Genomic DNA, 57671 nt, shown 5'->3' with positions numbered 1-57671 from the left:
AAAGGCGATTGCTTCCAATACGACCGGGCAAAGTCCTCCAGTTCCTCGTTCTGATCGATGGTAATGAGCTGGCCATCGTCGGTCAGTCCTTCAGCCAAACAAAGAGCCGAGTAGCCCGTATAGGTACCTAGTTCAAGAATACGTCGTGGGCGAAGCATGCAGGAAATCATAGCCAGAAAACGACCCTGCAAATGCCCGGAGAGCATGCGGGGAGCCATAATATGCGCACGCGTATTGCGGTTTAGCCGCTGAAGTAGCTCACTTTCGGGCGAGGTAAGAGCTTCGGAATAGGCGGTGATATTGGGGGGCAAAAAATCCATTCGGCAATGTACCTGACCGGTCTATCGGGCCGACAGGTAAGGACTGGTTTTAGTAAAATTAACGGATCGTTCAAATAAATCGACAAACCTGATCTACTAAATCCTATTTTTCGAGTCTATGACGATCGTAACGGGACCATCGTTGAGCAGCGAAACCTTCATATCAGCCCCAAATTCTCCAGTCTGAATAGGTTTTCCCAAGTCCATTGTAAGCTGCGCAATCATCGCTTCGTAAAGAGGAATAGCCACTTCAGGTCGGGCTGCTTCAATAAAACTAGGTCGATTCCCTTTTTTGGTACTGGCATGCAACGTAAACTGACTAATGAGCAAAATATTTCCTTCCACAGCGGCCAGATCCAGATTCATCTTCCCATCGGCATCATTGAACACGCGCATACTGACAATTTTTCGACTCAGCCACCCTACATCATCGCGGGTGTCGGTATGCGTAATACCTAGCAAAACCAGAAAGCCAGTTCCTATCTGGCCCTTTACCCGTTCATCAATCGTAACAGAAGCTTGGGTAACTCGTTGAATTACAACAATCATATTGGCATCAAAATGGTTATAAAACCGCTGCGTCAAAATTGACACTTTATACTTAAAAGAATTACTATTTTCTTTACTTTATCCCGTTAATTTATCACATAAGTTGATAACTATCTCGAAAAAGGGCGCCAAATTGCGATTGGCAAAAGTTTTGTTCAAGCATTGATTAAACTGGGCAATTTGCGTCTAATTACGTAATACATTATTTAGCCGTTTTTTTTCCATTTACTAAAAAAAATAAATCGGCTTAAACCTAATTACTCAATTGTTATCATACCCTACATGAATGACAAAAATGACATTGAGACATCCAACTAACTCGCAAAAAAATGGACAAGCGATTACTGTTACCGTTAATTATAGTAGCCATATTAGTTGCCCCTATTGGGTACATCAGCCTGTTAATCAATTGGTTTAAGAATTATACTAGCGGTATTACTTCCTACAATTCAACTGAAGTAGTTTGTGAAACAATAGCAGTACTCATCTACACCTATTTCGGTATTCGTTTTTTTAACCGACATGTAAATTCCTTGCACTAGCATTAACTATTACCATTATCAAGCGCTGTGGATTATAGAAGCGATAAATACTATAGAATCCACGGCGCTTATTTATTTTACGGGCTATTTCGTTACCAGAACCCCCACTGCTCCCTCGCGATAAAACGTACTATAAAAAAAAAGCCTCTGCTTCATCGAAAACAAATTTTCATTTGTCGATACACTGATCATTGGCCTTGTTTATCCTTTCTTTTATACGCTTTTAACGTTGTCTACCACCCAAACCAGAGTCCAGAAGGTCAAACAAGTTCTGGTGATAATAAGATACGTTTGTTTCAACTACCTTTCTTTCTGACACCTGCCATTATCGCTATTATCGTTCGAAGCGAGCTAAATACTCTTTCCTTTTTCTGCTCATTTTCAGCAGTAAAATTATCTGGATGTTCAGATAGGTCGGCATTGAGAAGGCAATAGACAGGTTTTTGTAATCTTTGGAGTATTCTACAAAGCAATTCACCTATTTATATGGTGATGCAGTTGATTGCCAACCTAATTCCAATTCTGTTTTATGCCTGTTTCCCCCGTAATTTCTCCCTTTACCAACCGATTTCTTGGGCTTTTACTAGTGGGGCTATCTGTTGGCAGCCCTCTTTACGCCCAGCAGCCCAAAGCCAATGATTCAACCACTCCGCTTCATTTGCTAAAGCCCGACTATCCTGTACCATATGGCCAGCCAAAGGTTGAGGAGGTAGCCAGTGTACTTCACCGAATCTACAGCTATCTGGATGCGAATACACCTACGCAACTTATCGATAAGGAAACCAAGAAAGATATTACTCCGGGCATTCCTTTTAACGCCAATGCCATTTTCAAACCCGGCGATTTCCGACTGATCAGTTATGAGTGGGGTGTAACGTACATGGGTATGTTGCTCGCCAGTCAGGCTACGGGCGATACGCGCTTTGCCGACTATACTAACAAACGGCTTCAGTTTATTGCGGAACAAGTCCCTTATTTTCGGGCACAGGTCACGGCCGATCCCCACGCGAATACGCCTATGCGATCAGTGCTGGCTCCGCACGCCCTCGACGATGCCGGTGCTATGTGTGCAGCCATGATCAAAGCCAGCCGGACCGGGGGAGTCAAGGCTGACCTGCGCCCCATGATCGATAATTATATCAATTATATCCAGACGAAAGAATTCCGGCTGACGGATGGCACCCTGGCCCGTAATCGGCCACAACCGAATACGCTTTGGCTCGACGACCTGTTTATGAGTGTACCGGCACTCGCTCAAATGGGTAAACTTACCGGCGACCGGAAATACTACGACGAAGCTACAAAACAGGTTCTCCAGTTTTCGAAACGGATGTTCAATACCCAAAAAGGACTCTATATGCATGGCTGGGTCGAAGGTATGAGTATTCACCCTGAGTTCCACTGGGGCCGTGCCAATGGATGGGGAATTTTGACGGCCGTCGAATTACTGGATGTGCTACCCGAAGATCACCCCAATCGTCCGGCGATTCTGGAGTTGCTAAGAGCCCACGCCAAAGGACTAGCAGCCCAGCAATCGGGTTCGGGCTTCTGGCACCAGCTTCTCGACCGACACGACTCGTATCTGGAAACCTCCGCCACAGCCATTTATGTGTACTGTTTTGCCCATGCCATCAATCGGGGATGGCTCGACCCACTGGCCTATGCTCCTGCTACGTTGCTGGGCTGGAACGCTGTAGCTACTAAAGTTAATTCAACGGGTCAGGTCGAAGGTGTTTGTGTAGGTACGGGTATGGGCTTCGATCCGGCTTTTTATTACCATCGGCCAATTAACCCCTTTGCCGCTCATGGTTATGGCCCTGCCTTACTGGCGGGCGCTGAAGTGATCAACCTGATCAAAAACCATACGTTTGAGATTAACGATAGCTCACTACAGCTCGTAAAAAAGAAATAAGGTTTACCGCTTAGGCCTTTGTATGAGGTTTGAAGATGCCTAAAAACAAGTTGTCAGCTATCGCCAGCCAGGATTAATTAATTGGCGCTGACAATAACTGACAATGCGTGAACGCCCTGTTAATACTGTTGTGAGAATCAGGCAGGTGAGTTCAGGAGAGTTAGCCAAAAAATACTGACTTATTTTGACTGATACGTTTTATCATAGGTTTTGCAGGATAGGCCCACCAGAGTTCTGGTGGGCTTATTTTTTGCTGACCGTCTAGATTTTTACGGCTTGCCGGGCTAATAACTTCCAGCTACCCTTTTGCTTGACCCACACCAGCAAGACCGATAACTTTACCTGCCCCGGCTTGCCTTTATCGAGCGTTTCACCGGACAGTTTATGCCGGACCAGAGCCGTATTATCGACTACTGTAATTACCTGGTCGGTCAGTTCAATACTAACAAAATCAGAGGTACCACTGACCAATGCTTCTACAAAAGCAGCTTTATCTTCAATTTTTCCACTCGAGTGGCCATAACTTAACTGGTCGGCAGCCAGTGCTTCCAGCTTGGCTTTATCGGGTGAGATCATCAATACCCGCAATTGTTCGACAGCCTGGCTAACAGCATCCTGGTCTCTTGCCGGTGAAAAACTGGTCAGCGTTAAAATGGTACAGAGCGTTACGAGGGCAAGCGCAATAGATTTCATTTAGATATAGAGGTTTTTAACAAAATTTGATTGAACAGTTACAGCGAACGGTGGTGTTGCTGTTCCATCAAAAGCTTACTGTATTTTTTTTTACCGTAAGTGACTTCCAAATTTACTAGAAGGTAAATTGATTACACTGGCGTTATAATTTAGAAGTTTTGGACCACAAAACTAGTTAAAAATCAGCCTCGTTAGCATCTTTCATTTTCTTTTTCGCCTGTCGTAATCGATAGTTGAATGTCAGATTAAACTGTCGTAACCTCCCCTGCGAATTACTTTCTGTATAAAAATTAGCCCCTTCTGTAATCGAACGATACTTACGCGAGTTAAACACATCAATTATGTTAAAAACCAGCGTACCGTTATTGTTTAGGATATCTTTACTGATTGACACATCGAGTGTGGCAATGGCCCGTCGGCTGCCTTGTGGTGTCTTCTGAGGAGCTTCGTAATTGGCCCGAAATTGGGCATCGGTATTTTTCCAGAATGTAAACCGGGAGCTTGTCCGGGCAAACCAGCTATAGGTGTCGCTCTGATAACGGGCATCCAGATTACCACCATTGGTAATGGCCCGGAAGAAATTGAGACTACCATCAAGCTTCCACCATTTATATAGGGTATACGAGCCAGCGAATTCTGCCCCATAAGAATGTTCAGTGGCCAGATTTTCGGGCCGGGTGGTCGAATTGCCTAAGGTATCGACCCGCCGGATACGGATAATTTTGCCAGTCGTATATCTATAATAAACCGATGAGCTAAACGAGCCTTTTTCTACGTATTTGATATGGCCCAGCTCAAAAGCGTCCGTAAATTCAGGATTCAGATCGGGGTTACCGCTGAAAAAATTCCGGCTATCACTAAACGTCATAAACGGACTCAAATCATTGTATTGAGGCCGCCGAACCCGCCGACTGTAACTAACCTGCAACGCGTGTTGATGAGGTAAGTCGTAGGTAGCATGAAGGCTCGGAAATAGGTTGGCGTAACTCCGTGGATTTACAGCATTGGTCTGTTTAAGCGTGGTCGTTACATCGGTCCACTCGGCTCGCAAGCCTGCCTGATACGAGAATTTCCGAATCTTATTCCCAACAATTCCGTATAGAGCGTTAATCTTTTCCTGGTACAGAAAATCGTTGGTCAGATTCGGTAGTGCGAACCAGCTTCCATCCGAGTTCTGCTGCGTAACAGTGTAATCGTTCGTCATGTTACGCGTACTACTCCGCAAACCACCTTCTATTTTGCCATCTTTCCGGAACGGGCGCACATAATCGATCTGCACCAGAAACTGCTTTTCCGTTTCGTCATTGACGGCCCGTTGCAGGATATTCGGAATGCCTGATGGAGCACCATTGGGCAGAAACGTCTGTTGGGTAAAATACTGGTCCGATTTCTCCCAATTGTCCAGATACCGAACATCCGCCGTGAGTTCATGTCCTTCCCGCGCAAACGTCTTTTTATAACTAACGGTGTATTCGGAGTTAGGCTCGGTTTCGGTTTCATCCTGTGTCCGGTTGGTGATTCCCTTCGGATTAGCCAGCGTACTCACATAATCCAGATAATGAATGTCGGAGAAGCGTTTCCCCTTACTGATGCGCCAGGTGTAAGCCGCCGTCAGAATGCTTTTAGGATTGAAATAATAGTCGATACCGGCGCGAGCGTTGTTGTTCTGCCCTTTCAACTGACTGGTCGAATTTTGCTGCGAAATGAAGGTTGAATCGTTTCGGTACACTTCCTGATAAATGGAATTTCGACCCGGCGTATTTCGGTACGAAGCCGTGTAATTGATAAAGAAATTCAGGTTTTTACGTCGATAGTTGACGTTGGCAGCAGCTCCAAAATTGGCCGGATAGCCAGTTATCACATCGAACGAGCCGTTAAAGCCTTCCTTTCGTTCTTTCTTCAAAACGATGTTAATGATGCCGCCCATACCTTCGGCTTCGTATCGGGCCGATGGGTTAGTAATTACCTCAACCCGCTCAACCATACTGCCCTGCAATTGCTGCAGGCCTGCTCCCCCCTTGAGGCTGACCAACCCAGACGGTTTTCCATCGATCAGAATCCGAACACTATTGCTTCCCCGCAGACTGACGTTCCCTTCACCATCTACGGCTACAGACGGTATATTTTTGAGAATATCCGACGCCGTTCCACCTGCATTTGCCAAGTCCTTGCCAACGTTGAAAATTCGTTTGTCAAGCGACAACTCCATCTGACTTTTCTCGCCAACCACGACAACTTCCTCCAGCTTTTTCGCGCTGGACTTCATCACCGATACGCCAAGTTGTACATCCTGGGTCGTAACGTGAAGGTCGTCAATAACTTTTTCCTGATAGGAAACGGCACTGGCTTTCAGCTTGTAATGTCCTGGTTTGACCTGTAAAGCAAACGTTCCAGCTTCGTCAGCAACTACTCCCGAAATAGGCGTTGTACCCGATGCCTGATATAAGGCAATAGATGCGAAGGCAATCGGCTTACTGGCTTCATCGACAAACGTACCCCGAATCCAGATTTGGTGTTCTGTTTTTGGGCGCTGAGCAAAGGCAAATGTCGAACAAAGTAACAGAAAAGTAATTCGTAACGTAAATGAAGGCATAGCTTGAAAACGGCAACGTCACTGACCGAGCGTTTAATAATTTCGGAAAGAGAAGGTGAGCCAGACTGAATGAATCTGTAGATAGTACATAAAGAAACGAGGTGGACCTATCTACCAATTCGCCACTTAGAAGTCCTTTGATTTGATCACCTTACTGGGTTTTACCTAGATAGGGTGAGGGCCGATTCTCAAATCGGCCCTTCGCTCGGTTTGAGAAACCAAGCCAGACGAACCGTTCGGTTTCTCAAAACCGAACGCGTCAGGTTTAAGAACCTGACCTCACGAAGTCAACCAACTTCTTAATCTTTTACGGTAACAGATAAACTGTTAGGGAACGGGCACCGTGAGCACCAATCACCAGGCTTTGTTCAATATCGGCCGTTTTAGAAGGCCCGCAGATAAATGTGCCGAAGCCGGTCGTATCGACTTTTAATTGCTTATAGGCATCATGCATGTTGGGCACCAGCGTCGATTGCCGAATCACGATTACCAGGTATTGCGTAATCATAGGGGCTACACGCTGTGGCAGTTGCTGCTCATCGACCCAGATAGCCGCATTTTCGGCAACCGCGATTGGCCCCTCAATAATCGCCAGATTCAAATCGGCCAGTTCGTGCGGGTCCGATACGTCCATCGTTCGGTCGGCCAGGTCAGCCAGTTCGGGGATGGTCGTAGCAACACTTGTCAGATTAGGGTATTGAGCCTGTAAATCAGCCCTGATAGCGGCATAATCAGGCACAACCAGTGCCCTTCCTCCCACAAATGTGAGTACATCGATGAACTGTTTCGTCAGGTCAGGAAAGCTTGAAACAAACGTATACTGCTCAGGCAATGGGCGTAAATCGGGCTGATTGGCCTTAATATTCGCCAGAATTTTTTCGCGGGAGGTCATGCTTTCTTGTTATTGATGTACCAATCGCGGAAGCTCTCGGCGGGAGGTTCGGGCATTTCGCGCTGATTGTACCAGGGATTGAATCGATTTTCGGCCAGTACAGGGGTAAATCGCAATACGCCCCGTCCTATTTTCCCGGCCATCCGGTACAGACTGGGCGACTCAAGCACCGTAGCCATCGCTTTCATGGCTGCGGTTTTGCCACCGGGTCCGTACCCTTCTTTCATTAATACCTGCCGCCATTTGTACAACTGGTCGTGGATATCGATTTTCACCGGACAGACGTTGGAGCAGGAACCACAGAGCGTTGAGGCAAAGGGCAGGTCGGCGTTTAATTTCATGTCCAGATTCGGAGCCAGGATAGACCCGATGGGCCCGGCAATGGCACTGTGATAACTATGCCCGCCCGACCGTCGGTACACTGGACAGGTATTCAGGCAAGCCGCACACCGGATGCACTTCAGCGAATTCCGAAAATCAGGGCGACCAAGCTGCCGACTACGCCCGTTATCGACAATCACAATATGCATTTCCTGGCCGGGCCGGGGGCGGTGAAAATGACTCGAAAAGGTGGTGATTGGTTGTCCGGTGGCTGAGCGTGCCAGCAACCGCAGAAATACGCCCAGATGTTCGGCTCGTGGGATGATCTTCTCAAATCCCATCGCGGCAATGTGTACATCGGCCAGATGCGCGCCCATATCGGCATTTCCCTCGTTGGTGCAGACCACAAACCCACCTGTTTCCGCAATCGCAAAGTTGACTCCCGTAAGGGCCACTTTCCGGGTCAGAAATGTATCGCGCAGGTGTTGACGTGCCGCTTCGGTCAGGTATTGCGGATCCGTAGCGCCTTTTTCAGTGCCAAGGTGTTCATGAAACGTTTCGCCCACATCACTCTTTTTCAGGTGAATAGCGGGCAGTACAATGTGCGAAGGTGGCTCTTTACGCATCTGCACAATGCGCTCGCCTAAGTCGCTGTCGATCACTTCGATACCATGCCGGGTCAGGTAGTCGTTCAGATGACACTCTTCGGTCAGCATCGACTTCGATTTCACCATCCGGGTAACGCCCGCATCCTGAATCAGTTTATGGATAATCGCATTATGCTCATCGGCATTTTCGGCCCAGTGCACGGTAATACCATTCCGTTTAGCATTCTCCTCAAACTGCGCCAGCAGATCGTGCATATTCGACAGCACATGATTTTTGATCTGCGAAGCGGCTTCCCGCAACTGCTCCCATTCGGGTAACTGAGCAGCCGCCCGGTCACGTTTGGTCCGTACAAACCAGAGCGTTTCATCGTGCCAGTCGACCCGAGGCTCATCTTTATTGAACGCAACAGCGGCACTGGCGTGATCTAAATTTAGCTGATTCATGATTATACCGTTGCTGTTAAAATCTCTGCGATGTGTTTGACCTGAACGGCGGAATTAGCCCGCTTCAGAATACCTTCCAGATGCATCAGGCAGGATACATCGACTCCGGTAATGTAGTTGACCCCATGTCGAAGATGGTCGGCTACGCGATCCTTACCCATTTTAGCCGATACGGCTTCTTCCGTTACACAGAATGTTCCACCGAAACCGCAGCACTCATCACGTCGATCCAGTTGCACCAGGTCGAGCCCATCGACCAGATTGAGCAGTTGCGCTGGTTTGGAAAACGGGGGCGCCATCAGTTCCGACATTTGCGCCAGGTGCAATCCACGCTGCCCATGACAACTCTGGTGAAGCCCTACCCGATACGGAAACGTAGCTTTCAGTGAAGAAACCTTCACTACATCCGTCAAAAACTCGGTCAGTTCATAAATACGGGACCGAATAGACGATGCTTCTGATTCGTTCGATGCATGCAGGTGGTGTTTGATATGCAACGTACAACTTCCCGACGGCGAAACGATGTAGTCATAGCCCGAAAAGTTGCGCACAAAATTTTCATTGCAGCCACCCGTCAGATGCTCGTACCCGGAATTGGCCATTGGCTGACCACAACAGGTTTGTTGCAGGGGATAATCAACTTCACAACCAACGTTTTGCAGGAGTTTCAGTGTGGCAATGGCTACTTTCGGGTAAAACTGATCGATGTAGCAGGGGATAAATAAGCCAACTTTCATAGACTGATCTGAACCGTATTTTCAACAAAAATACCGTATGTAACGATGTTGTCTCTCCTGTACTCTCCTTTTATATGACTTTTTTAACAAAGACAACAAACTTAATGCATTGGAGTCGTTTTAAAACGTTTCCTGTACAAACACCCACAGGAATCCGTTACCTTAGCTTGTGTGTCAAAGGCAATCGCGTCGGCATCGTCTAATGCAATGGGCGCAATCGTAGTTAAATACAACTTCTGTACTTTTTAATTCAGAACAAATTGATCCGTTATGAATGCGTTCAAGACAACAAAAACCGTTTTTTTACAACAAAACCATTCCCTTGTGCAAGCTCGGTAACGTTGCCGACAACGTTTGCATAAAAAAAGTCAGATAATTCTTTCTTTATGTCTATTCTTTTTTGGAAGCTTATCCATGCTATTTATGGCCAATTACTGGCAGTCACTTGCCTAAACCACAGAATAATCCATAAACCTTACTTGTTATGGTAGCGAAGGAATCTCCCTCAGCCCAGGCCAGACGGCAGGCATACGACAGCTTTGTCGATATGTATCATAATCCATCGGCACCTGTTTATAAACTTCAGTTTAACCCGAAAGACAAGACCCCAAAGTATAAGCAGATTGTCCAGTCAGTGATTACCGACATCGAACGGGGCGTCCTGAAAAATAACGAGCAGTTGCCTTCCATCAGCGAGTTGAGTGTAGAATACTATCTGGCCCGCGATACCGTCGAAAAAGCCTACCGCGAACTTCGGGAGCAGGGATACATCACATCGGTGCAGGGGAAAGGGTATTACGTGCAGTCGCAAGCGGAACCCAAACTCAAAATCCTGCTCATTTTCAATAAGCTTAGTTCCTATAAGAAGATCATCTATTACGCATTCCTGAAAGCGCTGGGCGACAAAGCGACGGTCGACCTGCAAATTCACCATTACAGTGCCTATCACTTTAAGGAAATTATTGAGAAGAATCTGGGCAAGTACAACTACTACGTGGTGATGCCCCATTTCACGCAGGATCTGGACAAGGCGAACTATATGGAAACGTTGGAATCCATTCCGGCGAATGAATTGATTTTGCTTGATAAGGATGTTCAGGAGCTGACCGAACCCCGGCTGAGTGTTTACCAGAATTTCGACAAAGACATCTGCGAGTCGCTCGAAAACGCCCAGGATCTGCTAATGAAGTACAACCGTCTGGTACTTATCCTACCCGGCGATGGCAACTATCCAACCGAAATTGCGCATGGCTTTCGCTCGTTCTGCGTCAATTACAACAAAGAGTTCGGCATCAAAGAGAATGCCCTACAGGAGAACCTACAGGAAGGCACGGCTTATGTGGTAATTGAAGAAACGGACCTGTCAGAGCTAGTAAAAAAAGTGCGCCAGTCGCCCTATGAACTAGGGCACGAGATTGGTATCATTTCGTTTAATGAGACGACTCTCAAGGAGCTTCTGAATATTACAGTTATCACCACTGACTTCGAAGCCATGGGCTATACAGCGGCTTCCCTCCTGCTCGACAACAAGCGAATCAAGGTAAAAAACCCATTCTACATGATCCGGCGCGGGTCGCTGTGATAAAGAGTGAAAGAGCGAAAGAGTGAAAGAGCGAACATGCTGTCGCAAGTAATTCTTCACTCTTTCACTCATTCGCTCTTTAATCTGAGAAAGTTGCCTAGCACAGTATTGTATTCTTTGGCTGCATTCAGGTACGGGAAATGGCCTTTCTGGTGAAAGGTATGCACCTGGGCGGTTGTGTAATACTGCTTCAACTGAGTTCGAAGCTGGAGTAGAATGAGTGGATCGTTGTCCGATTCCAGAATGAGCAAAGGCACCTTCGTTTGTTTCCCGTCGATGGGCTGAAATTTATCAATTACACACTGGTAACGGGCCAGAAACTGTGCTTTCGACATCCGGCCGTATGTATTTTCGAGCAGTTGTGCCTTCGCCAGTGGATTATTTTCGGAAGCCGGGATAACCTGGTTGACCAGATTACCACGCAGCGCATTCATAACTGCCCATTCGGGCAACCATTTGGCTACGGCTACTTTGGTATGGTTGGCCTCTTCATAGATGTCATTTTTCGGGAATGTATTTCCCAACACAGCTTTTTCGACCCGTTGCGGATAGGTAGCGAGCAAATACTGCGTCAGATAACCTCCCAACGAACTCCCTACTACAATCACTGAATCAATTTTCTCTTTGTCGAGAATCGATATAACGCCTTTACCCAAGTCCGACAGGTTATCAACCGGGGGATATGTCATGCTCACAACCCGATAATCATGGCTAAAGGCGTTCATCTGCTGCCACCAGAAATCGTAGCCGCCCGTCATACCATGCAAAAAGAGAATGGTTTTAGGGCCATTCCCGAGTACCAGATACGTCCAGTCGTAGCCTTGGGTGTGCCTTGTTTTGGTGGGTAGTTTTCGGAAGGCGGTCAGGCCATTGATGGGCTGTTTATCTACGCCATCATACAGTTCGGCAGCATCTTTTTTCGAAACCGGAATCAGGTAGACGATAACAATCAGTACGATGGGAAGCAACCAGCGTAAACGTTTTTTCATGAGCGTTCAGGTTATGCGTAAAAATAATTATCCTACCTGAATATCCATGATTTTACACGTATTCGACTGGTTGCCAAACAATACCACCGATTTCAATTAAATCTCCGAATAGGCAGTTGGGTGGAGCAGGTAAATGTCAGCCCGAAGAAAGTTATGAGCGTATTCGGGTTTTGCATTCAGGGCTTTCCAGCCGGGATCGGCACTGAAGGCTTTCCAATGCGCATCGCGTTCGGTTTTACTCTCAAACGACGTCATGTACATCAGGCTGGGTAATTTACTACCGGCCTTTACCTGTCCGCAAAATACTGTGTTGAATCCGAGCCGCTTGAAAATATCGAGTTCGCCGTTGTTGAACTGCGCAATTTTCGCTTCGTGCAGTTTCTCCGTGGCCGCTTCGTATCGGCGCAATTCGTAAATACGCTCTGCTGGGCCAGCCGTCAATGTCGGGGCAATCAGGCTCGGCATACCCGCAAACGCCTGCATCAAAATCGATTCAAAATTTTTGTAGGCGGGGTTATTGTATTCCGCGTTGATATAATCCTGTGCGTCGGTTGCGTACTGTTTATCTTTGGCGAGCGTTTCCGAAAGGCCCATAAATTGATCGACCGACTTAAACGGAATAAGCACATAAATCAGTGAATCGGCTTCAGTAGCGGACTTAAATACACCTACTTTGCCAATACCCGCCCGATGCAATGCCGGTAAATAAGCCTGTTTGAGGTAACTCTCCAGCCTGTCTTTCTGCGGACTATCTTTCAGGTGGTAGATTTTCAGTTGATAAAATTCGCGTTTGGGCGCAAAACCAAACGTTGATTTGACCTGAACGATGAGTGCAACCAGTAGCCCCGTGAAAAAAATGGCTCTGACGTAACGATTATTAAGCATACAACAAATGAAAAAAAATAGGTTTATGCCTCGTAAAGCAGGAAGCCCGTCAAAACTCATGCATAAAGTTTCATTTGAGAGCTAGTGGTCCTCTCCACGGATGGCGAAAAGGGCTCCTTCCAGCGTTTCATTGACCCGGATCTGGCAGGCCAGCCGACTATCTGATTCAGCGTTGGGTAACGTATCGAGCATATCCAGCTCAGCATCCTGCGCCGGAGGTAGGGCATCGAGCCCTTCGAGCACCTGAACATGACAGGTAGCGCACAAGGCCATACCCCCACACGTTGCCAAAATGTTGTAGTCCGATGCTTTCAGCACTTCCATCAAACTCAGGTTAATACCTTCTGGTATTTCGAGCGCCTGCCGCGTTCCGTCGCGGTCTTCTATTGTGAATGTAATCATCGTATTTCGTAGTCATTCGTTGTCACTTATCGTCTACCACTAAAACGAATAACCATTTAAAAAGTAGGTACACCGTTTACGGTCGTGTATTTGAAACTTAGCTTTTGGTTCGGATACACATACTGGAACGCACTCTGACACATCAACGCGGCCTCGTGAAAACCACAGAGAATCAGTTTGAGCTTACCCGGATAGGTATTGATATCACCAATGGCGTAGATGCGTTCAACATTGGTCGAGTAATCAACCGTATTGACGCTGATAGCCGATTTGTCGATATGCAATCCCCAGTCGGCAATAGGGCCAAGTTTTGGGGTTAAACCGAATAGCGGAATCAGGTGATCAGCAGCCAGTATCTGCACCGACTTATCTTTGGCCGTAACACTCACCTCTTTCAAATGTCCATTGCCCTGTATACTCGTGATGTTCGATTGAAGCAGGAGTTTGATGCGTCCCTGACGAGCCAGTTCAACGACTTTTTCGGCCGAATCGGGCGCTCCCCGAAATGAATCGCTCCGGTGAATGAGCGTAACCTCCTGCGCAATATCGGCCAGAAAGATCGTCCAGTCGAGAGCGGAGTCTCCCCCACCGGCTAGGACTACCCGACGATCGCGAAATAGCTCCGGGTTTTTCACCATGTAGGCAACGCCTTTGCCTTCAAACTGCTCCAGGTTGGTAATTTCGGGTTTGCGTGGTTCAAAACAACCCAATCCACCGGCAATTACAACGACCTGACAATGAACGGCTGTCCCTTCGTTGGTAGTAATCACATACGAGCCATCATCCTGCTTTTCCAGGGACTCTACTCGTTCGCCCAGCGTGAAGCCCGGTTTGAAGGGCGCAATCTGATCCATCAGGTTATCGACCAGCGTTTGCGCTTTTACTTCCGGATAGCCCGGAATATCGTAGATCGGCTTTTGTGGATAGATTTCAGAAAGCTGTCCACCCACCTGTGGCAGCGCATCGATCAGGTGGCAGCGCATTTTTAGTAATCCTGCTTCAAAAACGGCAAACAGACCCACCGGCCCGGCCCCAATAATGCAAATATCTGTCGTTATCATCTCTTTATGAACAAAGTGCAGTCTTGTTTGCGTAACGCGGGTGGGAACCCGCGATATTGATTAAAAATGGCGGGTTCTCACCCGCGTTACGCAAACAGGACATCAGGACAAATGTAGCGGCCCTGTCCCGGTCCTTTGCATGATAAATAGTGATGCCGATAACCAAACGGAATGGTCAGCAAGCCCCAAGTTTATGAGGTCGGAGAAGAGCTTCTCCCGTATTCCTGTGGAGTCAGATTCTTCGATCTGTTATCTTATTAGCGGGTCATACGGTAGATCATCACCGCTGCTCGCTGAATCAGCAATGGAAACTCCTTGCTATTCATGGTCTCTTCGATGCTATGAGCGCCCTTACCCGATGCACCCAACCCATCCAGGCAAGGCATGTATTGAGCCACAAAGGAAATATCCCCCGCGCCACGGGCACCGGGGTCGAAGGCTTCAACCGGGCCAATGCCCATATCCCGACTGATTTTATCGACCTGTTTCCGTAATTCGTCATTAGCAGCGGTCGGCTCCATACCCGGAATACCATCGGTAAAGGAAATCGTTGCTTTGGTCAGGGGCAGGCTTTTGTCTACGATTTCACGCATTTTAGCCCGCGCTTTTTCCTTCTGAGCTTCAGTCAGAAATCGTAAATCTCCTTTCACCAGTGCTGTTCCGGCCACGATGTTCGTTTTACCATCAACAACCGCTTTAGCTGTTTTTTCGTCGTACTTCACCTCGGCTCCACCCACGATCAGGCCGGGGTTAAATGTCAGGTATTGCTCCTGCCCTAATGTCCGTCGAAACTCCGTCAGAATACGGGCGGCCTCATAGATAGCTCCGTAACCCAGATCGCTGAAAATCCGCGATGAATGGCCTGAACGTGCTTTTACGTTCAATGTCCAGCCACTGGCCCCACGACGCCCGGTAGTTACGTAGCGCAAGCCTTGTGCACTTTCGAACCCGAGGGCTACATCACATTGGCGGGCTCGCTCAATAAAATCCCGCCGACTTTCGGGACCACCTGAGCTTTCTTCATCGCCCGTGAAATAAATGGTAATGGATGTATCATCCAGCAATTTCTGTTCGTGCAGAGCTTTCAAAGCGGCAATCACCACCACATCGCCCCCTTTCATATCGTTGACACCCTGCCCAGCTATCGTCGAATCGTTGACCCGCGTATAAGGCTCCATCGGCAGACTCTTTTCAAAAACCGTATCCAGGTGCCCGATCAGGAAAAGCTTTTTGCCTTTTTTCCCCTGCCGGGTAGCCACCAGATGTCCCGCCCGATTCAGCGAGTCGGGTAAGGTAACCCATTCGGTTTTAAACCCCAGCTTATCAAATTCGTCGGACATCAGCTTACCGACCTGCCGAACCCCTTCTTTATTCAGAGTGCCGCTGTTGATGTTGACCACTTTTTCCAGAAATGCTTCGGTTGCGGGCATATTCTTTTTTACAGAGGCAATGATGCTTTGCTCGGGCTTAGAGAGCGACTGGGCCGAAGCCCCAAAACTGGCTAGTACGCAGCACAGGAAGAGTTTTTTCATGGTAGTTTGCTTGGCGAATGGACCAAAATACAGAAAAATAGATGGCTTCGATCATCTCATTTAATTAAATCCAACTTTTACTCTATTCTTTTCCAAAATATCAAAATTTTCTATTGCCTCTCAGAGTACCTATTGCATCGTTAGGTTTTGAGAAACCTAACTTGTCAGATTGAAGAATCTGACAGCACATTATACTCCCTGTTTAGATTTCACCTTAAGCAGTCGCTTTCGAATAAACGCCTAAGCGCCTATTTTAGGGGCATTCTAACTATATTCGGTCAAAAAATAGGATTCAGTCTTACGACAGCGTATCCGCTTCACTCATTACCAATTCCGTACTCATGAAACACTTCTTCCTGCCGTTGCTCATTGCCTTTTCCAGCCTGATACACACCCATGCGCAAAAGCCGACAACGACTGAAACGCCAAAACCCAAAGACGACAAACCAGCCTCCCGTACCCTGAATATCGACTCACAGGTGGTAACCAATGGACAGGTAACCATCAAAGGGCAACGTGTGCCGTACAAAGCCACCGCAGGCACCATTCCCGTTTGGGACGAAGAAGGTAAACCTGTGGCCGGGGTGTTTTTTACGTATTTCGAGCGCTCCGATGTAACTGACCGGGCCAGCCGCCCCCTCGTCATTTCGTTCAACGGAGGCCCCGGTACAGCATCGGTCTGGATGATGATTGGGTATACAGGTCCCCGTATTCTGAAAGTCGATGATGAAGGCTATCCCGTTCAGCCTTATGGTATCAAAGACAACCCTCATTCGATATTGGACGTAGCCGACATTGTATACGTCGATCCGGTCAATACGGGCTTTTCTCGACCCGTCAATAAAGATGTTCCGGCGGCTAAGCTATTCTTTGGCGTTAATGCCGACATCAAATACCTGGCCGACTGGATCAATACCTTCGTGAGTCGGTATAATCGCTGGGCTTCGCCTAAGTACCTGATTGGCGAAAGCTACGGTACTACACGCGTGTCGGGGTTGGCGCTGGAATTGCAGAACGCCCACTGGATGTATCTGAACGGTGTGATTCTGGTTTCGCCCACGAGCCTGGGCATCGAGCGGGATGGACCGGCCCAGGGTGTTTTGAAACTACCCTATTTTACGGCCACAGCCTGGTATCATAAAGCCTTACCTGCCGATTTGCAGAAAAAAGATTTAACTGATCTGCTGCCCGAAGTCGAAACATTCACCATTCAGGAGTACCTGCCTGCACTGGCTCTGGGCGGTTCCATCAGCGACCAGAAACGTAAAGACATTGCCGCTAAAGTGGCCCGTTATTCCGGTTTGTCGGAAACGGCTGTATTACAACAGAATCTGGACGTACCAACGAACTTCTTCTGGAAAGAATTATTACGGGGCCGGGGCCAAACCGTCGGGCGACTGGATTCGCGCTACCTGGGTCTCGATAGCAAGGATGCGGGGGTTAGTCCTGAGTACAATTCCGAACTGACGTCCTGGCTGCACTCATTCACGCCCGCCATCAATATGTTCATGCGCGACGAGTTGAACTACAAAACGGACCTGAAATACTACATGTTTGGCCCTACCTTTCCGTGGGACAATACCAACAATCACACAGGCGAAAATCTGCGTCAGGCCATGAACCAGAATCCGTATCTGCATCTGTTGGTACAGTCGGGCTATTATGACGGAGCCTGTGATTACTTCAATGCCAAATACAGCATGTGGCAAATTGACGCCAGCGGCAAGCTGAAAGACCGGATGGATTGGGAAGGCTACCGGAGCGGCCACATGATGTACCTCCGCAAAGAAGACCTGGCCACCAGCAACGAGAACCTGCGGAAATTCATCCAGAAAAGCATTCCGAAAAATAGTGCTCCCGCCAAGTATTCAGGAAGCCGGTAGGAATATTAAAAGCAGTAAGCCATTAACCCATACATGGAGTTTGTTGGAGAGGAAACGTATAAAGCATTTGCAGTACCGTTACTGCGCTCATATCGTGCTTCCACAGACCACTTGTTCCAATGCAAACCAGCGCTCGCTATAAAACCCAATTCATAATGCCGATCACCTGCGATTGCAAAATCGCTTTTTAATCGAAGTGCAAGCCCATTTGTAAAACCAGCCGTCAAAAATGGACGCACGACATGTTTTTTAGGGGTTTGCCATCGAATAGTGGTAATTAACTTTACATAACCAAGGGCAATCTGAATTGGGTTGTAGACAATAGATGAAGTATTTGAATTATAGAAAGGAGCTGTGGTATTGCCGTGGTAAAACTTGCCTGCTAATTCATTGTAAAACGACCATTGTTGGCGATTACGGGCTAAGGGGATATTGGCAAATATACCTAAGTAGGGATTGATTCCAACGGGGAAGTTTACCTTTAAATCTAAGTACCTATACTGCATTTTCGTTACAGAGAGACCAAAAACCATCCCTATTTCGACTAGGAGAGGCTTTTTAATTGGTTTTATAGATTCTGGTAAGCCATTTTTAGAATGATTATAGGCCACAATAAGCTTTGTAATCGCTGTTTCATCAAAATCAAGTTGTGGAATTTTTGACACAAGGAAGGGATTATTGACCAGTAAACGATTAAGCTGATATTTGAACAATGGTATCTCTTTTACCGTATTTGTTCCATTATATAGATATCGCCGATACACTAAATCCTGCAAAGTATCCGCTTGACTCTGAATCAGTAAGTGCACTCGGCCGGTAGAAGACTTATAACGATAAAGATTGATTGGTCCTGAAACTATCCTTTGGGCTAAAATGGTATCCCGTTCAAAGCGTAGTGTTTCACTATAGCTTAATAAGTTTACATCATTCGAAGAAGTTTCTAACAACGGGGTATGTTGTTCATATAATTCCTGGGTTAGTGGAAAATATACAGCCTTTATTTCTTTTACATTTATGCGAATCTTTTCACCAGATAAGTAGCGAAACGTAATATATGAGGGGGAAGTATCCCATTCTTTATTGAACACTTCTCCTTGTAGTGAATCACTGTTAATTAGCTTAATATGGCCTGATACCCAACCCGTTTGCCCAAATATTTTTGTACATTGGGCTATTATAGCAACAAACAAAACAAAATATTTACACATAATCGTGTAAAAGTATAACTAATCAATACAGAATACAAAATAGTCTGGTGTGATTTTATAAGCCGACTAAACATCAAGCTTAGTAGCATGCAATCTGATATATAAGCTACTTTTAATGAAAAGATTTAAGAAAATAGTAATTGCTGTATTAATGACCATTGTCTGGCTGGTCATGTTTGGGATGGCCATTCCAATGAAGAGCCTAAGAGGTCAGGTCGTGACGGTTGTTATCTGCCTACTAATCAACACGGTATTAGGTGTTTATTACAGTCTGATCGATCATCGACCCACCAGCTTTCGGGAGTGGCTTAAGCACTAATTTCGCAGCTATGTCTACACCCAATACGGATCGGTTCACCCAATTCCGACGCGAATTGCACCAGTTCCCTGAAGTGTCCGGCCAGGAAGTACAGACCCAACAACGCATCAAAACGTTTGTGAGTCAGTTTCATCCAGATGCCCTGCACGACATAGGTGGTACAGGACTGCTTTTGCAATATGGAACTGCCAAAACGGGGGCCGTCACACTCATTCGGGCCGACACCGATGCGCTGCCTATTCAGGAAGTCAATAGATTCGCCCATCGGTCGCAGATTGCGGGCGTTTCGCACAAATGTGGGCACGATGGCCACACGGCTATTCTGGCAAGAGTAGCGGCTTTACTGGATGAAAAGCCCGTTACCAGCGGAGCCGTTTACTTGCTTTTTCAGCCGGCCGAGGAAACCGGGCAGGGTGCTCAGGCCGTAATTAACGATCCCCTTTTTGCAACCATCCAACCCGACCAGGTCTTTGCCCTCCATAATCTGCCGGGCTATGAACAAGGCGTTATTGTCTGCAAATCGGGGCCGTTTACGGCATCGGTGCTTAGTATGATTGTGGCGTTTACCGGGAAGGTTTCTCACTCGGCCGAACCCGAAAAAGGCATCAATCCAGCGTATGTAATGGCGGAATTCATGCTTAAAGCCAGAACGTTGCAAAACCCGGATCCCGCTTCCGATGAGTTTACGCTTATCACACCCGTTCATACGACAATGGGCGAAAAATCATACGGGATTTCAGCGGGGTATGGCGAAGTTCATCTGACCCTTCGGACACGTACGGCTCTTAAAATGGAATGGCTAACGAATCAGTTAGAATCGGTATTGCTAGCCCTAACAGCCGGAAGCGGTATCGACACGCAAACGACTTACACCGAAGCATTCTTTGCCAATGAAAACGACCCGAAAACATTTGAACAGATCAAACAAAGTGCCCACAGGTTAGGCTATCCCTTCCTCGAAAAACAGGAGCCGTTCAAATGGGGCGAAGATTTTGGGTTGTTCACGCAACGTTACAAAGGAGCCATGTTTGGCATCGGAGCGGGTGTAAATTCGCCTGCCCTCCATAACGACGATTATGATTTCAACGACGAACTGATTGAACCAGCCGCGCAGCTTTTTTTTAATCTGATCGAACGAATACATAGAAATCAGGAATAAGCGTCAAAGCACATTTTCCATGATTCATTATCCAGTAACGTTATCTAGTCACGCTTATAACTTCCTCTCATTCTATGAACTTGTCACACAAAAGCCGCTTTGGTGGTTTACTCGCTTTACTTTTCCTGATACAGACCAGTTGGGCCCAAACAGCCAGTTCAGTTCCAGCCGATAGTGTCGATGCCATTGTTCAGAGTCACATGCGAACCAAACACATTCCGGGCATTTCGATTGCGGTGGTTCGGCAGGGAGCAGTCGTCCTGAGCAAAGGGTATGGACTGGCAAATGTCGAACTAAACGTACCCGCTACTCCGCAAAGCGTCTATGCTATCGCGTCGGTCAGTAAACAGTTTATCGCATCGGGCATTCTGATTTTAGCGCAGGAAGGAAAACTCTCGCTCGATGATGACATCCATACCTACTACCCACAGGCTCCACAGACCTGGCAAGGTATCACGTTGCGTCACCTGCTTTCGCATACGTCGGGCATCGTTCGGGAAGCCCCCGCTTTTGACCCCACTAAAATTCAGCCCGATTCGGTAGTCGTTCAATCGGCTTTCCCGTTGCCACTCCAGTTTCCTATTGGCACCAAATGGCAATATTGCAACGTCGGTTATTTTGCGCTGGCCGATATTATTCGCAAAGTATCGGGGCAACCCTGGTCAACGTTTCTGAAAGATCGGATTTTCAAACCGGCTGGTCTGACTGCTACCCGCACGACAACCCTGAGCGAAGTGGTACCGAATCGGGTAGACGGCTATGAGTGGGAAAAAGATCATCTGCACCGCGCTATTCCTTACCGCGCCTTACGCCCGAGCGGGGCCTTTCTGTCGACCGTACTGGATTTAGCCAAATGGGAAGCCGCGCTAGGCACAACGAAAATCCTGACCGAGGCCAGTCAGAAAGAAATGCTGAAGCCCTTCGTCCTGAAAGATGGGACGCCTTACCCGTATGGCCTGGGCTGGCGAGTCGATACGCTGATGGGTACATCCTGGATTCATCATGGAGGTTCACTCCCTGGTTTCCGAACGGAGTACGCCCGTTTTCCACAGGCCGGGCTGGCGGTCATCGTGCTAACCAATAGCGAGCAGGCGCTCCCCGAACAGATCGCCAAAGAAATTGCCACTCTTTACCTGCGTTCCACTTCTGGCAAACTGGTAACTGGCAAATGATACAACACAGATGGTTAGAAGGTGTTTGCGTTCGTGGTGGCAGGTTCTTACAACCTGCCATGTGAGGTTTCTCAAAACCGAACGGTATATCTGGCTCGGTTTTGAGAAACCTCACCAAGGGCAGATTTGAGAATCTTCCCTCACTCTAACTGTGTAAGACGCTGTAAGTTGACGAACTCGAATAACTTCTATGATTTATCTGATTGCTTATGGTCTGCGTATTTAGCAGAAAAAGTGTCCATGTCAATGCGTTGATTCTCCATTCTTTTCGGCTATTGAATACCCCATTTTTGTCTCATCAATCGCAGGTTGCTAATGGGTAGCCTCCGACGATGGACATTTATTCAATACAATAGCAGAAAACATGAAAACATTCGACGTACCAACACGCAGTCAGGTATCAGCCGGCAATCAGGCCATTTTCGACAAATTACAGGCAGGACTGGGTTTTGTACCCAACTTGTATGCCACAATTGCTTATTCAAACAACGCGCTGGAAAGTTACCTTCAGCTTCAGCAGGCAAAATCGTCGCTCAACAAACGAGAGAAAGAAATTATCAATCTGGTTGTTAGCCAGATCAATGGCTGTAACTATTGTCTGGCAGCCCATACTGCGCTGGGTAAGTTAAATGGATTTACGAACGATCAGATACTGGAAGTTCGAGGTGGCTCAGCTTCGTTCAGTTCAAAATACGACGCACTCGCCCGCTTAACCCAGGCCATCACTCAGCAACAAGGTCACCTACATGACGACAGCGTATTGGATGCGTTTTATGCCGCTGGGTATACCGATGAATCGCTCGTGGATGTGATAGTAGCCATTGCGGATAAGATCATTATGAACTACCTACATAACCTAACCAACATTCCCATCGACTTTCCAGCAGCGCCCGAACTGGCAGCTGCCTAGTTGAAACTTCCATTTACCGGGCCAATGATCAATGTAATTGGCTCGGTAATTAACCAATTCAAAACCCAAAATACGATGAACCCGTTTAACGATTTTTTTAATGATGGCCGTCCATTTGCCATCGATGCCTGTGGCGATACTATGTGGGACGATGTACTCAACCAACCGAAGTCCGATCAGGAAAAACGGCCACCTATCCCCCCGTTTACCCTCGAAACAGCCCTTCAGAAAGTACAAATGGCCGAGGATGCCTGGAACACCCGCGACCCCGAAACCGTCAGTTTGGCCTATACGGTCGATACGGAGTGGCGAAACCGAACCGAGTTTATCAACGGCCGGGATGAGGTAAAAGCATTTCTGACCCGCAAATGGGCAAAGGAACTTGACTATAAGCTAAAAAAAGAGTTGTGGGGCTTTCGTGAAAATCGAATGGCTGTCCGCTTTGAATATGAATGGCGCGACACAACTGGTCAGTGGTTCCGAAGCTACGGCAATGAATTGTGGGAGTTTGATGACAACGGTCTGATGCGCAAACGATTTGCCAGTATCAATGATGCACCGATTAACGAAAGTGATCGTAAGCTTCGCTAAGAATTAGCCAATATATTTCGTCAAGCCTTTACACTGAGCAAAATACCATGGCGAAGAACTATGCATCCCTTGCCTTTACCGACAGCGTGCGAAAACTCCAGGAGAAATATGGTAGTCGGGATGCCTATGCCCGCTTCGAAAAGGCGGTGTATGTCGATGGTCTTGGCCGACCAGAAATAAGCTTTATAAGCCAGCGGGACAGTTTTTACCTCGCCACCATCGGCGAAAACGGCTATCCATACATTCAACATCGGGGTGGGCCTGCCGGATTCCTTCATGTGCTTGACTCGCACACGCTCGGACTGGTCGATTTTAAAGGCAATAAGCAGTACATCTCCGTCGGGAATATTCTGACTCATCCGCAGGTGTCGCTTTTCTTAATGGACTATCCCAGACAGACACGGTTAAAAATCTACGCCGAAGCCTCTGTTGTGGAGCTGGCCGACCGACCCGATTTGTTTGCTAAACTGGACCCTGCCCAGTATAAACACACGCCCGAGCGGATGCTGTTGTTTCGGGTCAGCGCCTTCGACTGGAACTGTCCGCAACACATAACGCCCCGGTATACTGAAGCGGACATGCAGGATGTTTTTGCTTCGCAGTCGGCGTATATTGCCAAACTGGAGCAGGAAATCAACACGTTACGGAACGCCTTGAACGATCAAACCACTCCGTAAGAATCGGGGCAGCTATTGCCTGAGCGTGAACGATCTGTAAAGCCGTTTTTGTTGCCCTCGCATGCACACGTATGATCGCTACACGATGGTCAATCCGCAGAACGGGAATCTGGCTTTCAGTATTTATCCGTTCGACGATTCCTCGCTTTTTTCCTCCATTCAACGCTTCAACTACTTTAGCCTGATTCTGTGGAAAGGGCAAACGGTGGACCTGACGGCCGATTTTACTCAGTATCCAATCGCTGGCAATGTATTACTGGCTTTTTCGCCCTTCCAGCCCTTTCAGCTTCGAACGAATGAACCCGCGAGCGGTTGGGTTATTCATTTTCACCCAGAGTTTTTCTGTATTTTCAGGCACCATCCCGAGATTTCGGCGAACGGCTTTCTATTCAACAACAGCTATCATCCTCCGTTTGTGCGGTTGACAGCGGAGGAACTAACCTATTTTGAACTCCTGACCCAACAAATGGCGAATGAGATTCAGAAAGTCGAACTGGCTCAGCACGAACTGTTGATTTCGTACCTGAAAATCATTCTTATTCAGGCTGTCAGATTAACCCTAGCGCAATATCCAGAGCGGGACGAAACGGTAGTTATTGCCGAACAGAAAGAGCCTTTCGTCATTCAGAAGTTAAAAGATGCCATCGAGCAGTATTTCCGGAGCAAACATACACCCAGCGACTATGCCGATCTGTTGACCATAAGTCCTAAAGCGCTGGCTAAAATCACCCGGCATTACTTCAGCAAAACCCTTACCGATTTGATTAGTGACCGAATCGTGATTGAAGCTAAGCGGGAGTTATACCTGACACCTAAATCAATTAAGGAAATTGCGCATGAACTGGGCTTTGAGGATGAATTCTATTTCAGCCGCTTTTTCAAACGCCATGCGACGGTTTCACCACAGGTATACCGGGATACCGTTGGTTTTAACCGGGCCGCTAATTCGCCCGCTCTCGAATCCAATTAGCGGCAGGATAGAGGTTCTTTCATGAGCGTTTCAACAAACCAACTTTGAGCGTTTCAACAAAGTTACCCGGCCAAATACACCCGAATTTTGCCTTCATTAACAAACAAAGACAATGGCAAAAATTTGGTTTATCACCGGAAGTTCACGCGGGCTCGGACGGAGCCTGACCGAAGCTGTACTCGCTCATGGCGACTATGTAGCCGCTACGGCTCGCCAACCCGAACAATTGGCTAATCTACACGAAAAATACCCAGATCAACTCTATCCGATTCAACTGGATGTCACGGATAAGCAGCAAATCACCTCGGCAGTAGAAGCTACTATCACCCATTTCGGACGTATCGATGTACTCGTTAATAATGCCGGATTTGGGATAACAGGCGCTGCCGAAGCCTTTACCGACGAACAGGTTCGCAGTCAGTTGGAAACCAACCTATACGCCCCCATCGGACTAACGCGGGTTGTGCTGCCTTATATGCGCAAACAAGGTTCCGGGCGTATTTTACAGATCAGTTCCATTGGTGGGCGAGTGGGCAATCCGGGTCTGACGATGTATCAGGCGGCTAAATTTGGGTTAAGCGGTTTTACCGAAGCTTTATCCAAAGAAGTAGCATCGCTGGGTATTCGGGTAACATCGGTCGAACCGGGTGGCTTCCGCACCGATTGGGCGAGTGCATCCATGAGTTACGCCCCCGAAGTTGAAGGGTATGAATCGACTGTTGGCTGGGTAGTCAATCACCTGAAAGGCGATACCTTTGTTCCGGTAGGCGACCCGGCAAAGGCGGCACAGGTTATGCTCGATTTAGTGGATCATCCTGAGCCTCCCACCCATCTGGTACTAGGCAGCGAAGCCATTAGCTTGTTGAAACAGGCCGATGCCGCCCGACAGGCTGAACTGGAAAAATGGTTACCCGTCAGCCTCTCCACCGACCATGACGATTCGGTAAACTTTTTAGAAACGGAAGCCGGAAAACGATTTGCCGCTATGCAGACAAATTGAATTGTTGACTGATTGAATGACTGAATTATTCGGTGGCCAAATAATTCAGTCATTCAATCAGTCAACAATTCAATCATTCAACAATTCTATGAAGCTCACGCCCATTGCGTACTCGTGTTATTACACCCGAAGCCGGGAGGGAGAACAGTTCGTGCCGGAACACGTTTTCAGCTACCAGATTTCGGGAACGCTCGTGACAAACGATGGTCGGAACGAGTACATCTTCCGGGAAGGTGATTTCCGGCTGAGCAAACGCAATCACCTTGTCAAATTCACCAAGTATCCTCCTGAACATGGAGAGTTTAAATCGTTGTCCGTTTACCTTACACAGGAAATGCTTCGTACTATCAGCCGGGAATATGGTTTCCCGGCAGAGCCGCATCAGGAAGGGAGCGCCATTCTGGAACTGAAGCCCGACCCGCTTTACAAAAGCTATATGGACTCCCTCCAGCCCTATCAGCACCTCGTCCAGCCGGGTAATGAACATCTGTTGGCCTTGAAGCTGAAAGAAGCTATTCTGCTGTTACTGAGTGTAAACCCAGAAGTAAAACCAATTCTCTTTGACTTTTCGGAACCCGGCAAAATCGATCTGGAAGCCTTCATGAATACCAACTTCCATTTCAATGTGGAACTGAAGCGGTTTGCCTACCTGACCGGGCGGAGTCTGGCCACGTTTAAACGGGATTTTGAGAAAATATTTCACAGTTCACCCAGTCGCTGGCTGCTTCACCGTCGATTACAGGAAGCCTATTACCTCATCAAAGAAAAGGGCAAAGCTCCGTCTGATGTTTATCTGGATTTGGGCTTCGAAGACCTGTCGCACTTTTCGTTTGCCTTCAAAAAAGCGTATGGTGTAGCTCCATCGAAAATCGGATTATAGGCTGCAACGGGGGCAAGATCACATCGTTCAATCAACTGAAATCTAATAGGTTAACGCGGCAATTCCTGACTTAGTATGCCGTTAAAAATATAGTTTCAGAGGTATTGCGACGTACAAAAACGGACATAGATTTGACAGTTTTCTTTCTACTAAATCCGTTTTTTCATGATTCCTGCTTCCAAAATACTTGCTGTCCGTCGGGCACTACAATCGGCATTTGGCGTTACCGAATTTGAGTCTATTCGTCAATTAACGACTGGCCTTTCTACAGCGCTCGTCTTTCAACTTATTGTGAAGGGCAACCCGTATCTACTTCGGATTATTACCCGTACTGATGCTTTAAGTGACCCAACTGACGAATACGCCTGTATGCAGTCGGGTGCCAATGCCGGTATAGCTCCTCATATTTGGTACACCAGCATAACGGATAAAATCGCGATTACGGATTTTATTGAGGCCAAGCCTTTTCCACCCTCTAAAGCAATTCAATTGATACCTGAACTGCTCAGTCAATTGCATAGGCTACCCGGCTTCCCCTACCGAATGAATTATCTGGATAAAATGGGAACATTCATTCAGAAGTTTCAGGAAGCCGAATACTTTCCTGAATCGATGATCCGCGACCTGTTCAATGCCTATTTACAAATTCGAAATGTTTACCCCTATACGCAGACTGACTTGGTAGCCTGCCATAACGATCTCAAACCGGAAAATATGCTGTTTGATGGTAACAAGTTATGGCTGATCGACTGGGAAGCTGCCTTTTTGAATGATCGCTTTGTCGATCTGTCTGTACCGGCAAATTTTGTCGTTCGGTCTGATGCAGACGAAAAAAGTTACCTCAAAAGTTACTTTGGCCAAGAAGCAACCGACTATCAACTAGCCTGTTTTTTTCTGATGCGTCAGGCGATGCATTTATTCTACTTTGTTTCCTTCACGCTTTTTAGTAAAGCCTCGGACAAACCTTCTCCCTTTAATAAACCGCAATTTAGTTTTCGGAGCTTTCACGACCTCATCTGGGCGGGAGCGATCAGCTTAGCTAGTTCCGATACCAGACTACAGTATGCCTTAATTCACCGGGATCAGCTCCAACAAAATCTTCAACTCAACCGATTTGCCGATTCATTGGCCATTGTCGGTAATCACCACTATTAATCCATATGGCGATTTCTTCGCCTTTATAATCCAGTAGGCAACGAGAATCCGGGGGCTTAAACTACAAGCTTCGTTTAACCGAGAGGGTTACCATTTCTTTTAGCACATCCGCATCAACATCGCGCAGGTTTTTGATGTAAACGCATCCCTTACCGATTTTGTGTTTGCCTAGCTTTTGTAGCAATTCGTCTTTCCTTTCAAATGTACCCAGATACAACGTTAGTGCGTTGGCTCTCGGTGAAAATCCAACAAGTGGCGCATTGCCTTCGCGTCCGCTGTCGTATTTGTAGTGATAGGAGCCGAAGCCCACAATACTCGCCCCCCACATCTTGGGTTCAAACCCGGTTTGGATCTGCATTAGCTCAACGATTCTGAAACTATCGATTCGCTTTGTTTCATCAGCTACGGCATTAATAAAATCGGTAACGCTTTGATTGGTTTCGGTCGTTTTATTGGTCGCCATGGTTCAGTAGTATTGTCGGTTTGCAAGCTACGAAGCTGTTTTAAACGTTTCAAATTTCGTTAAAACTGAGTGTCTTTTTTTGTCATGCTGACGAAGGAAGTATCTTCGGTAGTTACAAGAATGCTGCTCCCGAAGATGCTTCCTTCGTCAGCATGACAAAAACACCCAGTTTTGTTTTTTCTTTAAAAGTTTAAACAGCTTCTACATCCTAAAAATCTGTCGGGGCCGCCGTGTGGTTCCATACATCATTTCAGCAACTCATCCAATGTCCAGACGTGGCCGTTTTTGAGGGCATATTTTACATTCATGGCATCCTGAATTTTGGTCAGCGGGTCACCGTCAACCGCAATCATATCGGCCAGTTTACCTACTTCGATACTCCCCAAATCACTCCCGACTCCTGCTGCTTCGGCCGACCAGAGCGTAGCCCCCCGAAGTGTTTCAAACGGTGTAACACCTCCTTCTACCCAGTTTTGCAATTCCACCTGTAAGCTAAGTCCGTACGGAATCAGGGGGGAATCGGTGCCAGGTGTGACGCGCCCTCCTGCGTCGATAAACTTTTTCACATTGTTGGCCAGTGTCTTAAAATTCTCAACGGCACCGGGCATAACCCGTCGCATGGTCTGTTGCTGGGCCATCAGGTTGTTCCGGTAAACCTCATTGTAAAAATGGGTGAACGGCCTGTAACTCATCAGGCTCGTATCCCGTCTGGTCTGGAACGAAAAGCCGCCCTGTAAACTAGCCGTAGGTGTCATGTTCATCCCCGATTTGGCAATCAGATTCAAGACATCGCCATAAATGTGGTTGGTAGAAGTCAGCTTCATCGAATACCCCCGACGACTGGTAGCCGACGAATGTTCAACACCATCGAGGTTGTACTTAACCGCCGGATACAACTCGTGGGAGGTTACGGGTATGCCAATCTGGTGAGCCAGGTCCGTAGCCATTTGTTGCAGGCGGTCGGGCAGCCGGACGTAGCATTTCAACAGATCATAGTCGAGTTTTTTGGCCCGGTCGAGTTCCATCCGAAGTTGTTTTTCACTACGAATACTGGTTGCCAATCCATAATACAGCCGATAGCCCTCGTTGATCGTCCCTGTATAAAACTCACGGGGTCCGGGTCGTACACCCGCATCCCAGGCTTCGCGTCGTTCGAGGGCATCGTAAGGGTCGGCCCCTGTTTCGCGAATGCTGGTGATCCCATGACTGAGCCAGATACGGCCCTGTTTTTCACCCGCCAGAATGGTCTGATGTGTGTGCATCTCCCAAAGCCCCGGTATAACCGTAAGCTTCGAGGCATCGACCAGTTTGCCCGTCCGTCCGGTTTTATGTGGCTCAATCGCTTTGATCCGGCTTCCTTCCACCAAAATATCCACGTTTTCGACGTATTTGTTGGTCTTACCATCGAATAGCTTGCCAGCATGGATAATGGTTTGGCCCGTAGGCAGTTTGGCCTTATAGGTAAAATCCAGCGGTATAATCGTCACCTGCCCCGTGGTCATGTCCATTTGTTTCAGCGTGTCCACGGCCAGATACACCAGCTTTTTCGAATCGGTGGTCCAGCTCATGTTATCGGCCAGTGTTTTGGTTCGCTGCACTGCCGGGCCAGTTGGTTTGCCATCGGGCGTAACGGGCAACGTCCACAACACCCCTTCCAGTACATAGGCCATCCACCGACCATCGGGCGACCAGCTTGGGCCGCTATGCCCCCGGAAACTGATGGTCTGACTGGCTGAATCGGGTTTCAGTTCCGACACATCAGTCCCGCCCAGGCTGGGGATAAGCAGAAACTGGTTCAGCCCTTCGCGAAAACGGCTGGAATAGACATCCAACGCCGAAACGGCCAGCTTCGACCCATCGGGCGACCAACTCGGTGGACCAGGACCAAACAGCGGGTCATACACCTTTTTCGGTGCAGCAAAGGGCTGATCTTCGGACGTTGGAAACGGAATCGTGTGCAGTACACTCCGCCCAAAAGCCGCCCGGTCAAGCTGGAAGAACGCAATGCGCTTGCCATCGGGCGAGAATGTAGGCGTGTTAATTTCTTCGGTGCCATTGGTCAACTGCCGATCCTGCCCCGTTTGCAAATCCCTCGCCCACAGGTTAATACTCCCCGACCGATCCGACGAAAACACCAGATACCGGCCATCGGGCGAAAAACAGGGATCAGCTTCGATAAAGGCATCGTTGGTCAGTTGTTTTGGTGTAGGTGTGCCGATGTCCAGCCAGTATAAGTCACCCAGCGCCGAAAAAACCACCGCCTTACCATCGGGCGATACCACCGGACCACGAATGCCTTTTACGGTGCGGGGTTTGGGATTATCGAGCAGGTACGTTTTGCGTTTGTAGGGTTTTCGATTCAGGGCAAAAGTCGCCTGCCACGCCAGTTTGTCAGTTTTGGTAAAATCGGGGGTTTTATGCTTAATGGCCCCATCAGCCGTGTACCAGATCGACCCATCCGTTGCTACCGACGGTCGGAAGGGGAAAACATCTTCGCGAGCCGATGAGATCACGTTGGGTTCTGTTGCATTAGCGACTGATTTAACGACCAGTGAGGTAAGCCCATCGGCTACCATCTGAAGCAGTAGCGACGAACCATCTTTTGTCCAGGCTGGAGCACCCAGCGTCGCTGCTGTTTTCCAGACCAGGGTTTCTTTACCTCCCTCCAGCACATACAAACCAGACGCGTCGGGCCGGGTGGCGATATAGGCGATTCGTTTACCGTCGGGCGAGTAGGTTGGGTAGTACTCGTTGCCGCCATTATCTGTTAATTGCTTTAGCTCCTTCGTTTTCAGGCTTAGCTCCCAAAGGTTATAGCTCCCTCCCCGATCCGACGAAAACAGAAGCCGAGCGCCATCGGGCGAATAAACAGGCTCACGGTAATCGAACTCTCCGCTGGTATGCTTTTGCAAATCAGCGCCATCGGGTCGGATGCTGTAAATGTGGAAGGTACCATCGCGATAGGAAAAGTACGTGATCCGCTTGCCATCGGGCGACCAGGCAGGTTGGTGCGCATCGTCGCGGAAGTCGGTCAATGCTTTAGCCATTCCTCCTTTTGTGGGCAATAGCCAGATCGTACCCTGCAAATCAATGGCCAGCGACTGTCCATCGGGCGAGAGAGCAACTGCCATGTTTGTTCCTTCATTGACTGTGATTCGAAGCGAATCCGTCTGGGCAAGAACAAGTTGCGGCATCCATAGCATCTGAAGCAGCAGAATGCTGAAAAAGGCAAAACGACATTTCATGAATAGTCAGGTTATATAGTTAAGAAAAATCAATGCTCCCCATTTGTCGAAGCAGGCAATAGCCAGCCGGTCAATCCGCCAAAAGGCCAAACTGACTCGTATCAGGTTTAGGCAGGACTGTTCATTCAGCCCGTTAACCTTTCCATCGACTTATTGAAACTGTAAGCACGCGAATGCGTGATTCTTCCGCAAATTATCCATCAATTCACGAAGCAACCGTCTGATAAACAGGCGCTATCTGAAGCCGTGAGGGTGTGTTAATAGGCAAGTTAAGGAATGACAATTCAAATCCAAACAGCTCTTTATAAAAGCCCGTTCTTTATAAAGAGAGTACAATAAAGAACCAGAATAAAGACAAGGCAGGCACCTATCTGGCTCCTCATTCCTGGCTGATTTCTAAGCTATTCGCAGACGTTTACTAGTAAAGGTTTGCTTCACCCCTAAATCCCCTGAAGGGGACTGAGCCCCCTGGTAGACAAAGCCCCCTTCAGGAGATTTAGGGATGAAGCAAGCTGATCTGTCGACAACTTTAGAGTCTAGTTCTAATACCCTTTTTAGTTCGGCCAGATCGTTACGAAACTGTGAATTTAATCTAGTGGTCATCTGAACTACGCCCTTTGGGAGCGTTTAAAAGCCTTTTCAAAAGCCCTCAGCTCAATAGAAGTCATTGAGCAGGCTGACCAGTATCAGTTTCTATCAATTTCTGATCGTCCACTTTTGTCAGGAATCCAATACAGGAAAGAAAACGTCTCTTCGGGCGCTCCAGTCAACAATCATTTTTCACATACGGTCTATCAATCATGAAAACGATCAAACTCCTTACGCTACAAGTGGGCTTATTCACCCTATCTCACATCGGCCTGGCCCAGGTCTAGAATTACAAACACATTGCCCAAACCGGGGAAGTCACCAACGAACAAGGCCAGAAAATCGGCCTGGTAACCAAAGATCGAATGATCCTGGATAACAAGGGTAAAAAATTAGCCTTTGTCGATGGGCAGGGAAATCTGGTCGATGCCAAGACGAATAAAAAAATGGGCCGAATTGGCAAAGATGGTAAAAGCTACCTCGACGAAAACGGTGAGTTGCTATTTACCATCAAAGACAAATCGGACAAAACCTGCGACATTTTGGATGACAAAGGCAAAATTGTCGGCAACGTCCACGAAAGTATGAAAGCCAACGCCTGTGCCCTCCATTGCTTTCAAGCTAAGATGGCCAACAAACCTGACCATAGCAAAATGAAGCATTCACGGTAAGTTAGGCTAACCAAGGTCTTCCCAGAGTTCAATGCTATTCCCTTCGGGGTCGAGGATATGGACGAACTTCCCGTAGTCATACACAGCTATTTCATCCAGTATGACTACGCCATTCCGTTTTAGATCCTCCACCAGTTCTTCGATATTCTCGACCCGGTAATTGATCATAAAATCCTTTTTGGAGGGCTCAAAGTAGGTCGTGTTTTTGTCAAAAGCGCCCCAAGCGGTTGTTCCTTCTTTGGTGGGATCGTCGGTATCGCGCCATTTGAACGTAGTACCATAGGCATCCATTGGTAATCCCAAATGTTGGGCATACCAGTCTTTCATTTTTTGCGGGTCATCGCATTTAAAGAAGATGCCCCCTATTCCCGTTACTTTTTTCATAGATCGAATATAAACGTAAGCTCCTTTGCTAGCTCGCCCATTTGCTCTTTGTATCTGTCTTTAAAGGCCGATAAATCAATTATTCCGTTGGCAAAAACGCCTTCTTTTTCAAAAGCGAGGCACTCAGGAGCGTGATAAGCAGGCCAACTGGAAAGATCTCCAGAAAGGTCATACCAAAACGGATAAGTGGGTTTTTATACGACTCGGCCATTCGTTGAAAATCTGCCATTGTTCTGGCTATTTCCTGTTCAGAAGCACCACTATTCTTCAGATCCTTTTGTTTGTACTCAGCAGTCACCTCCATAAAATCCGTAAAGATTGTGTTGTAGCAGATTTCCCAGGCGATGCAATACAACAGGGAAGCTATCAGGGTGATCAGTATACCCACTTTAAAGGCTGTTCCAAATGGAATGGCTCCCCCAAGGTAATTATCGCGGTACGATTTGATTCCGAAGAAAATTAGCGATAAGGCAATGACCATGGTGGCATAGCCTACCCACATGCTATTATCGAAGGTGATCGTACCATTCCGCCAGAGCGGATACGTAAGCATAAACATGCTGCCTACAAGGGTACCGGCAATCAGGCCGTAAGTCAGAACGATTTTTTTCATGATTGTTTTTTTGCATCAAAACAAGTCCAACGCCTGCAAATCGGCCTCACCCGAACGTATGATTTGTCGATCCGTGTCTTAAAATCACCCGAATGGACTAGGGAATCAGCCGAAGTTCCTTAGCTTTCTGGATAGCCTGAGTTCGACGTTTCGCATCCAGTTTGAGAAATACGTTCGACGTATGCGTTTTGACTGTATTGAGCGAGACAAAAAGTGTATCGGCAATCTCCTGATTCGAAAGGCCACGCGCCATTAACTCCAGCACTTCATACTCCCGTTTGCTGATACCCGTTTTCGTTAGTAAGGCCGGATCGAACTGAAACGCCGACTGAGTAACCAACACGGTTTTGGTACGCGTAATCTTTTGTCCAGCCCATATGCCCAGTACAGTGAACAGTATAGCCACAATACCCAGATAAATCTCGAGCGACAGCGTCTGAACAAGAAAACGATACTCCAGCATTTTTAGCAGAACAATCAAACCAGCCAGAGCAAGACTGTAGAGCAAAACAGTCCGTTTCATACGACAAAATCAGGCTGTTTTTTGCGTACCACACAGCCTACCTGATGCAATTTAACGCTAATTTGTGCCGAAAATGAATTTCGTCAACGCAGTGAAACTATACCTTGCCTGCCTGCTGCTGATTCCGGCTCTTGCCCTTGCGCAATCGAATCCACCAGCAACCCAAATCTCAGCCCAGCCCTATCCTTATTCGCCCACTCAGGATTCGGCCTATGTGCGTGAAAACTACACCAAAGCGGAGTTTATGGTCCCTATGCGCGATGGCACCAAACTGTTCACGCAGGTCTACGCGCCCAAAGACCAGTCGGTAAAACATCCGATCATCATGCAGCGGACGCCCTATAGTTGTCAGCCCTACGGAACCGATAAATTCCGGCGCCGGGTAGGGCCGAATCCGTTTATGCTGCGCGACAACTATATTGTTGTGTACCAGGACGTTCGGGGACGCTGGGCGTCGGAAGGTACGTTTGTCGAAATGACGCCCCATGTGGCCGTAAAAAAATCGAAGGAAGACCACGATGAATCGACGGACACGTACGATACCATTGACTGGTTGCTCAAAAACCTCCCGAGTCATAACGGAAATGTGGGGCAATGGGGCATCAGCTATCCGGGCTTCTTTACCTCAGCAGGTTCAGTATCAGGTCATCCGGCGCTGAAAGCCTCGTCTCCGCAGGCGCCCATGGCCGACCTCTGGCGCGATGATGCATTCCATAATGGTGCTTTTCAGATTGCGGCCAACTTTAGCTTTTACCCTTATTTTCAGGAACATAAGCAACCGACCAAACAAAACCCGCCCCTATTGTTCGAAATCAACGACCCGGACGGCTACCATTTTTACCTGAACATGGGGCCGACAACCAACTCGGAGAGCAATTATTTCAAAGGACGGAACAAGTATTACTACGAGAATTTCCAGCATCCCGATTACGATGACCACTGGAAAAAGCGGAATATTCTGCCCCACCTGAAAGGCATCAAACATGCGGTAATGGTGGTCGGTGGCTGGTACGACGAGCAGGATTTGTATGGTACGTTCAACACCTACAAAGCCATTGAAAAGCAGAATCCAGCTATTCAGAACATCTTCGTCGTTGGGCCCTGGGTACATGGAGGCTGGTCGGGACCGTCGGGGCAGACACTCAATGATCTGGATTTTGGCTCGGCTACGTCACCGTATTACCAGCAGAACATCGAAGCGAAGTTCTTCAAACACTATCTCTTCAACGAAACAACTCCGCTGGGTCTGCCCGAAGCGACATTATTTGAAACAGGCACCAACCGCTGGCGGACGTTCGACGCCTATCCGCCCAAAGGAACGGAGCACAAACAACTCTATTTACAGGCTGGAGGCAGGCTGGGCTTTTCACCTTCATCAACTGGGGCAACTTTTTCTGAATTTCTGTCTGATCCAGCGCATCCAGTGCCGTTTGCCAGTAAAATCAACGACGGGTTTTCTGCCGATTATATGGTTGACGATCAACGATTCGCGTCGTCACGACCTGACGTATTGACTTTTCAGACCGACGTACTGACCGACGATCTGACCCTGGCAGGGCCTATTCTGGCGCAACTGACCGTTTCGACCACAGGAACTGATGCCGACTGGATGGTAAAAGTGATTGACGTGTACCCGTCTGATGCTCCTCAGCAGAATCCACAGAAGAAAGATGTGGTGTATGGTGATTATCAGCAGCTCGTTCGAAGTGAAATCATGCGGGGTAAATATCGAAACAACATCAGCAAACCCGAGCCTTTTGTTCCCAACAAACCGTCGCTGGTAACTATCGAGTTACAGGATGTTCTGCATACATTCAAAAAAGGGCATCGACTGATGGTGCAGATCCAAAGTAGCTGTTTCCCGCTGGCCGACCGCAATCCGCAGAAATTCGTGAACATCTTCACAGCTAAAGAATCGGACTACCAGAAAGCTACACACCGGATTTATCATGAAAATAGCTACCTAAAAATCGGCGTCCTAAATCCCTGAAAAGAAACATCCTAGTTTTTGTCCCTTCGGTCGAAAGGACAACCAGTAATCGTTGCCCATGAAACACCTTCTTTTGTCTTTATTGTTGATCGGTAGTATACCGACCTTTGCCCAGTCGACGAATCGCATCCCGGTTCGGGTGGTGGTCGTTACCATGTTCGAAATTGGAGCAGACACCGGCGACCGCCCTGGCGAATTTCAATACTGGGTCGAGCGGCTTCCGCTTTCGCAAACGATTCCGTTTCCCCAAGGCTATCGCGATCTGCGCTATAATCCTGACAAACAGGTGCTGGGTATTTGCACAGGCATGGGCACGGCCCGTTCGGCAGCCTCCATCATGGCGCTGGGTATGGACCCTCGATTCGATCTCTCAAAGGCATACTGGCTGGTAGCAGGCATCTCCGGTATCGACCCGAACGATGGTTCGGCAGGATCGGCTGTCTGGGCAGAGTGGCTGGTCGATGGCGATCTGGCGCATGAGATCGATCCCCGTGAAATCCCCAGCGACTGGTCAACGGGGTATCTGCCTCTACGCCGGGCCAAGCCTTACGAAGAACCCGTACAGGAAAATGATTTTCAGGTAGCTTATCATCTGAATCCAGACCTGGCAAAATGGGCGTATGGTCTCACCAAAGCGGTTAAGCTTGATGACAGTGAAACCCTTCAGAAAATGCGGTCAGCTTACCGCGATTTCCCCGAAGCCCAAAAACCTCCGCGCGTGATGATGGGTGACCATATAGCGGCCATGACCTTCTGGCACGGCAAATACCTCAACGATTGGGCAAACCAATGGGTCAGCTACTGGACGGGTGGCAAGGGCAATTTCGTTACCTCAGCGATGGAAGATACGGGCACTGGCCAGTCGTTGCAATGGCTCACCAAAGCGGGGAAAGCCGACATTAGCCGGTACATGGTCCTCCGAACAGCCAGCAATTACACCATGCAGCCTTCGGGCGTAACAGCCGCCCAGAACCTGACCAACGGTGGCAAAGCCGTCGGCGAACGTTACACGGCCTACATTCCCGCTCTGGAAGCCGCCTACCGAACAGGAGTCGTTGTTGTCGATAAACTAATTAGCAACTGGAACACGTATCAACGCACAATTCCATCCGAAAATAAATAGAACGCAGATTTTTATGATGACTCTGATTCACACAGATCATAACAATCTGCGTTTTATGTACGAAACAAACCCAGCCCGTTTTCCAATGCCTGTTCTTTTTCTGCTGTTAGTAGCCCTGCTCCCTTACTCTTCCTTCGCTCAATCGGTACAGAAGCCTAAACTGAAGGTTGTCCCCCTCAACGATAAGGTGTATGTTCATATCACCTACGGCCTTTATCAAAACGAAGCGGTACCTTCCAACGGACTGATCATTAACACGAAGGATGGGGTTGTGCTTGTCGATACGGGTTGGGATACAGATTCAATCGCCGATAACACCCAGCAAATCCTTCAGTGGGTAAAGGATAATTTACACAAACCTGTGCGGCTATGCATTGCTACGCACGCACACGGCGATCGCGTGGGCGGTACGGGTGCCCTTCAACGGGCGGGCGTACGGGTTGTCAGTACGCCACTGACCGCAAAAAACTCGATTAAAGAAGGTTACCCATCACCGGAAGGCATTTTACCATCCGACACGACGTTTACCATTGGTGGAGAACCGATTCGCTGCTACTTTCCGGGTGAAGGCCATACGAGCGACAACATCGTGGTTTATCTGCCCAACCAGCGGATTCTGCATGGTGGCTGTTTAGTGAAAAGTGTCGGCGCCTTTGGCATGGGCTTTCTTGGTGACGCCAATCTGGCCGAGTGGGGAAACTCCATCCGGAATGTGATGACAAAATTTGGCAAAGCCCGTATCGTTATCCCCGGACACGACGAATGGAGCGATACCAAAGCCCTGGAACATACGTTGAATCTGCTTGCCAAGCACTTAGCCAATAAAAAGTAATGCCTACCCCTCTTTTGATGGACCACGATGGGGCTATCGACGATCTGCTATCACAGTTGCTGGTGCTGACCATGCCCGATGTCGAATTGATCGGTGTAACGGTAACCCCTGCCGACTGTTTTATTGAGCCTGCCCTCGAATCGGCCTATAAGTTGCTCCAGATTATGGGGAAAGAGTCGGTTCCACTTGGTCGGGGCGACTACTATGGCATCAATGCGTTTCCCAACGAATGGCGAGCCCGGCCAGAGATTATCAACGCCTTACCGATGCTGATTAACCTGCCTAAATCGCCCGATCCGTATGGCTACCTCAGTGCTCCTGATCTGATCATCGACAAACTGGCAGTGGCCAGCGGCCCCGTTTCTATTCTCATGACCGGGCCTTGCTCCAATCTGGTTCTGGCACTCGAAAAAGCACCGGACTTAAAAGCAAAAATTGGCTCGATTGTCTGGATGGCGGGTGCGTTTCGGACTTCGGGTAATGTCCAGACGTTTCAGCACGACGGTAGTGCGGAATGGAATGTTTTCTGGGACCCCATTAGTTCGCAAAAACTGGTCTCATATGAGTTGCCCCTTACCTTGATTCCACTGGATGTAACCAACCACGTACCCGTTACCAAACAGTTTCTGTCCCGATTAGCCACACAGATTGATTATAAACTCTCAAACCTGACCGGGCAATTGTGGGCACTAACCCTGGATACGATTCCGAGCTATCATTATACCTACTTCATGTGGGATATCCTGGCAACGAGCTACCTGGCCATTCCTGACTATTTCACCACCGAAACCGTCAAAGCCAATGTAAGCACCCGTCCACCTAATGCCGGGCAAACGTATCTGGACGATACTGGGTATGAGTTGACGATTGCGACCGACGTAAAAACGGCTGATTTTTACGACTATATTCTGGGGCAGTTTAAGCAGTGAACTCTCTAAGCCATAAACGTTTTTTAGGGCCTTTTAGCCAGCTTCATAGTTCTGTACTGCTTAGTTCAAAGACAACGCTTCTTTGTTGTATTTATTCCGGTAATCAAGGGGCGATAAACCTGTAATTTTTTTGAACGTTGTTCGGAACGATTTTGTATCGGTATAACCTACATCGAACATCACTTCCGCCACATTTTTTCGGTTCGTTTCGAAGTGTTTTTTAGCAGCTTCAATTTTCACACGCTGTATATATTCAATGACGGTATTGCAGGTTGCTTTTTTGAATCGGCGTTCCAAACTTCTCCGGCTAACAGATACTAAATCAGCGAGTTGATCGATTGTTATTTTTTCCTGGAAATTCGCTTCAATATATTCCTGCGCCTTTTTCACCGAATCATCCTCATGGGCTTTCTGCCCCTGAAAAATAGTAAAGGCCGATTGGCTATCCCGCTCTATTTCAATGGCAAATACTTTTGCTGACAGAACAGCCACCTCACGCCCTACGTATTTCTCGATCAGGTAAAGAATCAGATTCAGGTACGAAAAAGCCCCTCCGCTTGAGTAAATGCCCTGTTCGTCGGTAATAATACGCTCTGTTACCAGGTTTACGTCGGGGAATAACTGCCGAAATTCGTTGGTAGCCAGCCAGTGAGTAGCGCATTGCCGACCTTTTAATAAACCCGTTGATGCCAGTAGAAAAGCGCCTAAACAAAGACTGGCAACTTCGGCACCACGCTGGTATTGTTTAATAATCCAGGGGATAAAATCACGATTGGTTTCAATAGCTTTTTGTATATCTCCATCCAGCGCTGGAATGATAATTAAATCCGTTTTTTTTACCTCGTCAATTAATCGATCCGCATGAGCGGTGAACGAGCCACCACTTAATTTAATTTCGTGCGAAAGTCCTACTAATTGAACCTGAAACAACGGCTTGGCTCCTTTTGCTTTTGCAAATTGATTTACCTGTGTAAGCAGTTGGCGCGATCCTTCAAGGCTACCTAAAATAGCCCCCTGTGGAACGAGTATGGAGATGTGTTTCATGAGTCAAAAATAGGTAAATTTATTGGCGTAATCAACCCTTTTTTTGGCGCACTTTCCCGTTAAAAGTAACGTCCCGAACACGTATATTTGCCTTGTAAACAACTAATAATTCTTTCAAAATGAGGAAGTTAATTTTATTTATGCACGTCTCACTCGACGGCTTTGTGTGTGGCCCTAACAATGAACAGGACTGGATGACGATGGACGACCACGAGATGGGTGAATTTATGGCGTCCGACTTCCAGAAAACGGTCGATACGATGCTCGTTGGCCGGGTACTGTACGAAGGATTCGCTAGTTTCTGGCCTACCGTTCCTTCCATGCCCAACACCCCGCCCGAACTGGTCGACTTTGCTTACTGGATGATTAATACGCCCAAAATCGTCTTTTCAAAAACGCTGAAAACCGTCGACTGGACAAACTCCCGTTTGGCCCAACACGATCTGGCGGAAGAAGTTGCGCAGTTAAAAAAACAACCCGGTGGCGACATCATCGTATTCGGCGGTGCGACCCTGGTAGCTGCCCTTGCCGAGCAGAATCTGATTGACGAATACCGCATCAAACTGGAGCCGATTCTGCTGGGCGCGGGTAAGCCACTATTCGCCCAAATACATGATCGGATCAAGCTGAAACTGACCAAATCCAGATCGTTCAGTTCGGGCGTTGTCGGGCTTTACTATGAGGTAGATCGACCAGGTTTAGATACTGAGGCACAGTAAGAGGCTATTGTGCTGTCGGTTACTCATAACCGACAGAAGGACGATTCGCCGTTGCGTTTCTGAAAACTGAACAATGCATGAGGTTTTGAGAAACCTCTCTATGTCAGATGAGAGCATCTGACACCACAAACCAATGTAGTGCTGGTTACTGATGTGCTGTCGGTTATGAGTAACCGACAGGAGGACGATTCGCCGTTGCAATTCTCAAAACCGAACAACAACATACGATGACGCAAATCAATCCTTATCTGAACTTCAACGGCAACTGCCGCGAAGCCATGATGTTTTATAGGGAATGCCTGGGGGGCGAACTGAATCTGCAAACTATTGGCGAATCCCCCATAAGTGACCAAATGTCTGACGAAATCAAAGACAGAATTTTACATGCCGGTTTAACCAAAGACGGTCACCTGCTATTAATGGGGTCGGATATGATGGGCTCGAGCCTGATCGCTGGGAATTCAGTTACCTTATCGATCAATTGCCGTAGCGAAGAAGATATCCGTCGCTTTTTCAGTACACTCGCTGAAGGAGGACAAATCAAAGACCCGCTTTCTGATATGTTCTGGGGTGCTCTATTCGGTTCCCTTACTGATAAATTTGGCCTGAGCTGGGTATTGAATTATAGTAGATAGAAGGCAGCCTGTTAGGGTGGTTATGATCTATGTAAATCATAATCGCCCTAACAGGCTACATTCTACACCTTATCTATTGCCCGCTGACTTTGCCGGTCGAATTCGTCTTATCTGCCGTTGCGTTTGGAGTAGCGGGTGTATCCAGGTGATTCCAGTTGATGAGCACGTTCCAGACCAATGGTGCATCGTGGTGATTCAGGAAACGGTGTAGGGGATCGAAGGTGAACGCCACGACCCGGCCAGCTCCAACCGGGACGTTGAAAATACCACCATGCCCGATGATGGTCTGCTCATTTCGTACCATCCCCGAAAGCACATAGGGCTCTTCTTTTTTCGGGTTCGCAGGTTTAGCCGCTTCTTTCACGGGTTTTTTATCGGGCATACCCATAATGGCTCCTTTGTACTCTTCTTCATCCTTCAGCGGTTTGGTTCCGTACTGCATCACCATCATATCCCGATTGGCCTTTTTGGTTTGCAACAACGGCGCAATACCCCGGAAAATCGGGAAAGTTTCGGGAAAGCCATACATGATCGGGCTGTCGGGTTTCCGGTTTTTTACCGTTACGACAGAGCCCGGATGGAATAAGGTTGGCGCGCTGGCCTGATCCAGATCGCGGGTGATGCCTGTTTCGGCAATCATGGCCGATGAGTTATCCAGCGTAACCAATACGCCCCCCTGCTCCACAAACTTTTTGAGATTATCGACCCCTTCGAATCCTGGTCCACCCGTAATATCCGTTGTTGCATCCGGGAAGCCATGCGACGGAAACTCCGGCGTTTTGGTAAAGGGTAATGGCCCAAATCGGGAATCGATCTCGTGAATGAAATTGGTGGCCGAACCACGCATTCGGGGGATCAGGATTACATCAAATTTCTTCCGAAGTTCACCCGCTTTCAGGTGGTCTTTGTTGATGGATGTGTAGGGAATACCGCGTTGCTCAAACGTAAAGCGTGCCCAGCCTTCATCCTGGGTATTGTACCAGCTGTGGTAGATCGCCACCCGTGGCAGGTTAATATCGTGCTGCCGTAACGACCCTCCGACAGCCTCTGGATTAGCTTTTGTAGCGTGTAAATCCAAACCGAACTGGGTGGCCAGCTTTTTGGACTGATCGGCTGTTAACCCTTTGAACACCACTGCACCAGCCGCCAGTGTATCTTTACTACCTTCAATCGTAGCCTTGGTATCTAGTACCATCGCTTTGACCTGCTTGCCCTGCCCTTTCAGCCAGATCAGCGCAGGTAGCAGGTTGTTCTGGCCTTTATAATTCAGCACGTAATTGGTCCCCTCACCGTCGATTTTTCCACCATAGTTCACGTCCTCGCTAATCAGTTTCAGATCGCCTGTAGCATATTTTACACTGTCTTCGGCTTTCACATCAACGCCATATAAATACCCCAACGTCCAGGCAATGTCGTCGTAGGGTGGAAACTTGGCTTCTTTCGGGTAGTTCTGTTTCGTCAGTAGCGATACCGCCAGATTTCGGTACGGCTGATTCAGCAACACCACATAATCGCCCTGATTTTTACCGGATTCCGCTTTGTGCACTTCAATGTCCTGCGCCCGAAGCTGATTAATCAGATAGGCCGCCATAGCCGGATCGCGTTGATCTTTCGGAATTACAAAGGCCCGTGGTTTTTCTTCGGTTCCTTTCCGAATGTTGTTCAGCCCTTTCTGATAGAAGTTCTTCAGCAACATCCGGCTGTTGGTGGCGCCATACGACAGCGACGCCAATACCCCCGCCTGCATGTAGTTGATACCGTTCCGGTACGACCAGTAGACTTTTTCCGTAGCCGGATCGGGCCGATACCATTCTTTTGAAGTGACATCGTCACCGGCATATTTCTGGTTGGCCAGATCGCGCAGGTAGGTGTTGGCTCCGGCATTTCCGAATGTTTCATAAAACCGCCCGGCCGCATTGTGGTTGTTGGAAATCCAGAGAGCATAGCCCGGATACCAGCCATCGTAAAACGCCCAGGTAAACACGCCCGGAATACCCTGTGCTGCCAGGGAAGTAATATCGTGGTTGGCCATCGTTTGCCATTCGCCAATGGTAATTGGGTCGATGGTTTCGTTGTAAGGTCCCGTTCCAGTTGAGATGTAAAGCAACGGAACCGATTCGTGTAAATCCAGGCTGACGGTCGGGTGCCAGTCGTAATAGATCTTAAACATCGCTTTCGTAATCGCCTGCGACACCTGCAACCCATCGCGGTTGTTGTCGTGATACACGTACTTACCCCAGTAGGGTGGCGATTTCGGGAAACCATCGTCATAGTCCTTCCGGGCTTTGGTGTAGCGATAATACCAGTCGACCTGCTTATCCCAGCCGTCAGGTTCCGATACGGGATTGATAATCACAATGATATTATCACGGATGGTTTTAATTTCGGGTGTCTGGCTGGTGACCAGCCGGTAAGCCAGCTCCATCAGCATTTCCGGCGACCCCATTTCGGGTGAGTGCAGGCCCCCGTTCAGATAATAGACCAGCTTGGTATCGCCCAGTATCTTCTCGATGTCCTGATTACCTACTTTACGCGGATCGGCCAGCAGAGCGAGTTGTTTTTTGTAATGATCAAGCCGTTTCATGGCGTCCTCACTCCCAATAGCCACCAGTTGAACCGGACGACCTTCTTCCGTCGTGCTCACCTGCTGCATACTGATGTTGGGCGATGTCTGTGCCAGCTTCTGGTAATAGCCATAAATTTCAGCAGTCCGGTGAATGACACCCGGTGCGCCAACAATCTGTCCAAAATGCTTAAGGGGCGACGGCACCTTAGGGTCGTCGGGCAGGTTCAGAACAGAGGCTGGCAGAAACCGCTTATCCGTCGTGTATTCCCTGATTTTCTGATTATAGGTCTCATCGACAGACTGCGCCCGAAGCGACACCTGGCCCACAGTAAGGCCTGCCAGTAGCAACGCTGCCGCCCTTCGTCGGTTGGTAAAAAATGACATGAGTTTGTTGATTAGTTAAGAACTGAAACTACTGCCTGGCTTTCATAAGCTTCCGTTTGAAATAATCGGCGGTAGCGTTGCCCATTTTTAGGGCGTTGGTATGTTTCATCCAGTGGTGCGTATCGTCGGGAATGATGAGCGTCTCCATCGAAACACCCTGTTTTTCCAGCCGCCGAACCAGATCGGTACTTTGGCTGACCCGAACGTTACGGTCGTCGTCGCCGTGAATAATGAGTACGGGCGACGTCCAGGTGCTGACCGATGAAATGGGTGATGATTGGTAGACGAGTTTGCTGGCGGGTTCCAGATCAGGGATTTTTTCGAACCGCATGGCGCTAGGGGCTTCTCCCCCTCCGGCACCCCGTTGCGAACTCCAGTCGTGAACCCCGTGAATATCAACCCCGGCCGCAAAGAGCTTAGAATCACGAGCAAGGGCTAGCGCGGTTAGGTACCCTCCATAGGACCCCCCATAAATGCCAATGCGGGCGGCATCGACCTGCGGCTGTTCGGCCAGCCATTGCGCCCCCGCTTTCACATCCTGATACTCTGAAGCACCCAACGCTCCTCCACTAGCAGGCTGATGAAACTCGTACCCATAGCCAATTCCCAGCCGATAGTTTACCGATAGCACCACAAAACCCTGACTAGCCAGGTACTGGTTGATGGCGTAGGAGTTGGCATAGTAGTCGGAGTAGTTCCAGCCGAGCAGCATCTGCCGGGGAGGGCCTCCATGCACGTAAATAATCGCCGGTTTCTTACCCGAACCACTCGCAGGCTCAAACAGTTGCCCATGTACCGTCATGCCATCCGGTGCTTTGTATACAACCTGTTTGGGTGTTACTAACTGATTCTGAGGAAACGTGGCCGGAATCAGATTCTGCCCCAATAGTTTAGGTGTTCCTTTCGTAAATGCCATCACGGCCGGAAGCGGTGACCGCTGTGCGGTCGCGCTGAACATCGCTACTGTTGAGCCATCACCCGTAACGACGGGCATCCACTCCAGGCCCGAACCTGGTGTCAGCACGTCCATAGCCGCCTTATCGACAGGTACGCGAACCGCATGACGACGATCAATATCCAATTTATCGGGGCCCGTATTGGCGCTGAACAAAAGCCATTTCCCGTCATGACTCAGTGTAATGTGCTCGGCCATAAACGTTCCGGGTGTCAGCAGCAGCGGTGTTCCGCCGGTAGAGGGTACCGAATACAGATGAGGCCAGCCATCCTGATACGACAGAAATACGATCCGGTCGCCAGCGGCCCAGTGCAGATTATAGCCGCCATGCGTGGTAGGTACCGAACCGGCCAATGTTTTAGGCGCCTGCCAGAGTTGCGAACCCAGCCCGGTAGCCACATCGGCCGTCCAGATCGACCAGGGACGGTGACGGCGGGCCATAATCGAATCGGGAGCACCACCTGTACCCGATGTACGCACAAAAACCAACCGCTTGCCATCCGGCGACCAACGGGGTGAATCGTCTCTGGAGAACGAAGGTGCTATCCAGGTAATCGGTGTTTTTTCATCGGTAAACACACCGATGAAGGCATGATCTCTACGGTCGCAGACGAACGCCAGTTTCGACCCATCTGGCGACCATTCGATAGAGCCGTTGGTTCCTTTGGCACTAAACAACACCTTTGCCGTGCCTGATCCATCGATGGGTGCTATCCAGATTTGCCCACCTTTTACAAACGCAATTTTGTCGCTTTTTGGCGAAAGCGTCGGTTCATCCCCCTCGGCAATGGCTTTGGGTTCGCCACCGGCAAATGGAACCGTCCATATCTGTACTTTAGGCGCAATGGGCGATGCCATCGTGTTGACCGGAAGTTCATCGTCCCAGTTGGAGCCATGATCGCCCCCGCGCACGTACACGACCCATTTGCCATCGTCCGAAATCGACAGACTAGTGATTTCCTGCCCGTCATCGTCGGTATAATTGGTCAGCTTGCGAGGTGTAAAATCCGACCCTTCGGCTACGTATACGTTGCGTTTACCCTGTTCATCGAATGCCCAAGCAATACGCGACCCCTGCGCCGAGCTGGTCAGACCACTTGGGAACGGATAACTTTTAATGGCTTCCAACGTAAACGATTGCGCGCTGAGCCATAGGGTTTTTAAGAGAAAAAAGCCTGTCGCCAGGCAGAAAAAGATACACTTTTTCATGAGGCTGCGAGAAAGGTAAAAAGAATGTGCTGGATGAGTGAGTTCTGGACACTCAAATAACCATTTTATTTCCTAATCTCCTCGATCGAACGAATAAAATTCTAACAATCAGCTCTATTGTACCATTTTCCTACACGAAATAAATCAAAAGATCACTAGCAAAAACTGCCTTAGACGGCTTTACCGACCATCCTCCGAGAAGAAGACAATCAGCCAAAGCCCTCTAAGGCAGTTTTGCTATTTTAAGGCAATCGTTGGGTTTTAATGACCAGCCCGCTTAGGCCCTTTGGTTTGGCGAATGACCAACGGTACACATACACTGGCCGGGCATCCACAAACGGTTGGGGTCAGCAATACCGTCACATCCGTATAACATCCATTGCTATTATACACCCGAATGGTATAGTTCTGAGTCGTGACGGGATTAACCAGATTCGATACAATGACACCGCCAACGGGAATGGCCTTGGCAGCACCTGATAGCGTTGCCGATGCATTGAACGTACTACCCAGCGAATACTGATAGGTATACCCGGCTTTAAACTCACTCAGAACAATCTGTCCGTTGGTCTGGGCCACATTACCAACGCAGGTAACGGGTATAGCAACCGCCTTGAACGTGGGGAGGGTATCCTCTTCCACAATGAACGGACAGCAACTAAAATCAGCGCATTGTCCAGTCCCTCCATCTGCTAGCAATGAGTAGGTACCTGCGGCTGTCACACTCAGTACATTCGTGGTGGCGCCAACAATCTCAATGCCATCGCGGTACCACTTATAACTACTGCGTCCGGCAGCCACGGTAAGTTCGAAGAGATAACCGCTACCCTGGCATACCCTCACCGGAACCGATGTACACACCTTAGCCGTATCGCCCGGAATAGTCGCTACATTGTACAGAATACCCGAACTATCGGCTTTAGCCTGGAACGTCAGCGATAGGCTTTGACCGGGCGTAAGACTCGATACCGTCCAGAGACTGATCGGATTACCCTGTGTAAACGTAGTGCCTACTGGTGCTGAAGCCGAATTGGCAACGTAGCTCAGGCCAATGGTCGTTGAATCCCGTACCGTGACATTTGTAGCGGTCGTTGACCCAATATTCGTCAGTACCAGCGTATAGGTCAGAATATCTCCCTGCTTCGCTTTCGACTTATCGACTACTTTATCCAACGTCAGAGCCGGTGGCAGAAGATAATAACCTGCATCCAGCGTCCGATTGAATTCCCCTGCCGTTAACGTAACGGCTTCGGTTTTACCCGTAATCAGGTTCGCATTGGAATCCTTCGTTCGATCAGTACCACTATATGGTGTGGTTGCCGTATAGCCCGCTGGAGCCGTAAACCCGACCACGTACGAGTTGGAACTGCCTGGTGTCAGGCCGGTGAAACTGTAGAAACCACTGGCATTGGTCACTGTCGTGGCCGAGGATGCCCCGTTGATATATAGAATAGCGGTTACCCCCTGAATACCCGGCTCACCGAAATCCTGTATCCCATTTTTGTCCGAATCGAGCCATACAAAGTCACCCAGGCTGGCAATGGCGGCTGGTAATTCAGGAGCAATATAACCGGCATCCAGTGTCTGATTAAACTCACCCGGAGCCAACGTAACCGAAGCCGATTTACCCGTAATCAGATCAGCATCACTATCTTTAGCCTTATCGGTGCCACTGAGCGGAATTGTAGTCGTATAGCCAGTAGGTACCGTAAAACCGACTGCATAGCTGAAGCTATTGCCAGGTGTGAGGCCGGTAAAGGAGTAGAGACCACTGGCATCAGTAGTAGTGGTTGTAGAAGCCCCGCCATTGATGAATAAAGTCACTTTTACCCCTTCAATACCTGGTTCGATCCCATCCTGAATGCCATCCTTATTCAGGTCAATCCAGACAAAGTCGCCCAGACTGGCAAGCGCCACTGTACAGGAAGCGGGTGCCGCATAAGTAACCGAAGCCGATCCACAGGCCGTCGCCGATGAAAGTATCGATACGGTATGCACCGCTCCATCCGAATTCAAGCCACCGAGGGTGTAACTAACCGGACCGTTACCCGATAAGCTTACCACCGTCTTCACACTCCCTACCGAAATCGTTAGTGATTGTGTGCCGGTGGCATTGGTAGCTGCTACTGTACCCGTCAGCGTGTACTGGTTAGTAGCCGTATTACACTGACCCGGTGTAGCCGTTGCCGTCAGGGAGCATACGGGGGCATCACTGATTATGATCGTAAGTGGCTGGGAGTCTGAACAGCTTTTTGCATCTGTCACCGCGATCGTAAACGTAACCGTACCGCTGGCCGTAGGTGTTCCCGAAATTACCCCAGTGCTACCGTTCAGCGTTAGACCGGCTGGCAGGCTACCCACGTTTGTAAAGCTTAACGCCCCCGTACTGCCGCTGGTTGTGAGCGTCTGACTATACACCGTACCTACCTGCCCATTTGGCAATGAAGCGGTAGTGATACTGGTCGAACAAACCGTACAGGCAACGGGAGCCGTATAAGTCGTAGTCGTTGACGAACAACCCGATAAGGTCGCCGTTACCGTATGTACTGCCCCATTTGACACTAATCCATTGAAAATCGCATTCGCCGTCGTTGTACCAGTTGAGGCCGCTACCGCAAACGTCACACTGTTTACCCCATCCGTAACCGTCAACGTCCCTGCTGTCGGGTTGGTCATCGTTACAGCAACTGTGCTGGAGTAGGTGTTGGTTGCGCTTGCACAGATGCCCGGCGTAGCTAATGCACTCACACTACATACAGGTGCTACTGTACAGCTCGCCGGAGCGGTGTAGGTTGCTGAAGCCGTTCCGCAAGCGGTGGCACTGCTGGTTACCGTTACTGTATGAACGGCCCCATCGCTTTGCAGAGTGGTATAGCTATAGTTGATCGTGGTCGTTCCAGCAGAAGCCGTCAGTGAGCGCACATAACTCCCATCGGTCAGCGTCAGCGTCTGGCTGGCAGGACTATTCGTCAACGTAATCGCTCCTGAAAGCACATACAGATTCGTCGCAGGATTACAGTTGGCACCACTGGCTGTCAGACTCAGGTTACAGACCGGCGCTACCGAACAGGAGGCCGGTGCTGTAAAGGTTGCCGTCGTGGTTCCACAACCGGGCAAACTGATCGTTGCGGTATGACTAGCCCCATCGGAGGTTAATCCCTGGAAGACAGCTGTAAACGATGATGTATTAGCCACAATCGTCTGACTGATAGGCGATGAGCCGGGAATACTAATTGTAAGCGTACCCGCTGGTGCATTAGCCAGACTGACCACCACGGAAGCCGAGTAGGTGTTGGTCGCAGTGGCACAGACACCTGCTGTGGCCACCGCACTGATACTACAAACCGGAGCTATTGAACAGGAAGCCGGAGCGGTGTACGTTGCAGTAGCTGTGGAGCAATCAGGCAGTGAAGCCGTCACCGTGTGAGTTGTGCCATCAGACGTTAATCCGTTGAAGGTAGCCGTAAAGGTATTTTGGGCGTTAGCCGTCGTCGAGAAAGTCAGCGTTTGTGCCCCATCAATAATCGAGAGCGTACCCGAAACTGGATTCTTAACGGTTACGACCACAGTTGAGGAATACGTGTTGGTGGCTGTCTGGCAGACACCCGCCGTAGCTACTGCCGAAATGGAGCAGACCGGCGCTACCGAACAGGAGGCCGGTGCTGTAAAGGTTGCCGTCGTGGTTCCGCAACCGGGCAAACTGATCGTTGCGGTATGACTAGCCCCATCGGAGGTTAATCCCTGGAAGACAGCTGTAAACGATGATGTATTAGCCACAATCGTCTGACTGATAGGCGATGAGCCGGGAATATTGACCGTAAGCGTACCCGCTGGTGCATTAGCCAGACTGACCACCACAGAAGCTGAGTAGGTGTTGGTCGCAGTGGCACAAAGGCCAGCGGTAGCTGTGGCGGAGAGCGAACAGACAGGTGCTACTGAGCAGGAGGCCGGTGCCGTATAGGTCTGGCTAACGGGAGAGCAGGCGCCGTCAGAATAACTGGCCGTTACCGTATAGACTTGCCCATCACTAACCAGTCCAGAATAACTGAATGTTCCCGATGCGTTGCCGACAGGTAAGGTCAGACTACGGGGCGAGAAGGCTCCCGAGCTAATGGTGAGTGTTCCGCTAGTGGGCACATTGGTGGCCGTCAGGGTTCCTGAGAGCACGTAACCATTGGTGGCCGACTGGCACAGGCCAGGGGTAAGAATCATGGCCAGCCCACAGGGAGCCACCGTACAGGAAGCGGGAGCCGTATAAGTGGCAGTAGTCGTACCACAATCAGGCAAGCTCACCGTTACAGTATGAGAACCCGTACCAGAGGCCAGTCCTGTTAGCGAGTAGGCTACGGAAGTAGCAGATGCACCAATGCTAATGGTTGTTGAATGGGTGCCATCCGCGATGGTAGCTACCCCACCGGATGTACCTGTCAGGTTGATAATGCCCGATACAGAGTACTGGTTAGTAGCTGAATTACAAGTACCTGGGGTAGCGGTTGCAGCAAGCGCACAGGATACATTACACGTGTATGTATAGGTAACGGTTGCATAGCCATATGCTTTGGTGTTTTGCTGCATAATAACATTACCCCCACCCCCTGAGGATGCAATGCCACTTAACGTAGTTACGGTCAGAGGCACATTACCAGAACCTATAAATTGACTTAAATCAGTGGTGGAGGTATAACTGGTCGCTCCTGTTGCCGTCAATGTTTGAGGAGCCACAACATAGATATCAGCGTCGGTACCCGTACTTCCCGTTGCATTGGTTACCCAGCGAGCATCGGTCCTGGGGTCAACAAAAATATCCAGCATGTAGGTGGAAAGCCAGCTTTTCATCCCTTCTAATGTCGACAGATGGGTTCCCGAATATACTAAATCACCCCCATACGTGTCTTGCGCAGCCACCGTAACACCAGCGGGTAACGAAATCGTCCCTGTTGTATAGGAAAGGGTTGGGCTCAATAAGCTGGTTGCGCCTAAATTAATAGTGACATCACTGGTAAAGTTAGCTCTATAGGTAACGGCAGTAGCCGCTGTATTTTCCAGCAAGAAATTCGTTCCCTCCGCAATTCCATAGCTTAAATCGACCTTCGTCAACGTCTTGGAACCATCATTAAACTGCGGTAACAATAGGGCTACGTTCTCCAATTCAGTTGTCTGGAAGGGTGTTCGATAGGTGTAGGTCACCGTTTGCGTCGTTGATCCTACGCAAGTGGCTGCTCCACAGGTGCCAGGGTCAACAATCGTTATCTGGGTAGTACAGGTAGCATTATTGACATCCGTCAGCGTCACTAAAATATTGCCTTTCCCAGCCGTACCGAGGGGGCTACGAAGCGGGGTTGGATATGCATAGCTTAGTGCGGTCAATGAAGTCCCATCCGATAAACTCAAACTAATGGGGGTCCCATTTTGCGTTGCAGTTACGGTGAATCGGCTTCCCTGCCCGGCACTATAAGGCGTTAACAGGAATGTTATATAGTCATCGGTATCGACATTGAGTGTCCCGTTATTATGACAGGTTACCTGAGCAGTTGCTGAAATCGAACACACTGCCGCCACCGTACACGAAGCAGGAGCCGCGTATGCAGCCGTAGCAGATCCACAACTCGATAAGCTCACCGTTACTATACGACTGGCTCCGTCGGAAATTAACCCAATAAGTGAATAGCTGGCCGTTGTCGCATTTGGCGCAATACTTACCGTGGTACTGGCTACACCATTCGTAATGGTAGCCACTCCACCGGAGGTATTACCGACAAGGCTAATGGTACCATCGAGTGTGTATTTATTAGTCACACTGTTACAAGCTGTTGGCGTAGCCGTAGCCGATAAGGAACAGCAATTGGTAAATGGCAACGTCGTTGTAAGCACCGTGTAGCAACAGGGACCATTATAGACCACTACACTATAGCTTTGTCCACTTGTGCTGGCTGGATTGCTCAGTCCCGTGAAACTAGCCGCCGATGCGGACACAGGCTGGCTACCGGTAGCTGTATACGAAGGCAGCACACTATTGGCCGCCACCAGGAATACCTTATCGGCGTTTTGAATACCCGATACCGTAATTCGTGCATTGCTATTGGCTGTGCCCCCAGTGCAGGTAGCTGCCGTAACCGATACACTGGCTACCGTCGTTGGCAGACAGCTAAAGCCCGCATCCAGGTTGTGATTGATATATCCAGCATTACCCGTTGTCAGGCTAATAACTGGTGCCGTGACCCCAGCAACGGTTGCGATCAGCGCATCTGAATCGTTCAGATCACTCGCGTTCGTTGTGGTGCTGTTCGCAACCGTCAACTCAAGCTTACTCCCTTTAACGGTCAGCACACTATTATTGAATTGGCCCGCACCGAACACCAATGCGTAGGCCGTATTTGGCAGCAGCGTTGTGTCGGCACTGGTACCCAGCCAGGTGCCTGATGTTAATGCAGATTTCGACGAGAAATAATATTCACCGTTCGCATTGGTTGTTGTTGAGGCAATTTTGGTTGTTCCCTTATATAAATCGACCTGAACACCCGACATCGACTTTTCGCAAGGGTCCTGAACACCGTCTTTGTTAGTATCAACCCAAACACGGTTACCGATTTCGATTACTTCCAGCAAGTCGCAGTTTAGTTCCGGCTCGCCCAGGCCACTTGCTTTCGCAAAGGTACCTGGCGCAGTACTGGTCGTATAAACGATCGCGGCTGCTTCAGCCTTTCCTGTTTCGTTGTTCCAGTATTTAACCCCACCCGAATTGGCAATATTGGTAACCGGGTCAATGGTAGCCCCGACAACGTGTCCACTACCGAGTCGTAGGGCTAAACCACCTAACACAAGCTCGGTATGAACGTATCGAGTGCCACTGATGTAGTTATCATCGTAAAATTCGCCAAAGCCTGGCCCCTGGTTGTTGTTCACCCCAACACCCGTATACGGTCCTACTTTCCCATTATTTTCCAGGATGTATGAGCCGTTTGAGTAATACGCCCGCAGAATATCTCCAGCGGCTGGGTTTACAGTATACAATTGCGTTTCCGACGGATTGGGGCTGTAGTTATTGTAACCACCCTGAAAACCAGTCCGGTCGGCAAAGCCCAACACCATTGATCCATCGACATCAAAATCAATATCAGCCAGAATGGGTTGCGGGTGAACCAGGCTTTTATAAACAGCCGTACTGGTCGCAATCACCAGATCATTAAACGTATCCGTCCAGGGATACCAGCCGGTGCTATCGGCTCCAGCCTGACCGGCCGAGTTCAGCGGAGAAATACCGTACCCTTTCGGATACGTTAATGGGAAATCAAAAACGGGGGTAAATACTGCCGTACCCGGATCAAATGCGTACACATAAGCCCGCAATTTAGACTTACTCTTCGAGTCGAAAGCATCGCACACAGTACCTACATATAACTTACTGTTATAAATGTGCAAAGCCCAGGGGCGAGACTCCCCACCCACACAACCCGGATCAGGGATCGGATACGATTTTACATCTGACTTGGTGGGCAGCGTACCCGATGCATTGTAAGCTGAAATATCAATACTGTACAGCTTTTTATCGTTCAGGTTGACGAACCAGAGTTTCTGTCCGTTCTCAGCAACCTCCAGTCCCCCTATCCCTACTTTGCCAATCAGCGGAAATACATCGGGGTCATGGCTCGGTTTGGTCAGATCGGCCGAGAGTCCGCGCCCGGCAGATCCATTTTCAGGCACTGAAGCCGCTCCCACATCAACACCCAAAGTTGTTACATCAATAAATCCTTCGGTGATCGTCGACGATTTGGTGTGGGTCACATAAATACCACCTAGTCCCAGAGGCCCCAGTCCCGAATGCCGGTGTAAGGTAGCCGCCATAAATACATCTTTGGTAAGGCGGTTATAACCAAGCCCCCAAACCGTACCGACCTGGCCAGCATCCGACCAGTGGCTCACACCAGTAGCCCCGGTTGTACTTTCGTCGTAAGGAAAACTAACCACAGCGGCAGCACCAGCCGAAAGAGCCGAGGTGGCAACAGGTGGAGTCGGATTTAACGTTAATGGATCGCCATACGTATAGCAGGGAATAAAAATCTGAGGATCAGGCTGACAATAGAGATAAGGGTTCGCAATCCCCAGGTCGACCGAACAGGTGGCCTGCTCAACGAACTGCACGTTTGAATGACTGCTGGAGCCATAAATGGTTCCCATATCATTCCCGGCCGCCGTTCTGAACTCAATCCGTACCGGATACTTTATAGCTGTTGATGTAAATACATACTTTCCAAACTGGTCAGTCACCACTGGGCCATATTTAACCCCATCACAGTCGAAGGCCGTAACGGTCACACTGGCCACACCCTGTGTTTCGGTTGCCTGTTTAATTCCATCGGCGCTAAAATCCCGAAAAACGGTTCCACCCAACTGCGTACCTGTACAACTTGTTGGTGGGCAGGCAGCCGGAATTGCGTAGGTCTGGCTGGCCTGGCAACTGGTATTACTGGCAAACTTCGCCGTTACAGTACCCGTACTGGCTCCTCCGCTTAAGGTAAGCTCAAAGGCCACAACCTGTGGCGTGACAATATTCTGGGAGCCTGTAATAACGACCGTAGTGGGCTGAGGATACGTAATAACCGAGACCCCAGGAATGATTGTTCGGCTTTGTACCCCCGTTGTTACAACAATGTAATCGTTGTCAGGCGCATTTGCCCAGGCCACCTCAACGCTAACAGTCGCTTTGCTCACTCCACTTACGGAATAGCATCCCGATACGGTGGGCGTTAGTGTAATCGAGCATTGCGCCTTAGCGAAGCCAACAGACATCAGTAGCAACGCAACGAATGGGATTAGCGTGTGATACGACAGCGCCCTGAACATACGCGAGACGACCCTAAACGTTGCTCTGGGAAACATAGCGTTTCCTAAAGCGGGGAGTATCCCACCTAAAAAGTTGTAGAAAGTAGACATACAATAAGCTGATATTGGCGAATCAGTAAGATTGGCCAACCAGAAACCAAAAAGTATGCCGTGAATTATCTATTAGATATAAAATAATGAAATTAATTATACACTAAGAATCAACAAAGATATTTATACAGGTTACATGCACATGTCAACATACGTTATTAGCCAACCAAATTTTATGCCATAGTTAGTAAACGATACAACCTATTAAGTAAAACTCAACTGTCAATAAGTTAATATAGATTTTACTGGCATTCGCAAAACTGACCAAAACGACCCAAACAGAGCGTACCTATTGTAAATCGCGTTACCCGAGATTCCAGGAAGAAAGTCAGGTAACGCGATCTAACGAAGGCTATCTGATCACAACACCGAAGAAGGCATTAGAGACCTGTTCGTTTAGGCCCTTTGGTTTGTCTGATGACCAACGGGACGCACACACTGGCCGGGCAAGCGCAGGTCGTTGGCACCAACATTACCGTCACATCCTGATAACAACCACTCCCATTGTAGACCCGAACCGTATACAACTGGGTTGTAACAGGGTTAGCCAGGTTATTCACAATGATGCCATCAACAGGGATCGACTGGGCCGCACCTGATAATGAAGTAGTAGCATCGAATGTTGCCCCCAATGAATACTGGTACGTGTAGCCAGCCTTGAATTGACTTAGCACAATCTGCCCATTTGCCTGCGCTGTATTCCCAATACAGGTCACTGGTATCGCAACGGCCTGGAAGGTTGGCAAGGTATCTTCTTCCACAATGAACGGACAACAGCTGAAATCCGAGCATAGCCCATTGTTCCCGTCAGTTACCAGCGAATAAGTACCAGCAGCGGTTACACTTAGCACATTGGTTGTGGCCCCTACTATTTCGACGCCATCTCTATACCATTGATAACTGCTACGTCCCGAAGCCACAGAGAGCTCGAAGATAAAACTACTACCCTGACAAACCTTAACCGGAACCGAAGTACACACTTTAGCAGTATCGCCCGGAACCATGGCTACATTGTATAGAATACCTGCACTGTCTGCTTTTGCCTGGAACGTTAGGCTCAAGCTCTGACCAGCTGTCAGGCTGGCAATACTCCAGATACTAACTGGATTCCCAGCGATAAAGGTCGTACCAGCGGGAGCCGTAGCAGACCCCGATACAAAGGATAGTCCGGCAGACGTTGAATCCCGAACCGTAATGTTGCTGGCATTACCGTTCCCTACATTAGAAACCACCAGTGTATACGTAAGCAGCTGCCCTTGTTGTGCAATCGTCTTATCGACTATCTTTTCTACTTGTAGTTGAGACAGAAGACAAGCTTGCGGAGCGACATATGTGGCACTAAAGTTCTTAGTCGCATAACCGACAGTAATCGTATGGGTGCCAGTACCCGATATCAATCCACTCAATGCATAAGGTACAGACGTAACCCCTGCCGTAATCACTACAGTAGTTGAGTTACTACCATCGGTAATAGTAGCGACTCCATCAACCGCATCCGTTAGCGAGAGAACACCCGTTACATTATACTGATTAGTAGCCGATTGACAAGCTCCAGGGGTAACTACAATGCCAACACTAGGGTTAGGCGTTCCAATAATAATTATTGGTGTCGTTGTGGTGCAACCGAGTGGCGTTGTTGATGTCACATCAAACAGATTCACACCAACCGTTATCGATACAGGTGTTGTAATCACCTGAACCCCCGCTGTTATAACATTCGTCAAACCGACTAAGGCTGATAATGCTCCCGTTGGCGAAATGAGCGTAGTCAAGTCTAGGCTTGTACCTGCACTTAAAGTCAGGTTGAGTGGAGGCAGGATTGGCGCTTCGACACCCGTCACACTGATGGGCGTGGTGGAGGTACAGCCCAGCGGAGTGGTG

43 protein-coding genes (1 of these 43 running past the window's edge) are annotated in these 57671 nt (G+C 48.7%); 20 read left to right on the top strand and 23 right to left on the bottom strand.

The features are described 5' to 3' along the window. Positions 1 to 320 carry the start of an O-methyltransferase gene (locus BGO59_RS15880; RefSeq protein ID WP_293684608.1) on the bottom strand. Its footprint begins 322 nt before the window's first position, so 320 of the gene's 642 nt are visible here — the first part of the coding sequence; its start codon is at positions 318 to 320; its stop codon lies off the left edge, out of view. A 96-nt stretch (positions 321 to 416) separates the two neighbouring features. After that, a complete protein-coding gene (gene dtd / locus BGO59_RS15875) occupies positions 417 to 869 on the bottom strand; it encodes a D-aminoacyl-tRNA deacylase (RefSeq protein ID WP_293684607.1) in 453 nt (150 codons plus the stop codon). A gap of 1071 nt (positions 870 to 1940) precedes the next feature. Between dtd and BGO59_RS15870 the strand changes: the two genes are divergently transcribed. Then, positions 1941 to 3323 carry a glycoside hydrolase family 88 protein gene (locus tag BGO59_RS15870; protein ID WP_293684606.1) on the top strand — a complete coding sequence of 461 codons (1383 nt, stop codon included), beginning with the start codon at positions 1941 to 1943 and terminating at the stop codon, positions 3321 to 3323. Positions 3324 to 3584: 261 nt separating this feature from the next. Here the strand turns inward: BGO59_RS15870 and BGO59_RS15865 are convergent, their stop codons facing one another. The 5 genes from BGO59_RS15865 to BGO59_RS15845 all read right to left on the bottom strand — a co-directional run bounded on the left by BGO59_RS15865 (position 3585) and on the right by BGO59_RS15845 (position 9611). Beyond that, positions 3585 to 4016: a nuclear transport factor 2 family protein gene (locus BGO59_RS15865; RefSeq protein WP_293684605.1), complete on the bottom strand. Its 432-nt coding sequence runs from the start codon at positions 4014 to 4016 to the stop codon at positions 3585 to 3587. Positions 4017 to 4191: 175 nt separating this feature from the next. Next, positions 4192 to 6609 carry a TonB-dependent receptor gene (locus BGO59_RS15860; protein WP_293684604.1) on the bottom strand — a complete coding sequence of 806 codons (2418 nt, stop codon included), beginning with the start codon at positions 6607 to 6609 and terminating at the stop codon, positions 4192 to 4194. Between the two features lie 307 nt (positions 6610 to 6916). Beyond that, entirely contained in the window at positions 6917 to 7501 is a 585-nt protein-coding gene (locus BGO59_RS15855; protein WP_293684603.1) for an LUD domain-containing protein, read from the bottom strand. After that, positions 7498 to 8874: a lactate utilization protein B gene (locus BGO59_RS15850; RefSeq protein WP_293684602.1), complete on the bottom strand. Its 1377-nt coding sequence runs from the start codon at positions 8872 to 8874 to the stop codon at positions 7498 to 7500. Before BGO59_RS15850 ends, BGO59_RS15855 begins: the two co-directional genes overlap by 4 nt. Before the next feature lie 2 nt (positions 8875 to 8876). Beyond that, positions 8877 to 9611 (bottom strand): (Fe-S)-binding protein, encoded by a 735-nt coding sequence (locus BGO59_RS15845; RefSeq protein WP_293684601.1) that lies wholly within the window; start codon positions 9609 to 9611, stop codon positions 8877 to 8879. Between the two features lie 484 nt (positions 9612 to 10095). On the opposite strand from BGO59_RS15845, the gene BGO59_RS15840 reads away from it, so the two are divergent. After that, positions 10096 to 11193 carry a GntR family transcriptional regulator gene (locus BGO59_RS15840; protein ID WP_293684600.1) on the top strand — a complete coding sequence of 366 codons (1098 nt, stop codon included), beginning with the start codon at positions 10096 to 10098 and terminating at the stop codon, positions 11191 to 11193. Positions 11194 to 11261: 68 nt separating this feature from the next. On the opposite strand, the gene BGO59_RS15835 is transcribed toward BGO59_RS15840, so the two are convergent. From BGO59_RS15835 to BGO59_RS15815, 5 genes are all read right to left on the bottom strand, one after another. Further along, positions 11262 to 12182 carry an alpha/beta hydrolase gene (locus BGO59_RS15835; RefSeq protein ID WP_293684599.1) on the bottom strand — a complete coding sequence of 307 codons (921 nt, stop codon included), beginning with the start codon at positions 12180 to 12182 and terminating at the stop codon, positions 11262 to 11264. A gap of 96 nt (positions 12183 to 12278) precedes the next feature. After that, complete coding sequence (locus BGO59_RS15830) at positions 12279 to 13067, bottom strand: NIPSNAP family protein (protein WP_293684598.1); 789 nt, start codon at positions 13065 to 13067, stop codon at positions 12279 to 12281. An 81-nt stretch (positions 13068 to 13148) separates the two neighbouring features. After that, positions 13149 to 13469 (bottom strand): 2Fe-2S iron-sulfur cluster-binding protein, encoded by a 321-nt coding sequence (locus BGO59_RS15825; RefSeq protein WP_293684597.1) that lies wholly within the window; start codon positions 13467 to 13469, stop codon positions 13149 to 13151. 56 nt (positions 13470 to 13525) lie between these two features. Further along, positions 13526 to 14530, bottom strand: coding sequence for an NAD(P)/FAD-dependent oxidoreductase (locus tag BGO59_RS15820; RefSeq protein ID WP_293684596.1), 1005 nt, complete (start codon positions 14528 to 14530; stop codon positions 13526 to 13528). A gap of 257 nt (positions 14531 to 14787) precedes the next feature. Then, positions 14788 to 16062 carry a M20/M25/M40 family metallo-hydrolase gene (locus tag BGO59_RS15815; protein WP_293684595.1) on the bottom strand — a complete coding sequence of 425 codons (1275 nt, stop codon included), beginning with the start codon at positions 16060 to 16062 and terminating at the stop codon, positions 14788 to 14790. Positions 16063 to 16403: 341 nt separating this feature from the next. On the opposite strand from BGO59_RS15815, the gene BGO59_RS15810 reads away from it, so the two are divergent. Beyond that, positions 16404 to 17945 (top strand): carboxypeptidase, encoded by a 1542-nt coding sequence (locus BGO59_RS15810; protein WP_293684594.1) that lies wholly within the window; start codon positions 16404 to 16406, stop codon positions 17943 to 17945. Between the two features lie 5 nt (positions 17946 to 17950). On the opposite strand, the gene BGO59_RS15805 is transcribed toward BGO59_RS15810, so the two are convergent. Further along, positions 17951 to 19153 (bottom strand): hypothetical protein, encoded by a 1203-nt coding sequence (locus BGO59_RS15805; RefSeq protein ID WP_293684593.1) that lies wholly within the window; start codon positions 19151 to 19153, stop codon positions 17951 to 17953. Positions 19154 to 19268: 115 nt separating this feature from the next. On the opposite strand from BGO59_RS15805, the gene BGO59_RS15800 reads away from it, so the two are divergent. The 10 genes from BGO59_RS15800 (at position 19269) to BGO59_RS15755 (ending at position 27986) form a co-directional block, all read left to right on the top strand. Beyond that, positions 19269 to 19472: a hypothetical protein gene (locus BGO59_RS15800; protein ID WP_293684592.1), complete on the top strand. Its 204-nt coding sequence runs from the start codon at positions 19269 to 19271 to the stop codon at positions 19470 to 19472. A 10-nt stretch (positions 19473 to 19482) separates the two neighbouring features. After that, entirely contained in the window at positions 19483 to 20631 is a 1149-nt protein-coding gene (locus tag BGO59_RS15795) for an amidohydrolase (RefSeq protein ID WP_293684591.1), read from the top strand. Between the two features lie 74 nt (positions 20632 to 20705). After that, entirely contained in the window at positions 20706 to 21803 is a 1098-nt protein-coding gene (locus tag BGO59_RS15790; protein WP_293684590.1) for a serine hydrolase, read from the top strand. Between the two features lie 364 nt (positions 21804 to 22167). Next, the gene (locus BGO59_RS15785; RefSeq protein ID WP_293684589.1) at positions 22168 to 22713 is read left to right on the top strand and encodes a carboxymuconolactone decarboxylase family protein; all 546 of its coding nucleotides are present in this window, start codon (positions 22168 to 22170) and stop codon (positions 22711 to 22713) included. A gap of 141 nt (positions 22714 to 22854) precedes the next feature. After that, the gene (locus tag BGO59_RS15780; RefSeq protein ID WP_293684669.1) at positions 22855 to 23304 is read left to right on the top strand and encodes a nuclear transport factor 2 family protein; all 450 of its coding nucleotides are present in this window, start codon (positions 22855 to 22857) and stop codon (positions 23302 to 23304) included. A 47-nt stretch (positions 23305 to 23351) separates the two neighbouring features. Further along, a complete protein-coding gene (locus BGO59_RS15775) occupies positions 23352 to 23981 on the top strand; it encodes a pyridoxamine 5'-phosphate oxidase family protein (RefSeq protein WP_293684588.1) in 630 nt (209 codons plus the stop codon). A 61-nt stretch (positions 23982 to 24042) separates the two neighbouring features. Beyond that, positions 24043 to 24951 (top strand): helix-turn-helix domain-containing protein, encoded by a 909-nt coding sequence (locus tag BGO59_RS15770; protein WP_293684587.1) that lies wholly within the window; start codon positions 24043 to 24045, stop codon positions 24949 to 24951. A gap of 112 nt (positions 24952 to 25063) precedes the next feature. Beyond that, a complete protein-coding gene (locus tag BGO59_RS15765; protein WP_293684586.1) occupies positions 25064 to 25951 on the top strand; it encodes an oxidoreductase in 888 nt (295 codons plus the stop codon). An 88-nt stretch (positions 25952 to 26039) separates the two neighbouring features. Next, positions 26040 to 26831, top strand: a complete 792-nt coding sequence (locus BGO59_RS15760) for an AraC family transcriptional regulator (protein WP_293684585.1) — start codon at positions 26040 to 26042, stop codon at positions 26829 to 26831. A gap of 165 nt (positions 26832 to 26996) precedes the next feature. After that, the gene (locus BGO59_RS15755) at positions 26997 to 27986 is read left to right on the top strand and encodes a phosphotransferase (RefSeq protein ID WP_293684584.1); all 990 of its coding nucleotides are present in this window, start codon (positions 26997 to 26999) and stop codon (positions 27984 to 27986) included. Positions 27987 to 28047: 61 nt separating this feature from the next. On the opposite strand, the gene BGO59_RS15750 is transcribed toward BGO59_RS15755, so the two are convergent. Further along, entirely contained in the window at positions 28048 to 28449 is a 402-nt protein-coding gene (locus BGO59_RS15750) for a DUF1801 domain-containing protein (RefSeq protein ID WP_293684583.1), read from the bottom strand. 245 nt (positions 28450 to 28694) lie between these two features. Continuing rightward, entirely contained in the window at positions 28695 to 31694 is a 3000-nt protein-coding gene (locus BGO59_RS15745) for a DPP IV N-terminal domain-containing protein (RefSeq protein WP_293684582.1), read from the bottom strand. An 887-nt stretch (positions 31695 to 32581) separates the two neighbouring features. On the opposite strand from BGO59_RS15745, the gene BGO59_RS15740 reads away from it, so the two are divergent. Continuing rightward, positions 32582 to 32953, top strand: a complete 372-nt coding sequence (locus BGO59_RS15740; RefSeq protein ID WP_365981245.1) for a 5-fold beta-flower protein — start codon at positions 32582 to 32584, stop codon at positions 32951 to 32953. Positions 32954 to 32959: 6 nt separating this feature from the next. Here the strand turns inward: BGO59_RS15740 and BGO59_RS15735 are convergent, their stop codons facing one another. The 3 genes from BGO59_RS15735 to BGO59_RS15725 all read right to left on the bottom strand — a co-directional run bounded on the left by BGO59_RS15735 (position 32960) and on the right by BGO59_RS15725 (position 34473). Then, complete coding sequence (locus BGO59_RS15735) at positions 32960 to 33337, bottom strand: VOC family protein (protein WP_293684581.1); 378 nt, start codon at positions 33335 to 33337, stop codon at positions 32960 to 32962. A gap of 79 nt (positions 33338 to 33416) precedes the next feature. Beyond that, complete coding sequence (locus BGO59_RS15730) at positions 33417 to 33950, bottom strand: DUF4199 domain-containing protein (RefSeq protein WP_293684580.1); 534 nt, start codon at positions 33948 to 33950, stop codon at positions 33417 to 33419. Positions 33951 to 34047: 97 nt separating this feature from the next. Next, the gene (locus BGO59_RS15725; RefSeq protein WP_293684579.1) at positions 34048 to 34473 is read right to left on the bottom strand and encodes a response regulator transcription factor; all 426 of its coding nucleotides are present in this window, start codon (positions 34471 to 34473) and stop codon (positions 34048 to 34050) included. A 91-nt stretch (positions 34474 to 34564) separates the two neighbouring features. On the opposite strand from BGO59_RS15725, the gene BGO59_RS15720 reads away from it, so the two are divergent. From BGO59_RS15720 to BGO59_RS15705, 4 genes are read left to right on the top strand one after another with little or no spacing between them, the layout of a single operon-like run. Continuing rightward, entirely contained in the window at positions 34565 to 36463 is a 1899-nt protein-coding gene (locus tag BGO59_RS15720) for a CocE/NonD family hydrolase (RefSeq protein WP_293684578.1), read from the top strand. Positions 36464 to 36521: 58 nt separating this feature from the next. Further along, positions 36522 to 37586: a purine nucleoside permease gene (locus BGO59_RS15715; RefSeq protein WP_293684577.1), complete on the top strand. Its 1065-nt coding sequence runs from the start codon at positions 36522 to 36524 to the stop codon at positions 37584 to 37586. A gap of 13 nt (positions 37587 to 37599) precedes the next feature. Continuing rightward, positions 37600 to 38418, top strand: a complete 819-nt coding sequence (gene bla / locus BGO59_RS15710) for a subclass B1 metallo-beta-lactamase (protein ID WP_293684576.1) — start codon at positions 37600 to 37602, stop codon at positions 38416 to 38418. Beyond that, the gene (locus tag BGO59_RS15705; RefSeq protein ID WP_293684575.1) at positions 38418 to 39347 is read left to right on the top strand and encodes a nucleoside hydrolase; all 930 of its coding nucleotides are present in this window, start codon (positions 38418 to 38420) and stop codon (positions 39345 to 39347) included. The genes bla and BGO59_RS15705 overlap by 1 nt, the downstream gene beginning before the upstream one ends. Before the next feature lie 60 nt (positions 39348 to 39407). On the opposite strand, the gene BGO59_RS15700 is transcribed toward BGO59_RS15705, so the two are convergent. After that, positions 39408 to 40391, bottom strand: coding sequence for a GlxA family transcriptional regulator (locus BGO59_RS15700; protein ID WP_293684574.1), 984 nt, complete (start codon positions 40389 to 40391; stop codon positions 39408 to 39410). Between the two features lie 119 nt (positions 40392 to 40510). On the opposite strand from BGO59_RS15700, the gene BGO59_RS15695 reads away from it, so the two are divergent. Both BGO59_RS15695 and BGO59_RS15690 read left to right on the top strand, forming a co-directional pair. Beyond that, complete coding sequence (locus tag BGO59_RS15695; RefSeq protein WP_293684573.1) at positions 40511 to 41110, top strand: dihydrofolate reductase family protein; 600 nt, start codon at positions 40511 to 40513, stop codon at positions 41108 to 41110. A gap of 227 nt (positions 41111 to 41337) precedes the next feature. Next, positions 41338 to 41745 (top strand): VOC family protein, encoded by a 408-nt coding sequence (locus BGO59_RS15690; protein ID WP_293684572.1) that lies wholly within the window; start codon positions 41338 to 41340, stop codon positions 41743 to 41745. Between the two features lie 73 nt (positions 41746 to 41818). On the opposite strand, the gene BGO59_RS15685 is transcribed toward BGO59_RS15690, so the two are convergent. The 4 genes from BGO59_RS15685 to BGO59_RS15670 form a co-directional block, all read right to left on the bottom strand. Next, complete coding sequence (locus BGO59_RS15685) at positions 41819 to 44695, bottom strand: M14 family zinc carboxypeptidase (protein WP_293684571.1); 2877 nt, start codon at positions 44693 to 44695, stop codon at positions 41819 to 41821. A gap of 28 nt (positions 44696 to 44723) precedes the next feature. Next, on the bottom strand, positions 44724 to 46859 hold the full coding sequence (locus tag BGO59_RS15680) for a prolyl oligopeptidase family serine peptidase (RefSeq protein ID WP_293684570.1): 2136 nt from the start codon (positions 46857 to 46859) through the stop codon (positions 44724 to 44726). Between the two features lie 261 nt (positions 46860 to 47120). After that, a complete protein-coding gene (locus BGO59_RS15675; protein ID WP_293684569.1) occupies positions 47121 to 55736 on the bottom strand; it encodes an SdrD B-like domain-containing protein in 8616 nt (2871 codons plus the stop codon). Positions 55737 to 56170: 434 nt separating this feature from the next. Next, a partial coding sequence (locus BGO59_RS15670) for a DUF11 domain-containing protein (RefSeq protein WP_293684568.1) occupies positions 56171 to 57671 on the bottom strand: 1501 nt, incomplete at its 5' end.

The sequence above is a fragment of the Spirosoma sp. 48-14 genome, assembly GCF_001898575.1.
Classification (GTDB): domain Bacteria; phylum Bacteroidota; class Bacteroidia; order Cytophagales; family Spirosomataceae; genus Spirosoma.
This window is presented reverse-complemented; position numbering and strand designations above follow the sequence as displayed.

What these genes read in the sequence shown, in the direction of transcription:
- BGO59_RS15800 (WP_293684592.1), top strand. Translation starts at nt 19,269, where the DNA reads ATGAAAAGATTTAAGAAAATAGTAATTGCTGTATTAATGACCATTGTC.
- BGO59_RS15850 (WP_293684602.1), bottom strand. Translation starts at nt 8,874, where the DNA reads ATGAATCAGCTAAATTTAGATCACGCCAGTGCCGCTGTTGCGTTCAAT.
- BGO59_RS15810 (WP_293684594.1), top strand. Translation starts at nt 16,404, where the DNA reads ATGAAACACTTCTTCCTGCCGTTGCTCATTGCCTTTTCCAGCCTGATA.
- BGO59_RS15760 (WP_293684585.1), top strand. Translation starts at nt 26,040, where the DNA reads ATGAAGCTCACGCCCATTGCGTACTCGTGTTATTACACCCGAAGCCGG.
- BGO59_RS15865 (WP_293684605.1), bottom strand. Translation starts at nt 4,016, where the DNA reads ATGAAATCTATTGCGCTTGCCCTCGTAACGCTCTGTACCATTTTAACG.
- BGO59_RS15785 (WP_293684589.1), top strand. Translation starts at nt 22,168, where the DNA reads ATGAAAACATTCGACGTACCAACACGCAGTCAGGTATCAGCCGGCAAT.
- BGO59_RS15830 (WP_293684598.1), bottom strand. Translation starts at nt 13,067, where the DNA reads ATGCTTAATAATCGTTACGTCAGAGCCATTTTTTTCACGGGGCTACTG.
- BGO59_RS15780 (WP_293684669.1), top strand. Translation starts at nt 22,855, where the DNA reads ATGTGGGACGATGTACTCAACCAACCGAAGTCCGATCAGGAAAAACGG.
- bla (WP_293684576.1), top strand. Translation starts at nt 37,600, where the DNA reads ATGATGACTCTGATTCACACAGATCATAACAATCTGCGTTTTATGTAC.
- BGO59_RS15825 (WP_293684597.1), bottom strand. Translation starts at nt 13,469, where the DNA reads ATGATTACATTCACAATAGAAGACCGCGACGGAACGCGGCAGGCGCTC.
- BGO59_RS15715 (WP_293684577.1), top strand. Translation starts at nt 36,522, where the DNA reads ATGAAACACCTTCTTTTGTCTTTATTGTTGATCGGTAGTATACCGACC.
- BGO59_RS15675 (WP_293684569.1), bottom strand. Translation starts at nt 55,736, where the DNA reads ATGTTTCCCAGAGCAACGTTTAGGGTCGTCTCGCGTATGTTCAGGGCG.
- BGO59_RS15870 (WP_293684606.1), top strand. Translation starts at nt 1,941, where the DNA reads ATGCCTGTTTCCCCCGTAATTTCTCCCTTTACCAACCGATTTCTTGGG.
- BGO59_RS15860 (WP_293684604.1), bottom strand. Translation starts at nt 6,609, where the DNA reads ATGCCTTCATTTACGTTACGAATTACTTTTCTGTTACTTTGTTCGACA.
- BGO59_RS15815 (WP_293684595.1), bottom strand. Translation starts at nt 16,062, where the DNA reads ATGAAAAAACTCTTCCTGTGCTGCGTACTAGCCAGTTTTGGGGCTTCG.
- BGO59_RS15750 (WP_293684583.1), bottom strand. Translation starts at nt 28,449, where the DNA reads ATGGCGACCAATAAAACGACCGAAACCAATCAAAGCGTTACCGATTTT.
- BGO59_RS15770 (WP_293684587.1), top strand. Translation starts at nt 24,043, where the DNA reads ATGCACACGTATGATCGCTACACGATGGTCAATCCGCAGAACGGGAAT.
- BGO59_RS15790 (WP_293684590.1), top strand. Translation starts at nt 20,706, where the DNA reads ATGAACTTGTCACACAAAAGCCGCTTTGGTGGTTTACTCGCTTTACTT.
- BGO59_RS15795 (WP_293684591.1), top strand. Translation starts at nt 19,483, where the DNA reads ATGTCTACACCCAATACGGATCGGTTCACCCAATTCCGACGCGAATTG.
- BGO59_RS15695 (WP_293684573.1), top strand. Translation starts at nt 40,511, where the DNA reads ATGAGGAAGTTAATTTTATTTATGCACGTCTCACTCGACGGCTTTGTG.
- BGO59_RS15820 (WP_293684596.1), bottom strand. Translation starts at nt 14,530, where the DNA reads ATGATAACGACAGATATTTGCATTATTGGGGCCGGGCCGGTGGGTCTG.
- BGO59_RS15835 (WP_293684599.1), bottom strand. Translation starts at nt 12,182, where the DNA reads ATGAAAAAACGTTTACGCTGGTTGCTTCCCATCGTACTGATTGTTATC.
- BGO59_RS15690 (WP_293684572.1), top strand. Translation starts at nt 41,338, where the DNA reads ATGACGCAAATCAATCCTTATCTGAACTTCAACGGCAACTGCCGCGAA.
- BGO59_RS15845 (WP_293684601.1), bottom strand. Translation starts at nt 9,611, where the DNA reads ATGAAAGTTGGCTTATTTATCCCCTGCTACATCGATCAGTTTTACCCG.
- BGO59_RS15805 (WP_293684593.1), bottom strand. Translation starts at nt 19,153, where the DNA reads ATGTGTAAATATTTTGTTTTGTTTGTTGCTATAATAGCCCAATGTACA.
- BGO59_RS15730 (WP_293684580.1), bottom strand. Translation starts at nt 33,950, where the DNA reads ATGAAAAAAATCGTTCTGACTTACGGCCTGATTGCCGGTACCCTTGTA.
- BGO59_RS15680 (WP_293684570.1), bottom strand. Translation starts at nt 46,859, where the DNA reads ATGAAAAAGTGTATCTTTTTCTGCCTGGCGACAGGCTTTTTTCTCTTA.
- BGO59_RS15725 (WP_293684579.1), bottom strand. Translation starts at nt 34,473, where the DNA reads ATGAAACGGACTGTTTTGCTCTACAGTCTTGCTCTGGCTGGTTTGATT.
- dtd (WP_293684607.1), bottom strand. Translation starts at nt 869, where the DNA reads ATGATTGTTGTAATTCAACGAGTTACCCAAGCTTCTGTTACGATTGAT.
- BGO59_RS15705 (WP_293684575.1), top strand. Translation starts at nt 38,418, where the DNA reads ATGCCTACCCCTCTTTTGATGGACCACGATGGGGCTATCGACGATCTG.
- BGO59_RS15685 (WP_293684571.1), bottom strand. Translation starts at nt 44,695, where the DNA reads ATGTCATTTTTTACCAACCGACGAAGGGCGGCAGCGTTGCTACTGGCA.
- BGO59_RS15840 (WP_293684600.1), top strand. Translation starts at nt 10,096, where the DNA reads ATGGTAGCGAAGGAATCTCCCTCAGCCCAGGCCAGACGGCAGGCATAC.
- BGO59_RS15755 (WP_293684584.1), top strand. Translation starts at nt 26,997, where the DNA reads ATGATTCCTGCTTCCAAAATACTTGCTGTCCGTCGGGCACTACAATCG.
- BGO59_RS15700 (WP_293684574.1), bottom strand. Translation starts at nt 40,391, where the DNA reads ATGAAACACATCTCCATACTCGTTCCACAGGGGGCTATTTTAGGTAGC.
- BGO59_RS15775 (WP_293684588.1), top strand. Translation starts at nt 23,352, where the DNA reads ATGGCGAAGAACTATGCATCCCTTGCCTTTACCGACAGCGTGCGAAAA.
- BGO59_RS15855 (WP_293684603.1), bottom strand. Translation starts at nt 7,501, where the DNA reads ATGACCTCCCGCGAAAAAATTCTGGCGAATATTAAGGCCAATCAGCCC.
- BGO59_RS15745 (WP_293684582.1), bottom strand. Translation starts at nt 31,694, where the DNA reads ATGAAATGTCGTTTTGCCTTTTTCAGCATTCTGCTGCTTCAGATGCTA.
- BGO59_RS15735 (WP_293684581.1), bottom strand. Translation starts at nt 33,337, where the DNA reads ATGAAAAAAGTAACGGGAATAGGGGGCATCTTCTTTAAATGCGATGAC.
- BGO59_RS15765 (WP_293684586.1), top strand. Translation starts at nt 25,064, where the DNA reads ATGGCAAAAATTTGGTTTATCACCGGAAGTTCACGCGGGCTCGGACGG.